We start from the raw sequence: 46,054 nt of genomic DNA, 5'->3' as shown, positions 1-46,054 counted from the left end.
AACTAGAAAAGGCGAAGCTGTCGCTTTCAAGGCCATGAGGTCCGTAGGGAGGGCAGCGCCCGACCCGAGGGTGGCGCGATAGCGCCGCCCTGGGGGGCGGGTCGGCGCTGCCCGGCGTAAACGCCGGGCGGGGCATATGATCGGTGTTCCTCCACAGAGGTTTGACCATCCGGTCAGAAATTGCCCATAATAACGGCACCGCCTGCCTGTTTCGCGGGCATACGACCCCCGGCGCGCTTGACAGGAGGGGGGGAGGGGACGCTCCAATTGCGGCGTATAGTCACCAGTGCATCACACCCGCCCGGCGGTGCTCCGGGCCAACAGGAACAGGGACCATTCCGATGAAATCCATTCAGATCACGCGCCGCACGCTGCTGCGGACCTCTGCCGCCGCCGGGGCCACGACGCTGTTCGCGCCGACCATCCTGCGCGCGCAGACCAAGCTGAAGGTGGCGGGGATCCATGCCTCTCCGGTGGAGAACACGTGGAATTCGGTGCTGCACGCGGCCATGGTCGGCGCGGCGGCGGACGGGGCGATCGAGTACACGTTTTCCGAGGGCGTGTCGGGCACCGACTATCCGCGCGTGATGCGGGAATATGCCGAAGCGGGCAACACCCTGATCGTCGGCGAATCCTACGCGGTGGAGCGGGAGGCGCGCACCGTCGCCGGAGACTACCCGGACACCGCCTTCCTCATGGGGTCCTCGGGTGAGGCGGCGGGCGACAACTTCGGCGTCTTCGGCACCTGGAACTGGGAGGCGGCGTACCTCTGCGGGATGCTCGCCGGCGCGATGACGGAAACCGGCACGGTCGGATCCGTGGGCGCGATCCCGATCCCCGAGGTCAACATGCTGATCAACGGCTTCGCCGACGGCGTGCATGCGGTGAACCCGGAGGTGAAGCACCTTGTCGGGTTCATCGGCACCTTCTTCGACCCGCCCAAGGCGCGCGAGGCCGGGCTGGCGCAGATCGACGGCGGGGCGGATATCCTCTTCGGCGAACGCATCGGCACGGCGGATGCGGCGAAGGAGCGGGGGATCAAGGCGGTCGGGTCGATGATCGACTACACGCCGCGCTATCCCGACACGGTCTTTGCCAATGCGCTCTGGTCCTTCCGTCCGCTGCTGGACGCGGCGGTTGCGGATGCGGCAGCGGGCAATCCGACGGGCAAGAACTATACCCCGCTCAGCCTGATGAAGGACGGCGGCAACGACATCGCCTATGTCGAGGGCGCGGCCCCGGCGGAGGCGGTGAAGAAGATGGAAGAGGTCCGCGCCGCGATCAAGGCGGGCGAATTCGAGGTGCCGCGCAACTTCGACGAGCCGAAGTAAGCGGTGCAGGGGGCTGGCCCCGCGAGGGCCGGTCCCGGGTCGGAGCGGGACGTGAAAGACAGCGGGACAGCGGTTGAAGACGCGCTCGGGCTGGCGGAGGCCATTGCCCGCGGCGACCTGACGGCCGGCGACGCGATGGCCCGTGCGCGCGACAGGGCGCGGGCGGTGGCGGATCTGGGTGCTGTCTGCCGGACGATGCCGGAGGACCCGGCGGCCGCGGAGGACGGGCCGTTCCGCGGCGTGCCGCTGCTGGTCAAGGACCTTGGCGGGCCGTTCCGGGGCATTCCGATGCGCGCGGGATCCGCCGCGCTGGCCCGGATGAAGGGCACCTCCGACAGCGACCTGGCGCGGCGGTTCCGGGCGGCGGGGTTCCGCCCCTTCGGGGCGACCACGGTGCCGGAGTTCGGGCTGGCGCTGGCGAGCGAACCGGCAACCGGGCCGGTCTGCCGCCATCCCTTCGATCCAGGTCTCAGCCCCGGCGGTTCCTCGGGCGGGAGCGCGGCTGCGGTGGCGGCGGGCATCGTGCCGCTGGCCCATGCCACGGATGCAGGCGGTTCGATCCGGGTGCCCGCGGCCTGCTGCGGGCTGGTCGGGCTGAAGCCGTCGCGCGGGGCGGTGCCTGCGGGGCCGGGGTTCGGCAACCACCTGGGCGGGATCGCGACGGAATTCGCGGTGACACGCACGGTGCGGGATGCGCGGGCGCTCTGGCCCCTGCTGACCGGCGACGCGCGGGGCCTGTCGGCGGTTCCGGCGCAGCTGCCTCGGGCCGGAGCGCTGCGGATCGGGGTCGTATCGGACGCCAGGGGCATCGCGACGGAGCGGGCAGGGGCGGTGCGGACGGCGGCCAGGCTGCTGGAGGGCGCGGGGCATGCGCTGACCGACATCCCGGCGGCGGGACTGAGCGCGATCCGCCGCGCGGCGGCCCGGCTGTTCGGGCGGATCGTGGCGGTGAACATGGCGGCGCTGGTGGCGCAGGGGCTGGATGCGTCGCTGACCGAACCGCTGACGCAGGCCTTTGTCGAAAGCGGGCAGGGGATGACCGCTACGGATTTGTGGGCGGCGCAGGAGGCGGCGGCGACGGCGGCCTACACGCTCTGGTCCCTGTTCGACCGGGTGGATGTGCTGCTGACGCCGATGCTGGCGTCCGCCCCGCTGCCGGTCGGGTCCTTTCCGATGGACCATCGCGATCCTGCAACGCAGCTTGAACGGATGGACGGTTTCGCCCCCTTTGCGGCGCTGGCCAACGTGACCGGCGCCCCCGCGCTGACCCTGCCGGTCGGCGCGGACCGGGACGGGATGCCGCTGCCGGTCCAGCTGATCGCACCCCTCGGCGGCGACCTGCGGCTGCTGGCGCTGGCCGCGACCATCGAGGCGGCGGGCGGATGGAATCACCCCTTTCCGCTGTTCGGAGGCATGGCATGACCCGCGTGCTGGAACTGACCGGAATCACCAAGCGGTTCGGCGCGCTGGCGGCGAACGAGGATGTCTCCCTGCACCTCGACCGGGGCGAGATCGTCGCGCTTCTCGGGGAAAACGGGGCCGGGAAAACGACGCTCATGTCGATCCTTTTCGGTCACTACACGGCGGATTCGGGTCTGGTGAAGGTGGAGGGGCGGGAGCTTCCCCCGGGCCGGTCGCGGGCCGCGATCCAGGCCGGGGTGGGGATGGTGCACCAGCATTTTGCGCTGGCCCCGAACCTGACTGTTCTGGACAACGTCATGACAGGGACGGAGCGGCTGTGGTCCCCGCGCTCGGCCCGCGCGGCGGGGCGGGCGAAGCTGGTGGCGCTGTCGGAGCGGTTCGGATTGCGGGTCGACCCGGATGCGCTGGTTGCCGATCTGTCGGTTGGCGAATGCCAGCGGGTCGAGATCCTGAAGGCGCTGTATAACGACGCGCGGATCCTGATCCTGGACGAACCGACCGCCGTGCTGACCGCGCAGGAGGCGGAGGGTCTGTTTGCCACACTGCGCCAGATGACCGCGGAGGGGCTGTCGCTGATCTTCATCAGCCACAAGCTGCACGAGGTGATGAGCGCCTCGGACCGGGTCGTCGTGCTGCGGCGGGGGCGGGTGGTGGCGGAACGGCGGACCGCCGAGACCTCGCGCGCGGAACTGGCGGAGCTGATGGTGGGGCGCAAGGTGGAACGGCCCGCGCGCCCGCCCGCGACGCCGGGAAAGGTCCTGCTGGAGGGCGTGGACCTGAGCCTTGCGGGGCATGGCGGGGCGTCGCTGCACGGGGTCTCTTTCCGGCTGCGGGCCGGGGAAACGCTTGGCGTGATCGGCGTGTCCGGCAACGGGCAGACCACGCTGGCGGGGCTGGTTTCGGGTCTGTATCCGCCGGATGCGGGCGAATTGCTGGTCGACGGGCAGGCGGTGCGTGTTTTCGACGTGCCCCATGCCATCGCCGCAGGGATCGGGCGCATCCCCGAGGACCGCAATGCCGAGGGCACCATCGGCGACATGAGCACATGGGAAAACACGGTGCTGGAGCGGATCTGGTCGCCCCGGTTCTCCCGGCGCGGGATGGTGCGGCGGGGGGCGGCGCGCAGGGCGACGGAGGAGATCATCCGGGACTACGACGTGCGCGGGGCCAGCGTGGACGGGCGGATCCGGCTGCTGTCGGGCGGCAACATGCAGAAGCTGATCCTTGGCCGGGTGCTGGACGCCGGGCCGGACATCCTGGTCGCCGCGCAGCCGAGCCGGGGGCTGGACGAGGGCGCGATTGCCGGGGTGCATGAGCGCCTGCTCGAGGCGCGGGGCAGGGGGGCCGGGGTGCTGCTGATCTCGGAGGATCTGGACGAGGTGATCGGCCTGTCCGACCGGATCTGCGCGATTGTCGGCGGGCGGCTGTCGCCGGCCATTCCGGCGGACCGCGCCGATGCGCGGATGCTGGGGCTGATGATGGCGGGCGACTGGTCCGCGGCGGAACAGATGGAGCGCGCGGATGCGGTTTGAGCGGCGCGACCACCCTTCAGCCCTGCTGACGGTGCTGGCCCCGGTCGGGGCGGTGCTGGCGGCACTGCTGGTCGCGGGTGTGCTGATCGCGATTGCCGGGGCCAATCCGCTGCGCGCCTACGGTCTGATCCTGAAAGGGGCCTTCGGATCGCGCCTTGGCCTTTCGGAGATGCTGACGCGGGCGACGCCGCTGATCCTGACCGGGCTGGCGGCGGCGGTGGCGTTCCGCGCAAGGCTCTGGAATATCGGGGGGGAGGGGCAGTTCTACCTCGGCGCGCTTGGAGTTACGGCCTTCGCCATGGTTCCGGCGGTGGCGGCGCTGCCCGGACCGGTGGCCGTTGTCCTGTGCCTGATGGCGGGGGCGGTGGCGGGGATGGTGCTGCTGCTGGTTCCGCTGGCGCTGCGCCTGCGGTTCGGCGTGGACGAGGTGGTCACGACGCTGCTGCTGAACTTCGTCGCGGTGCTGTTCGTGTCGCTGATGATCGAGGGGGCGATGAAGGACCCGCTTGCCTTTGGCTGGCCGCAGTCCGTTCCGGTGCCAGATGCGGCTGTCCTGCCCAAGCTGATGGCGCGGACCCGGCTGCATATCGGGCTGCTGATCGCGCTGGCGATGGCTGTGCTGGTCTGGTGGCTTCAGGCGCGCACGGTCTTCGGCATCCGCGCGCGGGCGGCGGGGCTGAACCCGCGCGCGGCGGCCTTTGCCGGGGTGCCACTGGGGCGCACGCTGGTCATGGTGGCCTGCCTGTCGGGGGGGCTCGCCGGGCTGGCGGGGGCGATCGAGGTCATGGGGGTCAAGGGCTATGTCACCACGGATCTGTCCCCGAACTACGGCTATTCGGGGATCGTCATCGCCATGCTCGCCAACCTCAACCCGCTTGGGGTAATCGCGGCGGCGGTGTTTTCGGCGGTGATGTTCGTGGGCGCGGACAGCATGTCGCGCGCCCTGTCGATCCCGTCCTACATCGCGGACGTCACGGTGGCGCTGTCGCTGCTGACGATGCTGGTCGCCATCTTCCTCGCGCAATACAGGATCCGCCGATGAGCGTGCTGTTCGACATTCTCGGGGCGGTCGGCATGTGGGAGGCGATGCTGCGCATCGGCACGCCGCTGATCCTCGGGACGCTCGGGGTGCTGCTGTGCGAACGGGTCGGCGTGCTGAACCTCGGGATTGAGGGGATCATGACCTTCGGCGCCATGGTCGGGTGGCTGACCGTTTTTTCCGGCGCGGATCTCTGGACCGGGATGCTGGTTGCGGGGCTGGGGGGCGCGGCGTTCGGGCTGCTGCATGCGCTGCTGACGGTGCCGCTTGGCCTGAGCCAGCATGTGACGGGGCTGGGCATCACGCTGTTCGCGTCGAGCTTTTCCTACTACGTGTTCCGGCTGGCCATCCCGACCTCTTCGCAGCCGCCGACGGTGGAGCCGTTCCGCCCGGCCGACATCCCCGTCCTGTCCGACATCCCCTTCCTCGGGCAGGTGCTGTTTTCCCAGACCGGGCCGACCTATCTGGCGCTGGTGCTGGTGGTCGTGCTCGCCTGGGTGCTGTACCGCACGCCGCTTGGACTCGCGCTGCGCATGGCCGGAGAGAACCCGCATGCGCTGGACGCGCAGGGGATCGACCCGATCCGGCTGCGCATCGGTGCGATCATGGCGGGGTCGGCTCTCATGGGAATGGGCGGGGCATTCCTGACCTTGGCGGCGTTCAATTCGTTCTTTCCGACGATGGTGCAGGGGAGGGGATGGATCTGCGTGGCGCTGGTGGTCTTTGCATCGTGGAAACCGGCGCGGGCCCTGCTTGGCGCGCTGCTGTTCGCCTTCTTCGATGCGTTCCAGCTGCGGCTTCAGACGGCGGTGGAGGGCGTGCCTTACCAACTGTTCCTGATGTTGCCTTACCTGCTGTCTATCGTCGCGCTGATCGTCATGGCGCGGCGGGCGCGGGTGCCGCAGGCTCTGATGCAGCCCTACCGGCGCGGAGAGCGCTAGGCCCGCCCGCTCTGTCGCTAGGGCGTGCCCGCCGGTCGCGAGACGATCGCGAGGATCGAGTCGACGCACTGCCGCCGCATGTCCGCCTGCGTCTCCTCCGCGAAGAGGTCGCCGCCGAAGATCGCTGAGAAGGTCGGGCGGTTGGAAACGTTGAAGAAGCTGAGCGCGCTGATCTGCCAGTGCAGCCGCAGCGGGTCGATGCCGTCGCGGAACACGCCCTGTTCCTGTCCGCGCCGGCAGATGCGCGACAGCTTGTCGATGGCCGCCACGTTCATGTCGCGGATGACCTGAGAGGCGGACAGGTGCTCTGCGTTGTGGATGTTCTCGATCATCACCATGCGGATGAAATCGGGGTTGTTCCGGTGGTGGTCGAAGGTAAAGGAGACGAGTTTCGCCAGAGCCTCGGCCGGTGGCAGGTGGTCGAGATCGAGCGTCGCCTCGCCCTCCCGCACCCTGAGATAGGCGGCTTCGAGCGCGCGGGTGTACAGCCCCAGCTTGTCGCCGAAATAATAGTAGATCATGCGCTTCGACGTGCGCGTCCGCGAGGCGATCGTATCGACCCGCGTGCCCGACAGGCCGTTGGCCGCGAACTCCGACACGGCGACGGTCAGGATGTCCTGCTTCACGGCATCCGGGTTCTGGGTCCAGCCCCGCCGTTCTGTGTCTGTCGTCGTCGCCATGCCGCTCCTCTATCCGAGCCATAGCAGAAATCAAATGGTCCAGTCAGTACATTTCGCTTGACAAATGTACCGTCTGGAACATTTTGGGGGCACAGATCGGTTGGGGAGGAACCGGGACCGTGCGGATGACGCAGCAGGATACGGGGACGGACGGGCGCAACGCGGCGTTCTGCATGGGCCTTGTCGGGCGCGGCATCCGGTTGTCGCGTACCCCGGCGATGCACGAGGCCGAGGCCGCCGCGCAGGGCCTGACCTGCCGCTACGACCTGATGGACACCGATGCGGGGACCGAGGGGCCGCTGGCCGGGATCCTCGACCGGGCCGAGGCTGCGGGTTACGCCGGGCTCAACATCACCTACCCGTACAAGCAGGACGTCATCGCGCATCTGCACCAGCTTTCGGATGCGGCGCGGCGGATCGGGGCCGTCAACACGGTCGTCTTCCGCGATGGCCGCCGGTTCGGTCACAACACGGACTTCTGGGGCTTTTCGGAAAGCTTGAGGCGCGGGCTGCCCGATGCGGCGCTTGGCACGGTGCTGCTGATCGGAGCAGGCGGGGCAGGGGCGGCGCTGGCACATGCGCTGGCCGATCTGGGTGTCGCGCGCCTGCTGATCGCCGACACGCGGCTGAAGGCGGCGCAGGGGCTGGCAGCGGCGGTCGGTCCGGTTGCGCATGCGGTTTCGGATGTCGCCGCCGGGGTAGCGGAGGCGGACGGGATCGTCAATGCCACGCCCGTCGGCATGGCGAAACTGCCGGGAACGCCGATTGAAGCGGGGTTGCTTTCTCCGCGGCACTGGGTGGCGGATATCGTCTATTTCCCGCTGGAGACGGCGTTCCTGAAGGCCGCCCGCGCAACCGGGTGCCGGACGCTGAGCGGAGAGGGCATGGCGGTCTTTCAGGCGGTACGGGCGTTCGAGCTGTTCACCGGCAGGCCGGCGGATCCGGACCGGATGCGCGGGACCTTCCGCCGTCTGGGCGAGGCGTGAGGGCTGCCATGAAGACAGGGATCGCCACCGTTTCGATTTCCGGCAACCTCGAGGAGAAGATCGAGGCCATCGCGGCCGCCGGTTTCACCGGGATCGAGATCTTCGAGCAGGATTTCATCGCCGACATCCGCAGCCCGCGCGCCGTGGGTCAGCGGATCCGCGATGCGGGGCTGGAGGTCATGCTGTTCCAGCCGTTCCGCGATTTCGAGGGCCTGCCGGACGGGCTGCGCGCCAAGGCCTTCGACCGGGCGGAGCGGAAGTTCGACGTCATGCAGGAGCTTGGCTGCGACCTCGTGCTGGTCTGTTCCTCGGTCCATCCGCAGGCGCTTGGCGGTATCGACCGGGCCGCCGCCGATTTTGCGGAGCTCGGGGTGCGGGCCGCCGCGCGGGGGCTGCGGGTCGGATACGAGGCGCTGGCCTGGGGCCGCCATGTCAACGACCACCGCGATGCGTGGGAGATTGTGCGGCGGGCGGATCATCCGTCGGTCGGGCTGATCCTCGACAGCTTTCACACGCTCGGGCGGGGGATCGACCCGGACACCATCCGGCGCATCCCCGGCGACCGCATCTTCTTTGTCCAGCTGGCCGACGCGCCCGCGATCGAGATGGACCCGCTGTACTGGTCGCGCCACTTCCGCAACATGCCGGGGGAGGGCGATCTGGCCGTCACCGATTTCATGCGCGCGGTCATGGCGACCGGATACGACGGGCCGATCAGCCTGGAGATCTTCAACGACCAGTTCCGGGGCGGCAGTCCGGGCACCATCGCGCAGGACGGTCACCGGTCGCTGATCGCACTGATGGACGAGGTGCGCCGGGCCGAGCCGGCCTCGTCCGCCGGCATCCCCGCCCTGCCCGCGCCGATCGAGGTCCGTGACACCGCCTTCGTGGAATTCGCCGCGCAGGGCAGCGACCTGATCGCGCTGGAACAGCTGCTCGAGAGCATGGGCTTCCGCCGGGCCGGGCGGCACGTGTCCAAGCAGGTGACGCTCTGGCAGCAGGGGGACATCCGCTTCGTGCTGAATGCGGAAACCGGGGGCCACGCGGGAACGGCGTGGAATGCGCGGGGCACGACGGTCTGCGACATCGGTCTGTCGGTCGGCTCTGCTCCGGACACCGTGGCGCGGGCGACGGCGCTTGGCGCGCGACCGTTTTCCCAGCCCCTCGGCCCCGGCGAACTGCCGATTCCGGCGATCCGGGGCCTTGGCGGCAGCGTGATGCACTTTATCGACGACGGTACCCTGTCCGAGGTCTGGGACGTGGAATTCCGGCCCGAGGACGGATCCACGCCGGGGGCGGGTCTGACCCGGATCGACCATGTCGCGCAGACCATGACCTATGACGAGATGCTGTCGTGGTCGCTGTTCTACACCACGCTTTTCGACATGCAGAAGGCCCCGATGGTGGACGTGGTCGACCCGGACGGGCTGGTCCGCAGCCGCGCCATCGCCAGCCCGACGGGCAAATTCCGCATCACGCTGAACGGGGCGGAGACGCATCGCACGCTGGCCGGGGCTTTCCTGGCCGAGGGGTTCGGCGGCACGGTGCAGCATGTCGCGCTGGCCACCGACGACATCTTTGCCACCGCCGCCGCGCTGGCGAAAACGGGGTTCGCGCCGCTTGACCTGTCGCCCAACTACTTCGACGACCTGGCGGCGCGCTTCGACCTAGAGCCCGACATGCTGGCGCAGATGCGCGCGGCGAACATCCTGTACGACGCCGACGGGACGGGAGAGTTCTTTCAGCTTTATTCGCGCCCTTTCGCGGGACAGATGTTCCTGGAAATCGTCGAGAGACGAGGGGCTTACGCCGGATACGGGGCACCGAACGCCCCTTTCCGGATCGCCGCGCAGAAGCGGTTCCAGCGGGTAAAAGGAATGCCCGCCACATAAAACGTATGACATTTACTGTTCTGTCCTACAAAATCTAACGAATCCCACCGGACATCCGGTGGCAACGTCAAAGGGAGGAAACCAATGACACACTTCACCCGCCGGACCGCTCTTGCGGCCGCACTTGTCGCAACCACGGCCATCATCCTGCCGGGTCTGGCCCTTGCCCAGGAGAAGCCCACGCTGCGCCTGTCTTCGGTCGTGTCCGAGAACGACATCCGCGCCGAGGCCTTCGCCGAGATCGCCGAGGCGGTGTCGGACAGCTTTGACATGCAGGTATTCAACGGTGCGACGCTGGTGGCGCAGGGGTCCGAGATGACCTCGATCCAGCGCGGCAACCTGGAGATGGGCCTGATCGCGCCGCAGACCATCGCGGAACAGATCCCGGCCTGGTCCATCGTGACCTCCGCCTACCTGTTCAGCGATGCCGCTCATCTGAAAGCCACCTTCGACAGCGACGTCGGCGAGGAGCTGAACGCCATGGCCGCCGATGCGGGGATCCATGTCCTTGCCCCCGTCTACTTCGGCACCCGGCAGGTGAACCTGGCGCCCGAGAAAGAGATCATGAAGCCCGAGGATCTTTCCGGCATTACCATGCGGATGCCCGGCGGCGACGCCTGGCAGTTCCTGGGCGAGGCCATCGGCGCCAACCCGACCCCGCTGGCCTATGCCGAGGTCTACACCGCCCTGCAGACTGGCGCGATCGACGGTCAGGACAACCCGCTGCCGAACGACTACAACATGAAGTTCTACGAGGTGACGAGCCAGATCGTCCTGACCGGGCATCTCATCGGCTTTGACGTGCTGGCGATCAGCAAGGAGCTGTGGGACGGGTTCACGCCCGAGCAGCAGGAAACCCTGCAAAGCGCGGTGGATGCCGCGATCGCCAAGTCCACGCAGCGCCATCTGGACCGCGAGGCGGAGCTGGTGCAGTTCTTCAAGGACGAAGGCCTGAAGGTATACGAACCCGACCGGATCGCCTTCCGCGACTTTGCCCAGAAGAAATACCTCGAGTCCGAATTTGCCGCGAGCTGGCCGGACGGCATGGTAGACCGCATCAACGCACTGGCGGAATAAGCCGCGCCACCCCTGACACCGCCGGACCCGCCGCACGCGGGTCCGGCGCATGCGGAATATGACCATGACCACCCCGTCCCGACCGATCCGAACCCTGCGCGGCCTGGCCGAAGCGGTTCCGGCGATCCTGCTGGCCACGATGTTCCTCTGCTTCATCATCCAGGTCTTCATGCGCTACGTCATGAACAGCCCCGTCGGCTGGACGGTGGAGATCTGCGTCATCGCCTGGCTCTGGATCCTGCTCTGGGGGCAGTCCGTTTCGGCCGAGGAGAGTGACGAGATCCGGTTCGACATCGTCTACGGCAGCGCCCGGCCCGCGGTGCGCCGGTGGTTCCGCGTCGCCTTTTCGGTCGTGCTGGTCGGCATCTACGCCTGGTCGCTGCCCGCGCTCTGGGACTTCGTGACCTTCATGAAGATCCAGAAGACCTCTTACCTCGATATCCGGTTCAACTGGGTCTATTCGATCGCGCTTGTCTTCTCGGTCGTCTCGATCCTGCGCTATGCATGGATCTTCTGGGGTGCGCTGAGCGGGCGGGACACGGGCCAGTCCAGCATCGAGGATATCGGACGCAAGGATTTCTCCGAATGAGCTGGGAATTCGGCGCCGCCGTCGCGCTCATCATCTCTTCCGCGATCATCGGTCTGCCGATCGGCCATGCGATGCTCGCCTCCTCTGTGTTCTACCTGCTGCTGCAGGGGCAGGACATGTCCATCGCCTTCGAACAGATGCTGACCGGGCTCTACGGATCCTACGTGCTGCTGGCGATCCCGCTGTTCATCTTCGCGGCGGACCTGATGAACGTCGGGTCGCTGTCGGACCGGCTGCTGGATTTCTGCCGTGCGCTGGTCGGCCGGTTCCGGGGCGGGCTGGGGCATGTGAACGTCGTGTCATCGCTGATCTTCTCGGGCATGTCCGGATCGGCGATCGCGGATGCGGTCGGCATGGGGCGGATCATCATCAACCTGATGACCAAGGACGGGAAATATCCCGGGGCCTATGCCGGGGCGATCACCGCGGCCTCTGCCATCATCGGGCCGATCATCCCGCCGTCGATCCCGATGGTGCTCTATGCGCTGGTCTCCGACACCTCCATCGGGTTCCTGTTCCTCGGCGGCGTGGTGCCGGGCCTGATCCTCGGCGTGCTGCTGATGGCGATGAACGCCTGGCAGGCACGCATCCACGACTACCCGGTGGAAGACCCGGTGCCGCTGCGGGAGATGCCGCGCATCACCCTGCGTGCGGTTCCCGCGCTACTGATGCCGGTGATCCTGCTGGTCGGCATCTACGGCGGCATCACCACCCCGACCGAGGCCGCCGCGCTTGCCGCGCTCTACGCCTTCCTCGTGTCGACGGTTTTCTACCGGTCCGTCACCCTGCGCATGGCCTACCAGACCGTCCGGCAGAGCGCGAAGTCCACCGCGGCGGTCGGCTTCCTGATCGCGGGCGCGCTGGCCTTCAACTACGTGGTGACGATCGAGCAGGTGCCCAATGTCATCCGCGGTGCCCTGGGCGAGACGGAGCTGACCCGCTGGAGCTTCCTGCTGATGGTCAACGCGATGCTGCTGCTTCTCGGCTGCCTGCTTGAGGCGAACGCGATCCTGCTGGTCATCGTGCCGATCTTCCTGCCGACGGCCGTCGCGCTTGGCGTGGACCCGGTGCATTTCGGCGTGATCGTGGTGGTCAACACGATGATCGGCCTCGCGACGCCGCCCTACGGGCTGCTGTTGTTCGTGGTCACCTCCATCACCCGGTCGCCGATCCGCGACACGATCCGGCATCTGCTGCCCTTTCTCGCCATCATGATCGCCGGCCTGGCCATCATCACCTTCCTGCCCGAGCTCGTCCTCTGGCTTCCCCGGCTTTACGGCTACAACGGCTGATCCAAGGAGTTCTTCGCGATGTCCGACACGCTGCTCATCATCAACGGGCCCAACCTCGACATGCTCGGCACGCGCCAGCCCGAGGTCTACGGCCACGACACGCTGGCAGATGTGGAGGCCCTGTGCGAGCGCACCGCGAAGGAGGAAGGCTTTGCCATCGATTTCCGGCAAAGCGACAGCGAGGCCGAGATCATGAAATGGATCAAGCAGGGGCGGGGCTCCACGGCGGGGCTGCTGATCAACCCGGCGGGGTTCACCTCCACCTCCATCGCGATCCTCGACAGCCTGCTGATCTACGACCGCCCGATCATCGAGGTGCATATCTCTCCGCTGTTCAAGCGCGACGAATTCCGCCATCCCAGCCACGTGTCGCGCGCCGCCGCCGCCAAGATCGAGGGTTTCGGCATCCGCGGCTACGAATTCGCCCTGCGCAAGCTGGCAGAGTGGGCGCGGGCCTGATCCCGCGAAAAACTTTGAACCCGGTCGCGTTCCCGTCCGACGAAGGGCCATGAGAACCATGATGGCATGGTTCCGACAGACCCGGAGACGATCATCATGACGACCAGACGCGCCCTCATCGCCCTTTCCGCCGCAGCGGTCACCTGCGCCGCAACCCTTCTCATGGCCGCCGACACGACCACCGTGACGATCGACGGCTTTGCCTTCTCGCCCAAGAAGATCGTGGTGAAGGCAGGCAGCGCCGTCACGTTCGTGAACCGCGACGGCGCGCCCCATACCGCCACCGCGACCAACGGAGCCTTCGACACGGGCAATCTTGGCAAGGGGTCGGAAAAGACGGTCACCTTCGACACGCCGGGAACCTATGGCTACATCTGTTCCTACCATCCCTCCATGAAGGGCACCGTCGTGGTGGAATGACCGGCGGGCGCGATCCCGGTCGCGGGTTCGCGCCCTGTCGTCCGCACCGACCAAAAAACCTGCCGCCACCGACGGGCTGTCAAGGAACTGTCGTGTCGGGTTGTTAACCTTCGCGGACCCTCATCCAACGAAGGACCAGCCGACCGATGAAATCCGTTCTCCTCTCCGCCGCCATTGCTGCCCTCATGGCCACCGGCGCCCTTGCCGACGTGACCGGCAAGCTGGTGCTCTACACCTCTCAGCCGAACGAGGATGCGCAGCGGACCGTCGATGCCTTCAAGGCCGAATACCCCCAGGTCGAGGTCGAGTGGTTCCGCGACGGGACGACGAAGGTGATGGCCAAGCTGATGGCGGAATTCGAAGCCGGCGCACCGCAGCCCGACGTGCTGCTGATCGCCGACACCGTCACGATGGAGGGGCTGGAGGCCGAAGGCCGTCTGATGGCCTATCCGGAGGCGGACGTTTCGGCCTATGACCCGTCGCTGATGGATGCGGAGGGCCACTATTTCTCGACCAAGCTGATTACTACCGGCATCATCTACAACACTGCCGCGACCATGATCCCGACCTCCTACAAGGACCTGCTGAAGCCGGAGGCCAAGGGCAATATCGCCATGCCCTCGCCGCTGACCTCGGGTGCGGCGACGATCCACATGGTCTCTGTCACCTCGCATCCCGATCTGGGCTGGGAGATGTACGAGGGCCTGGCCGAACAGGGTGCAAACCCGCAGGGCGGCAATGGCGGCGTCTACAAGGCCGTCGCGGGCGGTGAGCAGCTTTACGGCTTTGTCGTCGACTTCCTGCCGATCCGGGAAAAGGCCAATGGCGCCCCGGTGGAGTTCGTCTTCCCCGAGGAAGGCGTGTCCTACGTGACGGAGCCCGCCGCGATCCTGTCGACCGCGCAGAACCCGGAGGCGGCCAGGGCCTTCATCGATTTCCTGATCTCGGAAAAGGGTCAGCAACTGGCGTCCGACATGGGTTACCTGCCCGCGCATCCGGGCGTGACTCCGCCCGCCGGCTACCCGGCATTGGGCGACATCAAGCTGCTGCCGTTCGACGCCGCCAAGGCGCTGGCCGAAGACATGGACAACAAGAAGCGGTTCACCGAGATCTTTGGTGGCTGACCGGACATACATGGGTCTGGCACGCGGCGAGGGCCTCACCCTCGCCGCGCTTTGCATTTTCGGCGCGGTGCTGTTCGCCCTGCCGCTTGGCCTGCTGGCGAAGGTCGGGCTGACCGGGGGCGGCCTGCCCTCGCTCGACCCCCTGCGCGAGGCGCTGGCGAGCGGATCGGTAAGGCGGGCGGCGTGGAACAGCCTGGAAAGCTCGGCGCTGTCGGGTCTGGCCGCACTGGTGCTGGGGACCGGTCTTGCGCTGATCCTCGGGCTGAGCGACGTGCGGGCCAAGGGGGTGGCGGTCTTTGCGCTGCTGCTGCCGATGATGATCCCGCCGCAGGTGACGGCAATTGCCTGGGTGCAGGCGCTCGGGCCGAGCAGCGTGGTTTTGAACACGCTCGGCCTCGCCCCGCCGCCGGGGTCAGCGCATCCGCTGTATACGCCGTTCGGGGTCATGCTGCTGCTCTCGGTCCAGCATACGCCGCTGGTGCTGCTGGTGGTGCTGGCCGCGCTGCGCACCCTCCCGCGCGAGATGACGGAGGCCGCGCGGATCTTCGGTGCCCGCCCGTTCCGCCTGCTGCGGCGGGTGATCCTGCCCCTGCTCGCGCCGACCCTTGCGGCGGGGTTCATGCTGGCCTTTGTCTCGGCGCTCGGGAATTTTGGCATTCTGGCGATCCTCGGGATCCCCGCGCGCTATACCACGCTGCCGGTGCTGATCTGGAACCGGCTGTCGAGCTTCGGCCCCGGTGCGCTGGCGGATGTTGCCGTGATCTCGATGCTGCTGGCCGGGGTCAGCCTTGTTGCCATCGCGCTGCAGTTCGCCATGCAACGCAGGATGAGGTCGGCGGTCGTCGGACCGCCGCAGCCGCCCCTGCGCATCGCGCTCGGCCCGCTTCGGCCGGTGGCGGAGGGGGTGCTGGCGGTCTATGTCGCAATCACACTGCTGTTGCCTCTGACCGCGCTGACGGCAACCGCGCTTGTGAAGACCTACGGACTGCCGCTGACCGCCGAAACGCTGACCTTCGGCAACTTCGCGGAGGTGCTGCTGCGGCAGGGGTCCACCCTGCGGGCCTTCGGCAATTCCACCCTGGTGGCGGGCGGCGCTGCACTGGTGATCGCGGGACTGGCGATCCTGATCGGCCATGCCGCGACCCGCAGGGGAGGGGGGCTGCCGCGCCGCTTCGGGGCCGGCTTCGCCACGGTGGCGGATGTGAGCTATGCGATCCCGGGCCTCGTCATCTCCATCGCGTTCATCCTGACCTTCATCCGCCCGCTGCCGGTGGTCGGGGTGTCGCTTTACAACACGCTCGGCATCATCTTCCTGGCCTATCTGACGGCCTTCCTGTCGATCGGATTGAAAAGCGTCGTCGCGGCCTACGGGCAGCTCGACCCGGCGCTGGAGGACGCGGCGCGGGTGTCTGGCGCGCGCTACGGCATGCGGATGCGCCGGGTCTTCGCGCCGCTGGTGGCCCCGGCGGCGGCCTCGGGCGCGATCCTTGTGTTCCTGACGGCCTACAATGAGGTGACGGTGTCCGCCCTTCTCTGGTCTACGGGGAACGAGACGATCGGCACGGCGATCTTCAACTACGAGGACGGCGGGTACACGACACTGGCGGCGGCGATGTCCTGCGTGACGGTGGTGGCGACGATGCTGCTGATGGCGGCACTGGACCGGGTCGGGCGGCGGTTGCCGCCGGGGGTCGTGCCATGGCGGGCGTGAGGATCAGGCGGGGAGCGGCCAGCCGCCGGTCAGGCTGAGCGCGATCCTGTCGCCGTCGCGCAGCGGGTTCGGGGCCGAGACCGGCAGCGGGTCGTCAAGCCCGGCGACATGGGCCGATGCTTCCCACACGCCGCCGCGGTAGGTGGCGCTGTCGATGCGCGCGGGGACACCGTCACCAAGGCGGATGTTGCCGGGGCGCAGCACGATACGCGCGGGGCCGTCCGGCGCATCGGGGAGGGGGAGGCGGAAGGGCCCTATATCGGCCTCACCGCCCGCCACATGGCCCGTCACGACGGCGGCCCGGCCGATGAACTGCGCGACCTGTTCGGTTGCAGGTCGGTCGTGGATCTCCTGCGGGGTGCCGGTCTGGAGGAAGGCGCCGTCCCACATCACCGCGATCCGGTCGGCCAGCGACATCGCCTCGCGCTGGTCGTGGGTGATGTAGAGCGTGGTGGCGCCGCTCTGTTTGTGGAATCGCGCGATCTCTCCCTCCATCCGGTCGCGGAGATGGGGGTCGAGATTGGCCAGCGGTTCGTCCATCAGAACGGTCCGAGCCCCGCTTGCCAGACAGCGCGCCAGGGCGACCCGCTGCCGTTGACCGCCCGACAGCTCCGCCGGGGGGCGAGTGGCGAGGGGGGCGAGATCGACCAGCGACAGGCTCTGATCCGCGATGGCCCGCGCCTCTGAGCGGGAGGCGCCCCGTGCCTCGGCCGGGAAGGCGACGTTGTCGCGCACGTTCATATGCGGCCAGAGCGCATAGGACTGGAAGATCAGCCCGACGGAGCGGTCTTCGGGCGGCACATGGCGGGCCGGTGCGGACATCTCAACGCCGCCGATCTCGATCCGGCCGGAATCGACCCGGTCCAGTCCGGCGATCAGCCGCAGAAGGGTGGACTTGCCGCAGCCGGAGGGGCCAAGGATGACGAAGAACTCCCCGTCCGCGATCCGGGCCGTGATCTCACGCACCGCCGCCGTTCCCGCGAACCGCCTGCTCACGCCTTCCAGTAAGACCGACATTCGACACTCCGGCACACCCGGCACGCCGGGTATCGGGAACGGACCGGGGATGCAATGAACGCCGGAGGGCGTCATGAAAACTTCACGGACGATGCGGCCTGCGCGGAGCCCCGACGTCAGAGGGCGACGCAATCCGCGAAATACCGCGCCTCGCCGTTGTCTCCGACCTCCTGCACCAGCCCGTGGATATCCGTCTCGAAACCGGGGCATTCGCGGGCGAATTCGCGGTTGAAGCGGAGGTAGTCCACGATTTCCTTGCTGAAGACCTCGCCCGGAACTAGCAGGGGAATGCCGGGCGGGTAGGGGGTAACGAGGCTGGTGGTCACGCGCCCCTCCAGATCGTCGATCGCCACCCGTTCGGTCTGTCGCCGGGCGATATGGGAAAACGCGTCCAACGGCGACATGGCGGGGCGGTGATCGCCGAGGTAGATCTCCGTCGACAGCCGCGCGACGTCGTATTTCGCATAGAGGCTGTGGACGTGCTGGCACAGGTCGTTCAGCCCCATGTGTTCGTAGCGCGGCTGCTTGGCGCAGAATTCCGGCATGACCCGCCAGAGCGGCTGGTTGCGGTCGTAGTCGTCCTTGCATTGCTGAAGCGCGGCGAGGAGCGTGTTCCACCGCCCCTTGGTGATGCCGATGGTGAACATGATGAAGAAGCTGTAGAGCCCGGTCTTTTCGACCACGACTCCGTGTTCGGTCAGGTACTTGGACACGATGGACGCGGGAATGCCCCGTTCGGCAAAGAAGCCGTCGATATTCAGCCCCGGCGTGATGATCGTCGCCTTGATCGGGTCAAGCATGTTGAACCCGCGGGCCATGTCGCCGAACCCGTGCCATGCGTCCTCGCCCGAGCTTTCGACGGCCTCGCTGTCGGTCTTCTTCAGCTCCCAGTCCTTGGCACGGCCGACGCCTTCCTCGGCCAGGTTGTCCGGGCCCCAGACCTGGAACCACCAGTCGTTGCCGTATTCCTCATCGACCTTGCGCATGGCGCGGCGGAAATCGAGCGCCTCGGTCAGGCTTTCCTCGACCAGCGCGGTGCCGCCCGGTGGTTCCATCATCGCGGCAGCCACGTCGCAGCTGGCGATGATCGAATACTGCGGGCTGGTCGACGTGTGCATGAGGTAGGATTCATTGAAGAGGTGGCGGTCGAACATGCCGTCCTCGGAATCCTTGACGAGCACATGGCTGGCCTGGCTGATCCCGGCCAGCAGCTTGTGCACGGACTGGGTCGCGTAGGTCACCGAATGCTTGGTGCGCGCGCGCTTGCGGCCCATTGCGTGATAGGTGCCGTAGAAGGGATGGAAGGCGGCGTGCGGCAGCCAGGCCTCGTCGAAATGCAGTGTGTCGACATAGCCGTCGAGCAGCTCTTTCACCACCTCGGTATTGTAGAGCACACCGTCATAGGTCGACTGCGTCAGGGACAGGATGCGTGGCTTCACGGTCTCCGGATCGACCCCTTCGAGCAATGGGTTGGCGCGGATCTTCTCCTTGATCGCTTCGGGTTCGAACTCCGACCGCTGGATCGGGCCGATGATGCCCCAGTGATTGCGCGTCGGCTTGAGGAAGATCGGGATCGCGCCGGTCATGATGATCGAATGCAGCACCGACTTGTGGCAGTTGCGGTCCACCAGAACCACGTCCCCGGGGGCGACATTGTGGTGCCAGACCATCTTGTTCGAGGTGGAGGTGCCGTTGGTCACGAAGAAGCAGTGGTCGGCGTTGAAGATCCGCGCGGCGTTCTTCTCGGACGCGCCGATTGCGCCGTTGTGATCCAGCAGCTGGCCCAGCTCCTCGACGGAGTTGCAGACGTCCGCCCGCAGCATGTTCTCACCGTAGAACTGGTGGTACATCTGCCCGATCGGCGATTTCAGGAAGGCCACCCCGCCGGAATGGCCGGGACAGTGCCAGGAATAGGACCCGTCCTCGGCATAGTCGAGCAGCGCCTTGAAGAACGGCGGCTGGATGAATTCGAGGTAGTTCTTCGCCTCGCGGATGATGTGCCGGGCAACGAATTCCGGCGTGTCCTCGAATGCGTGGATAAAGCCGTGCAGTTCGCGCAGCACGTCGTTCGGCAGGTGGCGGGAGGTCTTGGTCTCGCCATAGACATAGATCGGAACATCCTCGTTCTTGGCGCGCACCTCCTCGATGAAGGTCCTCAGGTTCAGCACGGCGGGGTCGAGATCGGGGCCGGGGCTGAACTCCTCGTCGTCAATGGACAGGACGAAAGCCGACGCGCGGCTCTGCTGCTGCGCGAACTGCGACAGGTCGCCGTAGCTGGTCGCGCCCAGCACCTCGAACCCCTCGGCCTCGATGGCCTGGGCGAGCGAGCGGATCCCGAGGCCCGAGGTGTTCTCGGATCGGAAATCCTCGTCGATGATGACGATGGGAAAATGGAACTTCATCAGTCAGTCCTCGATGCGGTCGGCGCTGTGCGACTGTGTCGAAGTCTGGGGCCGCAACGTCAAGCCCAAGAAGCGGGCAGGGCGGTCACATTGTCCGCAATCCGCCGGTGATCCGCCCCGGTCTAGCCCGCCGGGGCGATCTCCTCCAGCCCGCACCATTCCGCGATGAACAGCGCGATGGTGCCGGTGATCTTGCGGACGGAGGACAGGCTGACCTTCTCGTCGAACCCGTGGATCGCCTGTGACACCGGGCCGTAGACCAGGCAGGGCGTGTCCGCGTAGATCACGAAGACCCGCCCGTCGAGGTATCCGGGCGTCACGATGGTTCCGAGCGGGTCCGCGAAGCTGGCGAAATGCGACCGGGCAAGCGTTTCCTCGGCCTCGGACCCCGGTTCCAGCACGTAGCCGCGGGCGTAGAAGCCGTTGAACGTGACCTCGGGCAGCCGGTTGGCGAGGAAGGGGATGGTGGCGGCGGTGTCGCGGATGCAGGATTCGATCTCGGCCGCAGCGGCGTCGGGGTCCTGATCGGGATAGATCGCGATGCGGCAGTCGAAGCTGCACCACGCCGGCACTGTGGAAGCCCAGTCTCCGCCCTCGATCCGGCCGACGTTGAAATTGATCGGGTGTTCGACATCCTCGAAGAAGCGGTGTTTGGACTGGTCGTCGTTCCAGCGCGCCTCAAGCCCGCGCAGCCCCTCGATGATCCGGTAGGCCGCGCCGATGGCGTCGCCGCCCGTACCGGCCTCGCGGACATGCACGGGCTGGCCGGTGAGCCGCACGTTGAACCAGAGCACGCCGACATTCGCGCGCACCAGCTTGTCGTCCTCCGGCTCCGGGATGATGGCGGCATCCGCGCGATACCCCCGGACGAGACAGGCGAGCGCGCCGTTGCCGGTGCACTCCTCCTCGATCACCGACTGCTGGTAAAGCGTCGCGGCAGGCCGGTATCCCAGCCTTGCCAGCGCATCGACGGCAAAGATGTTCGCGGCAATCCCGGCCTTCATGTCGCCCGACCCGCGCCCGTACAGCCAGTCGCCTTCGCGCCGGGGTTCGAAGGGCGGTTGGCTCCACATCTCGGCAGGACCGGTCGGGACGACATCGACATGTCCGTTCAGGATCAGGCTGCGACCCTGTTCCGCCTTCGGCCTCAGCGTCCCCACGACATTGTAGGCGTTGGAATAATCGACCGTGACCGGCGAAAAACCGGGGTGATGGCGTATCTCCTCCGGGTCGATGCGCCAGCGGTCGAGGTCATAGCCCCGCTGGCTGAGCGCCCGCGCGAGGAAGTCCTGCGCGGTCTGCTCCTGCCCGCGCAGGGAGGGATAGCGGATCAGATCCTCGGTAAACCGGATCTGGTCTTCGAACCCCGCGTCAACGGCGGCGAGGATGCGGTGTCTGAGGTCGGCGGTCAGGGTCATGCGGTCTGGTCCTCGTCCGGTTCGGAAAGACATGCGCCGACCCTACCCGTTCCCGCCCGGCAAGTCCTTTGAAACATGGCGGTCCTGCTGCACAATGTCAGATTCGATGGCCCTTCGGGCAGACGATCCGAAGGGGCGACCCGGGAACGCTGTTCGGACAATCACGGAAAACAACATAATCTTGATTAACGGGCGTCCGGTGCATCCACGACCTCCCCCCCGAACAGCCGCGCGGCCTCCTCTGGCGTGTAGCGGCCCAGACGGACGTCCTCGGCGACCAGCACCGGATCGCGGTCCTCGGGCCGGCCGTAGCCGCCGCCGCCCGGCGTGCGCACCCGCACCCGGTCGCCCGCGCGCAGGGCGATGTCCTGCGCCTTGGACAGGTGTTCGGGCACGAAACTGGTGCCGGACTGTGTAACCACGACCCGGTTGACGCCCCCGTCCGTACCGCCAAGCGCCCCCTGCGGACCGAACCGCCCGTGGTCCATCACGAAGCTCGCCCGCGCCGTTCCGCGCAGGATCTCGACCTCGTAGTCCAGCCCGAACCCGCCCCGATACCGCCCCGCCCCGCCGGATCCCTCGTGCAGGGCATAGCGGTGGTAAAGCACGGGAAACTGCTGCTCCATGATCTCCACCGGCGGCGACTTGGAAATGCCGATGGTGGAACAGCCGTTGGAGATCCCGTCGCCGCCCGCGTAGCCGCCGTAGCCGCCACCCGAAATCTGGTACATCACATAGCTCCGCCCCTCCTCCGGCACCTCTCCGCCAAGCGCGAAGTTGCCCGAGGATCCGGCGGGCGCGGCGGTGACGATGTCGGGCAGCGGCCCGACCAGCGCGGCAAAGACCGCCTCGGCAATGCGCTGGCTGACCTCGGCGGCGCAGCCCGAGACCGGGCGCGGATACTGCGCGTCGAGGAAGGTACCCGACGGCCGGATGATCTCCAGCGGTTCGAACGCACCGGCACTGATCGGCACCTCCGGAAAGATATGCCGCATGGCGAGGTAGACGGAGGACTGTGTCGTCGCCAGAACCGAGTTCATCGGCCCGGCACAGGGCGCGGAGGACCCGGTGAAATCGAAGGTCAGCCGCTCTCCGTCCGCTGTGATGGCCAGCCGGATCTCCAGCGGTTCGTTCACCACGCCGTCGCTGTCGACATGGGCGACCGAGGTATAGACCCCCGGCGGAATTCGCGCGATGTTCGCCCGCATCTGCTGCGCGGCACGGGTCCGAAGCTCTCCGATCGCCTCGCGCACGGTGTCGTCGCCATACCGGTCCAGCAGCCGTTTCAACCGGGTTTCCCCGACATAAAGCGCTGCCGCCTGCGCCTTGACGTCGCCGATTCGCTGGTCCGCGACGCGGATGTTGGAACAGATGATCCCGTAGATCTCCGGATCCAGCTCGCCCTCCTTGAACAGACGGACCGGGGGCAGTCGCAGCCCCTCCTGCTCCACCGCCGTGGCGGAGGCCGAGAAGCCGCCGGGCACGGCCCCGCCGGTGTCGGGCCAGTGGCCGGTGTTGGACAGCCAGCAGAAGATTTCTCCGTCCCGCCAGACCGGCATGGCGAAACGCACATCCATCAGATGCGTGCCGCCGAGATAGGGATCGTTGACGATGTAGATGTCGCCGGGCTTCGGCGCGACGGCGCGGCCCTCCGCGATCATCCCGATCAGCGTCCGCGTGGAGAACTGCATCGTGCCGACAAAGACCGGCAGGCCCATGGAGCCCTGCGCGATCAGGCTGCCGTCCTCCGCCGAATAGATCCCGTCGGAGCGGTCGTTGGCCTCCGCGATCACCGGGGAAAAGGCGGCGCGGGAAAAGCTCAGGTCCATCTCGTCGCAGACCTGCTGCAGCCCGGACTGGATGACGGTGAGGGTGATCGGGTCGATCATGTTCGGGCTCCTGGGCGGGCGGAGGGGGCAGGAAGCCTCCGGCGGGAGTATTTCCGGCAAGATGAAGCGCGCGAGGCCCGGGCTTCATCTTGCTTCAAATACTCGATGGCGCAGCGGGTCACGATCTGCCCCCCACGGTGACGATCAGGTTGCCATCCGCATCCTGCACGGCGCTGTCGCCCGGTTCCATCACAAGCGTGCAGTCCATCTGTTCGACGATGGCCGGGCCGGTGAGCATGGCATCGGCGGGCAGGTGGTCGCGCCAGTAGACAGGCGTGTCGGTCCAGTCGTCGAAATACACGGCACGCGTGCCGCTCCGGGCCTCGGCCAGGGTGGCGCGGCGGCCGGAGGTGTCGATCAGCAGCGACAGGTCGACCTCGGGCCGGCGGCCGATGACCGATGTGTTGACGTTGACCAGAGCGGGGCGGATCTCCGGCAGACGCACCTGGAAGCGGCGGAAATAGGCCTCTTCGAACAGCGCCTGCAGCGCCTCGCGCGTCGGCACGGCGTCCGGCAGCGGCACACGGAGGAGATGGGTCTGGCCGATGAACTGCATGTCGACGGAATGCACGACCCGCAGCTCGGCGATCTCGACCCGCTCACGCTCCACAGCCGCGGTGCCGCTGGCGACCTGCGCGGCGAAGGCGGCGTGTACCTCCGCCATGTCGCAAAGGTCGAGGGGGCGGTTGATGGTCTGCACGAAATCATGCCTCAGGTCCGCGACGATGCAGCCGAGCGCATTGGTGATGCCGGGGCGCGCCGGGACCAGCACGCGCGGCACGCCCAGTTCGCGGGCGATGGCGCAGGCGTGCAATGGCCCCGCCCCGCCGAAGGCGAAAAGCGCGAAGTCGCGCGGATCCTCGCCAAGCGAGATCGACACCATGCGCACCGCATCCGCCATCTTCGCCGTCGCGATCCGCAGGACCGCCGCCGCCGCCGTCACCGGGTCCAGCCCGAGCGGCGCACCGACTTTCGCGGCGAAAGCGTCCCGGATGGTGTCGAGCGATACGCCCCCCGCCCCGGTATTGAGCCGGTCCGGGTTCATCCGGCCAAGCAGCATGTTGGCGTCCGAGATCGTCGGCTCCGTCCCGCCCTTGCCATAGCAGATCGGCCCGGGCACGGAGCCCGCGCTGTCCGGGCCGACCTGCAGCAGCCCCGCCGCGTTGACCCGCGCGATGGAGCCGCCGCCCGCGCCGACGGTGCGCACATCGACCATGGGGACGTGGATCGGCATGGCATATTCGATTTCGATCTCGTGGGACACCGCCGGATCCGCCCCCCGGATCATCGCCACGTCGGTGGAGGTCCCGCCCATGTCATAGGTCAGCAGGTCCGGGATGCCCGCCCGCCGCCCGGTATAGGCCGCCGCCATGACGCCCGAGGCGGGGCCGGACATCACCGTCTTGGCGGCCTCCTCCGCCACGATGCGGGCCGACACCATGCCGCCGTTGCCGTTCATCACCAGCAGGTCGCGCCCGTATCCCCGCTCGGCCAGCCGGTCCGCAAGCCGTTCGACATACCGCCTGAGCAGCGGCTGGACGGAGGCATTGACCGCCGCCGTCACCCCCCGCTCGTACTCCCGGCTTTCCGACAGCAGCGCGTGGCCGAGGGTGATGTTGCCGTTCGGCCATTCCTCGCGCGCGATCTCTCCGGCGCGCAGTTCGTGGGCGGGGTTGGCGTAGGCGTGCAGGAAATGGATCACCAGCGCCTCGCAGTCTTCCGCCACCAGCTGCCGGAGCGCGGCGCGCAGCGCATCCTCGTCCAGCGCGCGGTGTTCGGTGCCGTTGGCCAGCATCCGCTCGGGCACCTCGAGCCGCAGGTCGCGGGGGATCAGGGGAACGAACTGGCCACGCATCCCGTAGGCCTGCGGTCGGGTGCGCCGCCCCAGTTCCAGCACGTCGCGGAAGCCTTCGGTCGTGATCAGCCCGGTCTTGCACAGCCGCCGTTCCAGAACGGCATTGGTGGTCGTCGTCGTGCCATGCACGATGAGGTCCAGCGCCGCCGCATCGACGTCCGCCGCGTCGAGCGCCGCGAGCACGCCATGCGCCTGGTTGTCCAGCGTCGTCGGCACCTTGGCCAGCCGCACCCGGCCCGCCCGGCTGTCGTAATGCACGAGGTCGGTGAAGGTCCCGCCCACGTCGATGCCGGCGAAGCTGCCGGTCAGGTCTGTCCGGGTCATTCAGTGCCCCTTGGCGAGAATGGCCGCACGCACCCGGTCCGGGGTGGCGGGCAGGTGGTGGATCCGTGCGCCCGAGGCATGGGCGATGGCGTTCAGCACGGCGGGCGCTGTCGGGATCAGGCAGTGTTCGCCCAGCCCCTTGGCGCCGTAGGGGCCGTGCATGTCACCGCTCTCGATCAGGATCGACTCTATCGCGGGGACGTCGCCGATGGTGGGGATCAGGTAGTCGTGCAGGTTCTCCGTCCGGCCCGGAATGAAGGATTCCATCATCGCCAGGCCAATGCCCTGCGCGATGCCGCCCTCGATCTGACCTTCGGCCAGCAGGGGGTTGATCGCGCGGCCGACGTCATGCGCGGCGGTGAATTTCAGCAGGCGGACGGTGCCCAGTTCCATGTCCACCTCAAGCTCCACCATCTGCGCCGCCGTGCCGAAGACGGCATAGGGCGACCCCTGACCGTTGGCGTCCATCGGCAGGGTCGGCGGATCGTAGGTCTCCACCACCTCCAGCGCATAGCCCTCGGCCTCGGGCAGGGGCACGCGGCGGGTCACGCCGTCCTCCGTCAGGGCGATGCCGTCCCCGGCAGGGGTGATCTCGGCCCCCTGCCCGCCGTTGCCTAGCCGCAGGATCTGCGCCCGCAAGGCCTCTCCCGCCAGCCGCGCGGCATTGCCGGTCACGAAGGTCTGGCGCGAGGCCGAGGTCTTGCCCGCGTCCGGGGTCACATCCGTATCCGCGCCGACAAGCGTCACGGCAGATACCGGCACGCCAAGCGCGGTGGCGAAGATCTGGGCGATCACGGTGTTCGACCCCTGCCCGATGTCCACCGCACCCTGATGCAGCATGACCTCTCCCGCCGGGGTCACACCCGCGCGGATGGTCGAGGGGTTGGACATGGAGGTGTTGCCGCAGCCGTACCATCCCCCCGCCACGCCGACACCGCGCCGCCGGGCCGGACGGGCCGCGTTATGCGCTTCCGCCTCTGCCAGCGCCCGGTCCCATTCGGGTTTCAGTGCGTCGAAACAGGCATCGATTCCCATGCCGGTCTCGAACACCTGTCCGGTGACGGTCGGTTCTCCGTTGCGGATCGCGTTGCGGCGGCGCAGCTCCAGCCGGTCGATGCCAAGCCGGTCCGCCAGCATGTCGTAAAGCTGTTCCTGCGCGACGGCGGACTGCGGCACGCCGAACCCGCGGAACGCCCCGCAGGAAACGGTGTTGGTGTGGATCCCGGCGCTCTTCGCCTCGTAATTCGGGGTCAGGTAGGGGCCGGAGGCATGGATCGGCACGCGGTTCGCCACGGTCGGACCCCAGCTTGAATACGCCCCCGTATTGAACACGCCATCGAAGGTCGCCGCGACGATCCGTCCGTCCTCGTCCGCGCCGATCTCCATGTGAACGGCGGACGGGTGGCGCTTGGTCGTCGTCGCGATGCTTTCGGTGCGGGTGTAGGCCATGCGCACGGGGCGGTCCAGGATCCAGGCTGCCAGCGCGACATAGGGCTGCGCGGACAGGTCCAGCTTCGACCCGAAGCCGCCGCCGACGGCGGTCGGCAGGATGCGGACATCTTCCGGCTTCAGGCCGAGGATACCGGCCAGCCCGTCGCGGTTCATGTAGGGGGCCTGGGTGCAGCAGCTGACCTCGATCCGGTTGCCGACGCGGCGGGCGCTGGCGGCCTCGGGCTCGATATAGGCGTGTTCGATGAAGCCGGTCGAGAAATCGCCGGAGACCCGGACCGACGCGCCCTTCATCGCCCCCGCCGCATCGCCGCGCGCCACGTAGCCCCGGCACATCACGTTGCCCGCGCGCGTCGGGTGCAGCAGATCGGCCTTCGCGGCGTCCTCCGGCGTCAGCACCGCCGGGCGCTCCTCCCAGGTGACGGGGAAGGGCGGAAGAGCGGCAAGAAGCTCTGCCGCACCGACAACGGCGGCGACGGGTTCGCCCCGGTACTTGGCCTCGTCCACGGCAAAGACCGGCTGGTCGATGAAACCGGGGATGACACCGAACAGGTTGTCGCCCGGCACGTCGGCGGCCGTCAGGATCAGGTCTAGCCCGGCCTCCTCGCGCCAGGACTCCAGGTCACCGAAGGTGAACGCGGCGCGGTGGTAGGGCGACCGGATGACCATCACGCTCAGCGCATCGGCGGGGGCGACATCGTCGCCGAACCGCTCTGTCCCCGACACCTTGGGCCAGCCGTCCAGCCGTTCGATCCGTGCGCCGACGCCGCCCTCTGCCACCGGATCCGACTCCGAGGCATCCAGCACCGCCGCGATGATCTTGCGATACCCGGTGCAGCGGCAAAGCACGCCGCCAAGCGCATCCGCCACCCGCGCCTCGTCCAGCGTCTGGCCGGAGCGCAGCAGGGCAACCGCCGACACCATCATGCCGGGCGTGCAAATGCCGCACTGCGCCGCCTGGTGCCGCTGGAACGACCGGGCGAGCCGCTGCGCCACCACGTCCCCTGCCACCAGCCCGGACTGGGTTTCCACCGCCCGCCCGCTGACCTGCCCGACGGCAGTCAGGCAGGCGCAGACCGGCGCGCCGTCCACCAGCACGGTGCAGGCCCCGCAGTCGCCAGCGTTGCAGCCGACCTTGACGTCCTTCGCCCCTGCGACCTCCCGCAGCACCTCCGACAGGCGGGCCGTTACCGGAGAGGGGATGGTGATCTCGTCCCCGTTCAGGGTGAAACCGATATGGCCCTTGGGTTCGTCAAGCGACATGAGCGGCCTCCATGGCCTGCGACAGGGTGCGGGAAATCAGGGTGCGGACGGACTCCGCCCGGTAGGCGGCAGAGGCGCGGACGTCGTCGATCGGCGACAGGTCCAGCGGGGCGGACGCGCAGATCGCCGGAACATCGGCCAGCGTCGCACCGGCCAGCGCGGCCTCCAGCGCGGGCAGTCGCCGGGCGACCGGGGAACAGGCCCCGACGGCGACACGAGCGCCCGCGATGCGGCCAGCCCGGGTTTCCACGACGGCCGCCACCATGGCGATGGAGATGACGAGGTATTTCCGCGCCCCGAGTTTCAGGAAGCCGCCCTGCCCCGGCACATCGGGGATCAGCAGCGCGGTCACGATCTCTCCGCCGCGCAGATTGGTCTGGCGCGGGCCGAGGATGAAGTCCGACAGCGCCACGCGCCGCGTGCCACCGGCCCCCGCGACCTCAACCTCCGCCTCCAGCGTCAGCAGCGCGGGCACCCCGTCGGCGGCGGGCGAAGCGTTGCAGATGTTGCCCGCCACCGTTCCGGCGTTCTGGATCTGGACCGACCCGACCTCCCGCGCGGCCAGCTTCAGACCGTCGAAACAGGGCGGCAGGGCGGCGCGGATCACATCCGTCCAGGTCGTCGCCGCGCCGATCCGCCAGCCGCTGCCGTCCCGCGTGATTCCGCGCAGCCCGGCCACGCCGGTCAGGTCGATCATCGCGGAGGGCGGCGCGCCGTCGCGCAGCGCCGGGTAGACATCCGTCCCCCCCGCCAGAAGCACGCCGCCCCCCTCCAGCAGCGCCAGGGCGGCATCCAGCGATTCGGGGCGGTGAAGCGTCATCCGGGCCTCTTTCCCGTTCCGGAGCGGTCCGGAACATCATTTGTGTGCAAACAATACGCCCACGGTAGGAACTTGCCTGAAAAGTTGTCAATCGCCGTGACAGCTTTCCCGCCGAAATTCGAAAATTGTTTGTGTACGAATGAATTCTCCCGCAGCATCTGCCTAGCAATCAAGCAACCGGAGCACGCCATGGACGACCATTCCCCCGACCTGATCCTTCGCGGTGCGCCCGCACCCTTTGCCGCGCCCGCGGGCTGCCACGCCCTGACCGTAACCGAGGTGCAGCACTATACCGACCGGCTGTTCCGGTTCCGGGTCACGCGCCCCGCCTCCTTCCGCTTCCGCTCGGGCGAATTCGTGATGATCGGCCTGCCGAATGCCGAGCGTCCGGTGATGCGCGCCTATTCCATCGCCTCCCCCGCCTGGGACGACACGCTCGAATTCTACTCGATCAAGGTAACCGACGGTCCGCTGACCGAACACCTCCAGCAGATCCGCGAAGGCGACACCCTGCTGATGCGGCAGAAGGCGACCGGCACGCTGGTGCTGGATGCGCTGCGGCCCGGCAAGCGGCTCTGGATGCTTTCGACCGGGACCGGGATCGCGCCCTTCGCCTCGCTCATCCGCGATCCCGAAACCTACGAGCGCTTCGATCAGGTCCTCCTGCTGCACGGCTGCCGGGAGGTCGCGGAACTGGCCTATGGCGCGGAAATCACCGAAGCCACCCGCCACGATCCCCTGGTCGGAGAGCTGGCGCACGACCGCCTCCGCCTCGTCAATTCCGCCACGCGGGAGGACTATCCGGTCCGCAGGCGGATCACCGACCTCATCACCTCGGGCGACATCTGTGATATGCTGGGCGTGCCGCCGATGGCCGCCGAAGATGACCGCGTGATGATCTGCGGTTCCATCGCCATGCTGGCCGACTGCAAGGCGATCTGCCTCTCTGCCGGGCTGACAGAGGGGGCCAACAACCGGCCTGCTGAATTCGTGGTCGAAAAGGCCTTCGTGGACTGAGCCATGCCGATGACCCGTTCGAATCTGTTGACACACAAACGACTGTCGTGCGTTCGTGTACAAACGAATATTCCGGAGCGCACATCGTGACCGACGCAGCACCCCGCACCGACCGGCCGGAGAAAATCCGCTGCGACGCCTGCCCGGTGATGTGCTACATCGCCGAGGGCCGGGCCGGGGCCTGCGACCGCTACGCCAACGAGGGCGGAGAGCTGGTGCGCCTCGACCCGCTGACCATCCTGGAAAACCGCGAGGGCGTCGATCTGGTCCCCTTCCTCGACCGCGAATGGGACGGCGATCTGGTGAGCGGAGAGGACACCTTCATCACCGCCGTCGGGTCCGGCACCACCTACCCCGACTACAAGCCCGCGCCCTTCATCGTCGCCTCGAAAGCGCAGGACGTGGACATGATCACCGTGGTGACGGAGGGGATCTTCTCCTACTGCGGCGCCAAGGTGAAGATCGACACCGACCGCCATCTCGGCACCGAAAACGCCCCCGTCCGCGCGGACGGAGAGGTGATCGGCCATGTCACGACCTCTGAATACGGCTCGCAGATGCTCTCCCTCGGAGGGGTGCAGCACCTCACCGGCGGATCCAAGAAGGAGGGGCGGGTCACCTGCGCCTCCCTCCTCGCGCTCTGCAACGGAGAGACGGTCGCGATGACCATCGACGGCGGGGCGGAGATCGAGATCACGGCAGGCAGGGCCCCGGTCGTGAACGGCCAGCCGGAACAGCGGATGCGCGTCGGCTGCGGATCGGCCACCGTCGGCATGTTCGCGGCGCAGTGGAAGGGGCTGGTGGACGAGGTTGTCGTCGTCGACGATCACATCACCGGCGTCATGTCCGAACATCAGGCGGGCAAGGTCATCGGCTGGGAACCCTCGGGCATCCGCATCAAGGGCCGCCGCTCTACCCCCGGCCGCTATTTCCAGGTGGCGGATCCCGGCACGGGCTGGGGCGGCACCAACCTGACGGACCCGCTGACCATCCTCGACAGCTGGCAGGAGGCCAAAGGCGCGCGCCCCGGTCTGTCCCTGCTCATGGTGTCGACCACCGGCGAACACGCCGCCTATTACGAACTGAACGACGACCTCGTGCCGGTTCAGATGGAAATGCCGGCCCGCCTCCTCCCCTCCGTCGCGCGGATCGAGGAAAACTGCGAACCCTCCCTCGCCTCCGTCCTGTTCATGGCAGGCGCGGGCGGGTCGCTGCGCTCGGGCGTGACGGAGAACCCGGTGTCGCTCACCCGTTCCGTCCAGTCCCGGCTGACCCGCGTCACCTGCGGCGGCGCGCCCGTGTTCATGTGGCCCGGCGGCGGGATCACCTTCATGGCCGACGTGACTCAGATGCCGAAGAACGCCTTCGGCTACGTGCCCACCCCGGCCCTCGTCGCGCCGATCGAATTCACCATGACCGCCGCGGACTATGCCGCGCTTGGCGGGCATATGGACTATGTCATGCCGCTGGCCGATGCGCTGAAGGGGATGAAGGGCCGCCAGAACGACCACCGCCTGTCGGGCCGCCGGTCGGAAACGCGCAAGCCGGGCGCCCCCTGGCCCGTCGCCAAGGCCCCGAAGGAGGACGCGTCGTGAGCTGGCAGGAAACCCCTTCCGCAGGCCTGATGCCCGACGGACGGCTGCGCCTGACACACGGGCCGATCGACCTGATCGTGACCGCCGAGGGAGCGTCCGACGCTGCTCGCAACGCCCTCGCCCGCGCCCGCGACGCGTTTCTCCCCGTGCTCGACCGGCTGGTCACGGAACTCCCCCGCCTGCGCGCGCCCGACGGTCCCGACCTGACCGGCCCGGTCGCGCGGCGGATGCAGACAGCGACGGACCGCTTCGCCCCGACCTTCGTCACCCCGATGGCCGCGGTCGCCGGGTCTGTCGCCGATCACATCCTCGCCGCCATGCTGCCCCCCGGTCACGCGCTGGACCGCGCGCATGTGAACAACGGCGGCGACATCGCCCTCTGGACCGGCACGACGCCCCTGCACCTCGCCATCTGCGAGGATCCGGTGACCGGCGCGGCGGGGGCGCGGGCCTCCATCGCGCCCGGTGACGGGATCGGCGGTGTGGCGACCTCCGGCTGGCGCGGGCGGTCCTTCTCCCTCGGCATCGCGGATGCGGTGACGGTGCTGGCCGCCGATGCCGCCACGGCGGACGCCGCCGCCACGCTGATCGCCAACGCGGTCAACCTGCCCCGCCATCCCGGCATCCGCCGCGCCCCTGCGCGCAGCCTTGCCCCCGACAGCGACCTCGGCGACCGCATGGTCACCACCGATGTCGCCCCCCTGCCCGACGACGACCTCGCCCGCGCGCTCCGTGCCGGGGTGATGGTCGCCGAAGACTACCGCGACCGCGGCCTGATCGTCGCCGCCTGCCTCGCCTGCCAGGGCATGCGCCGCACCATCGGCTCCGCCGTCGCCGAACACAGGACCCTCGCCCATGCCTGAACCGCAGATCCGCAAATCCGCGATCGTCACCGAAACCATCTGGCACGAGGGCGGCCCCGTCGCGGAAACCCCGCTGCGCCGCGCCGCCGCCATGACGGTCATCGCCAACCCCTTCGCCGGGCGCTACGTGGAAGACATCCAGCCCTTCATGGAGGATCTCAAGCCGCTTGGCGAACAGATGGCGCAGGACCTGATCGACGCGCTCGGTGGCGACCCCTCGGTGATCGAGGGCTACGGCAAGGGCGCCATCGTCGGCACGAACGGAGAGCTTGAGCACGGCGCGCTCTGGCACGCCCCCGGCGGCTATGCGATGCGCGCGAAGATCGAGAAGTCCATGGCCATCGTGCCCTCCACCAAGAAGGTCGGCGCGCCGGGCGCGCGGCTGGATGTGCCGGTGACCCATGCCAATGCCTCCTACGTACGGTCGCATTTCGACGCGATGGAGGTCGGGATCCCCGACGCGCCCAAGGCGGACGAGATGCTGCTGGTCCTCGTCATGACCACCGGCCCCCGCGTGCACAATCGCGCCGGCGGGCTGGCGGCGCAGGACGTGAAGGGCGAGGACGGGCTCCGGTGAAACTGCGCAAGATCATCACCATGGTCGAGGAGACCCGGACCGAGATGGGGGTCGCGCTGCCGGTCCCCTCGCGCCGGGCGCTCGCCGCGGCGGTGATCGCCAACCCCTTCGCAGGGCGCTATACAGATGACCTGTCCGACCTGATCGACACCGGCGCGGCGCTCGGCGACCTGCTGGCGCGCGAGGCTCTCTCAGCGCTCGGCTGCGCGGCAGGTGACGTGCAGGGCTACGGCAAGGCCGCGCTCGTGGGCGAGGCCGGTGAACTGGAACATGCCGCGGCTCTGCTGCACCCCTCTCTCGGTGCGCCGCTGCGCGCTGTGCTGGGCGGCGGCAAGGCGCTGGTGCCTTCGTCCAAATCCATGGGCGGCCCGGGCGTCGTGCTCGATGTGCCGCTTGGCCACAAGGACGCGGCCTATGTCCGGTCGCATTTCGACGGCATGCGCGTGACGATCCCCGACGCTCCCCGCGCGGGCGAGATCGTCGTCGCGGTTGCCCTCTCGCTGGCCGGACGGCCCCTCCCCAGGGTCGGCGGGCTGCGGCACGAGGAGATGGTCGGGGAGGACGGGCTGAGATGAAGGTTCTCCGCTCGCCCCTTGTCTCGGGCGACCAGCCCGAGACGCGCCCCGTCGCCCCGGCAGGGGATTGCGCAGCAATCTCCCGAAAGGGGACCCTCCCCCCGGGAGGGCGCATGTTGACGTTACTGGCCGCACAGCCGAACCAAAATGCTTTTGAGATAAACCGCAGACCACAGGCGACCCGAAGCGCCCACCCAGGGTCGGGCGCGTCTCTCCCCGCGCTTGCCGGTCTCGGATCGGTCACCCCGTCATCCTCGGGCTCGACCCGAGGATCTCCCACCAACCGGCGCGGCGAAATGACGGGAGATCCCCGGGTCAAGCCCGAGGATGACACCACGCAAACGTCACAGCCGGAAAGGGACCCCACCCCATGACCCAGTTCGTCCGCAACGCCTGGTACGTCGCCGCCTGGTCCACCGAGATCGACGAAGAGCTCCGCCGGTTCACCCTGCTGAACGAGCATGTGGTGATGTTCCGCAAGTCCGACGGTTCCATCGCCGCGCTGGAGGACCGCTGCCCGCACCGCCTGCTGCCGCTCTCCAAGGGCAAGCGGATCGGGGACACCGTCCAGTGCGGCTACCACGGGCTGACCTTCGACGGCACCACCGGCATGTGCACCCGCGTCCCCGGCCAGACCAACCTGCCGAAATCGGCCTATGTCCTCAGCTACCCGATCGAGGAACGCCACGGCATCGTCTGGATCTGGATGGGCGACCCGGACAAGGCCGACCGCACCAAGGTCTTCGACATGCCCGAATTCACCGCGCCGGGCTGGAAGGTGCATCACGGCGACGCGCTGCACCTGCAGTCGAATTACCTCAACGTGGCCGAGAATCTCGTCGATCCGGCGCATATCAGCTTCGTGCACCCGACCACGCTCGGCTCCTCCGCCTCGGAAAACGTCCCCGTGCATGTCCAGACCGAAGGCGAGGCCATCGTCGCCTGGCGCTGGATCCGCGACGCGGAACCCGTGGGCTTCTTCAAGGGCTTCGGCGGCTTCACCGGCAACGTGGACCGCTGGCACTACTACTATCTCTACACGCCCTCGACCGCCGTGATCGACTTCGGCTCCGCCCCGGTGGAGATGCAGATCGGCGAAGACGAACGCGACAGGGGCGTGCGCATCTTCGCGCTGCATTTCGTGACTCCGGTGACGAAGGACTACACGATCGACCGCTGGATGCACATCCGCAACTCCGCCCTCGACGATCCGACGGCGGAAGAGACCATGGACCGCATGTTCCGCATCGCCTTCGCGGAGGACAAGGAGATCCTCGAAGCCGTGCAGAAGGAAGAGGAACGCCCCGCCAAGCGCCGCCCGATCCGCATCGCCATCGACAAGGGTCCGCTGGTCTACCGCAAGAGAATCAACGAGTTGCTGGAACTGGAACGGACAGAGGACCTGGCCTCCCATCCCTCCCCGGCGTTTGTATACCACGACTAACCGGCATAAGACCGGATCACCTGCCCTTGCCGTAACGGCAAGAGGTCCAACAGAGGAAGACACGATGACCCTGACGAGACGCATGATGCTCGCCGCCGCCACCGCGCTTGCGCTGGCCCCTGCCGCCGCGATGGCGCAGGAGACGATCAAGATCGGCGAGATCAACCATTACAAGCGCATGGCGGCCTTTGCCGACCCCTACAAGAAGGGGATCGAACTGGCGCTCAAGGAAATCAACGACGCCGGCGGTGTCATGGGCAAGCCGCTTGAGTTCATCTACCGCGACGACCAGGGCGACCCGGCCGAGGCGGTGAAGATCGCCGAGGAACTGATGACCCGCGACGGCGCGGTGATGCTGACCGGGTCGATCCTGTCCCACGTCGGGCTGGCGCTGTCGTCCTTCGCCGCCGAGAAGGGCTATCTCTACCTCGCCGCGGAACCGCTGGCCGACAGCCTTGTCTGGGGGTCCGGCAACAAGAACACCTTCCGCCTGCGCGCCTCCACCTGGATTCAGGCCGCCATGCTGGCAGAGGAAGCCGCGAAATCCGACGCCGTGACCTATGCCACCATCGCGCCGAACTATGCCTACGGTCAGGACGCGGTCGCCGCCTTCAAGGAAAACCTCAAGCGGCTCAAACCCGAGGTCGAATTCGTTGCGGAACAGTGGCCCGGCCTGTTCAAGATCGACGCCGGGGCCGAGGTACAGGCCATCGAACGCGCCAAGCCCGACGCGATCTACAACGTCACCTTCGGCACCGACCTTGCCAAGTTCGTGCGTGAAGGCACCGACCGCGGCCTGTTCGACGGCCGCCCGGTCTACGGCCTGCTGACGGGCGAACCGGAATACCTCGAACCGCTGGCGGACGAAGCGCCCGAAGGCTGGTTCGTCACCGGCTACCCCTGGTACGCGTTCGAGGACGGCACGCCCGAGAAGGCCTTCGTCGATGCCTACACCGCCGATGCGGGCGAAACGCCCAAGATCGGGTCGCTGGTCGGCTACCTGACCGCGAAGTCCATCGCCGCCGCCATCGAGAAGGCCGGCGCGACCGACACCGACAGCCTGATCGCCGCCTTCGAGGGGCTGGAGATCCCCGACACCCCGATCGGCACGCTGGCCTACCGCGAGGTCGACAACCAGTCCACCATGGGCGCCTATGTCGGGACCATCGCGATCGAGGACGGCAAGGGCGTCATGGTCGACTGGACCTACAAGGGCCCGGACGGCTACATGCCCACGGATGACGAAATCAAGGCCATGCGCCCGGCGGAGTGATCCTGCCGACCGAAGCGCCGGGGGGCTTTCCGCCCCCCGGATCCCCCGACGACTTTTGACAGACCAAAGTGGCAGGGTCATGCCCCCTGCCCCAAGGTGATCGGACTCCCATGGCCTTTCTCTTCGCCCAGTTCCTGACCGGCCTCGCCAATGCGTCGTCGCTGTTCCTCGTCGCGTCGGGCCTGTCGCTGATCTTCGGCGTCACCCGGATCGTGAACTTCGCGCACGGGTCGTTCTACATGCTCGGCGCCTTCATCGGCGTGACACTGATGGAGCTGTTGCCCGGCCATGTCGGCTTCTGGGGCGCGATCCTGCTGACCGGGCTGGCCGTCGGGGCCATCGGCGCCTTTGTCGAGATGGTCGTGCTGCGGCCGATCTACCGCGCGCCGGAACTGTTCCAGCTGGTCGCCACCTTCGGCGTGATCCTCGTCATCCAGGACCTCGCCCTGATGATCTGGGGGGCGGAGGACCGGCTTGGACCGCGCGCGCCTGGGCTGCGCGGGGTCTGGCGAATATTTGGTGAGCCGGTGCCGAAATACGACATCGTCATCATCGCGATCACGCCCTTCATCCTGTTTGCGCTCTGGTATCTCATCACCCGCACCCGCGTCGGCGTGCTGGTCCGCGCCGCGACCCAGGACCGGGAAATGGTCGGCGCGCTTGGCGTCAATCAGGCGTGGCTGTTCACCGGGGTCTTCGCGCTTGGCTCCGCGCTCGCCGGTTGGGGCGGCGCGCTGCAACTGCCCAAGGGCGGGGCGGACCTGCTGATGGATTTCAACATCATCGGTGCCGTCTTCGTCGTGGTGGTGATCGGCGGCATGGGCTCCCTCCCCGGTGCCTTCATCGCCGCCGTGCTGATCTCCGTTCTGAACGTGCTCGGCGTGACCTACCTGCCGCAATCCACGCTTGTCCTGATGTTCGTCGTCATGGCTGTCGTGCTCATCATCCGCCCATACGGCCTGCTCGGCCGCGAGGAGGTCGCGGGCGAACACGGACAGGTCGGCGCGCCGGAGACCCCGATCCGCCCCTATGGCACGACCGGGCAGATGCTGGTCATCGCGCTGCTGGCCCTGCTGGCCGCCCTGCCCCTCTTTGCCGACCGCTTCCTGCTGATCCTGATGATCGACATGGTGGTCTTCGCGCTCTTCGCCGCGTCGCTGCACTTCATCCTCGGCTCCGGCGGGCTGGTCAGCTTTGGCCACGCGGCCTTCTTCGGCGGCGGGGCCTATGCCGCCGCGCTGCTGGTCTTCCACACCGACACGCCGATGGAGCTCGCCTTCCTCTTCGCCCCCCTCGCCGCCGGGCTGCTGGCGCTTGGCATCGGCTGGTTCTGCATCCGCCTCACCGGCGTCTATTTCGCCATGCTCACCCTCGCCTTCTCGCAACTGGTCTGGTCGCTCGCCTTCCAGTGGCGCGAGGTGACGCGGGGCGATGACGGGCTGGTCAACATCTGGCCCTCGCCCTGGCTGTCCGGGACGGTGCCCTACTACTACTTCACCCTCGCGCTCGGGATCGGCGGCATCCTCGTCCTGCGCCACATCATCCATTCGCCCTTCGGCTACGCCCTGCGCGCCGGCCGCGACAGCCCCCGTCAGGCGGAGGCCATGGGCATCGACGTCAAGCGCATCCAGTTCGCTGCCTTCGCGCTGGCCGGGGTGATGGCGGGGCTGGCCGGGGGGATCTTCGTCTTCTCCAAGGGCTCCGTCTTCCCGACAGAGCTCGAGATCGCGGCAAGCTTCGACGCGCTGATCGTGGTCTTCCTCGGCGGCGTCAAGACGCTGGCCGGGGGTGTCGTCGGCGCGGGCTTCATGACCGTGGCCGAAGACTGGCTGACCCGGCTCGAATACTGGCGGCTGGTGCTGGGCCTGGTCATCATCGCCGTCGTCATCATAGCGCCCGAGGGCATCGTCGGATCGCTGCGGCGGCTCTGGACCCGGCTGCGCGGCACCGACGAGGAGGCCCTGCAATGACGGAGATCCTGCGCGTCGAGAACCTGAAGAAATCCTACGACGGCTTCCTTGCGGTCAACGGCGTCTCCTTCGCCGTGAAACAGGGCGAACTCAAGGCGCTGATCGGGCCGAACGGCGCGGGCAAGTCCACCTGTTTCAACATGCTCATGGGCCAGCTGAAGCCGACCGCCGGAGAGGTGTTCTTCGACGGCGCCCGCATCACCGGAAAGCGCCCGCGCGAGATCTGGCGCATGGGTGTGGGCCGGACCTTCCAGATCACCGGGACCTACCAGTCCATGACGGTGATCGAGAACGTGCAGATGGCGCTCATCAGCCACCACCGCAGGCTCTATTCCGTGCTGCCCCGCGCCTGGAAGCTCTACCGGGAAGAGGCGTTCGAATTCCTCAAGACCGTCTCCATGCAGGACCAGGCCGACCGCCCCTGTTCGATCCTCGCCTATGGCGACCTCAAGCGGCTGGAACTGGCGATTGCCCTGACGCACCGCCCCCGCCTGCTGCTGATGGACGAACCGACTGCCGGGATGGCGCCGACCGCGCGCGTCGAACTTATGCAGCTGGTGGCCGATATCGTCTCTGAACAGGGGGTTTCGGTGCTGTTTACCGAACATGACATGGACGTGGTCTTTGCCCATGCCCACCACATCATGGTCCTCAACCGGGGCGAACTGATCGCCGACGGCTCCGCCGCGGAGGTGCGCGCCAACCCGCAGGTGCAGGAAGTCTACCTGGGCGGCGGGACGCTCTTCAAGGAGGCGAGCCATGCTTGAGGTCGAGGGCATCCACAGCTTCTACGGCAAGGCCGAAATCCTGCGCGGCCTCTCGTTCCGCATCGCCCGCGGAGAGGTTGTCGCACTTCTGGGCCGCAACGGCGCGGGCAAGTCCACCACGATGAAATCGGTGATGCAGCTGGTCCGCCCGCGCACCGGCCGGGTGATGTTCCAGGACCGCGACCTTGTCGGCGCCCCCGCCTTCCGGGTCGCCAAGTCCGGCATCGGCTACGTGCCCGAGGACAGGCGCATCTTCACCGACCTCACCGTGATGGAAAACCTCGAGGTCGGCCGCCAGCCCCGGCGCGAAGGTGCGCCGGAATGGACGGTGGACCAGCTCTTCGACATCTTCCCCAACCTCGCGGAACGCCGCACCAACCGGGGCAAGCACATGTCGGGCGGCGAACAGCAGATGCTGACCATCGCGCGCACGCTCATGGGCAACCCGATGCTGCTGCTGCTCGACGAACCTTCCGAAGGCATCGCCCCGGTGATCGTGGAGGAGATGGCCGAGACCATCCTCAAGCTGAAGTCCGAAGGGCTGACCGTCGTGATCTCGGAACAGAACCTGCATTTCGCCCGCGCCGTGGCCGACCGTGCCATCATCATCGAGGGTGGGGAAAAGAAGTTCGACGGCAGCTTTGCGGAGCTAGAGGCGCATCCCGAAATCCGCGACGCCTACCTGTCGGTCTGAGGAAGGATCCGCCCGTGACCCATGCCCCCGATACTCCCGCCGACAGCTATGTGCTCGAGGAACAGATCGGCTTTCTTCTGCGCAAGGCCTATCAGCGCAATTCGACCATCTTCCTGTCGCTTGTGCCGGGCAACCTGACCACCACGCAGTTCTCGGTGATGCGGCGGATCGCGGTGGACGGGCCGATGTCGCAGAACCTGCTCGGGCGCTCCGTGGCGATGGACGGGGCCACCACCAAGGGTGTCGTGGACCGTCTGGTGAAGCGCGGCCTGCTCGCCACCCGGCGCGACCCCGACGACCGGCGGCGGCACCAGCTGTCCCTGACCCCCGAGGGAGAGGCGCTGATCGCAGAGGCCGTCGCGGCAGCGGCACAGGTAACTGCGGACACGCTTGCCCCCCTGTCGTCCGGGGAAAAGGAAACCCTGCTGCGCCTGCTTTCCCGCATCACCTGACAGTCTCTGTTCTGCGGTTCAGAGACTGATTTACGGCGCGGACCAGATGACCTCCACATCCCGCAGGCCCGGCTCCGCGCTTAAAACGGCGGCCAGAAGCCGGGTCCGGTAGTGGGTGCGCACATAGTCCGCGACAAAGCGGGACGGCGCCATCAGCACCAGCACCGGCTCCTCCGTCTCCACCGGCACCAGTCCGGCGAACCAGGCGTTGAAGACCGACGGGTCCTGCCGCCGCAGCTTCTCCGCCGCCGTCGCCCAGGGGGTCCCCTGCCCCGCCGCGATCGTGCGCGCGGCAAAGGGCACCACGTTGTCGGGAACCGATCCGGGCGCGGTCTCCGGCTCCGGAAGGCCGGTCATGCGGGCGGCGAAATCCGGACCGACCGCGTCCCAGTGCGGTATGGTTTCCCGCAGAACAGTGTCGAAAACGATCCGGTGCTGCGCCACCCTGCCCCGCGCCGCCGGCACGGCGACGGTGATCCATCCGCGCGCGCGCATCGCGGCGATCTCCCGCTTGGCGGTGCGGTCGGTCACGCCCCACATCCGGGCCATTTCCACCTGGCCGACGGCGAAGGTCTCAAGCCGCCAGTTGAACCGCGCCGCAATCAGCAGCGACAACCGCATGGCCAGCCGCGATGTCTCAGCATCGCCCTGCGCGGCGGTCACCAGCAGGGCCGTGAGGATGTCGTATTTGAAAGAGGATGCGCCCGGCCCGGTCAGCCGTCTGCGCGTCTCCAGGGCACTGCCCGCGCCTGTCTGCATCTGTGTCCCGCTCTCGGTCCTGTCTCGTCTGCCTGCCGGGGCGCGGCCCGTTCTGTGCAGGCCATTTCCAACGCTTTTCCCGATCTTGGATCAATTAGCGTTGAAGAGCCGGAACTTGTCAAGGATTCGAGTCATTTGGGGCCCGGACCCGATCCTGAATCTATTCAGATCAGGTATGGTATTGGTATTGGGGGACATCCTGCATGTCCCGTCAATCGGCCTTGATGTCCCCTCAACCGGTTGTGGCCCACTGGAACATGTCCCCCCAAGTTTCGGCCTCTCCACCGGTCCGACCTCATCATCCGGGTGCCCTCCGATTCGGGCGGACCCGGACCTTATCCGCGGATAAGGTAAGGCCTTTCGCCGGTATCGCGGCGCCTGGCGGTATTGTAATTCAAACTCGACAAATTTGGCAAATTCGGCGTAAATCGGAACAGAACAAAAATTTACGTTTGAGGTAAACCGTGCTGACCCACACCGACCTGCGGGAGATACAGGCCCGTTCGCTGAAGATGCAGAGCTTCATCCGGCAGCAGACCTTCTCGCCCGAGAACCAGAAGACCCTGCGCCGTTTCTCCTCCTGGGAGGTGTCCGAGCTGATCCTCGGCCTCAACCAGAACACCTTCCGCGGCAAGATGGCTGCCGACCCCACCTTACCCGCGGGTATGGTCGAACCCGACGGCCGGCAGCGCTGGTTCACGCTGGAAGAGGTCAACACCCTCCGCCGCCGGTTGAAGCCCCGCGGCAAGGCGCTGATGCCGAAACGCCCCGCGGGCCGCGCCTTCCGGACCGCCATCGCCAACTTCAAGGGCGGTGCGGGCAAGTCGACCGTGGCGCTGCATTTCGCCCATGCCGCCGCGCTGGAAGGCTACCGCGTGCTCTGCGTCGATTTCGACCCTCAGGCCACGCTCAGTCACTCCATGGGCCTCACCGACGTGAGCGAGGAGCGCACCGTCTGGGGCATCATGGCGCGCGACCTGATCCGCGAAACGGAGGCTCAGAATGCCGCCCCGCGGGGCGCCGCTTCGGGCACCGCTCTGCCGCAGCGCAGCCTGCCCGCTTCGATCACCGGGCTCGGCATCCAGGACCTGCGGGTGTCGGACTTCATTCAGCCGACGAACTGGCCGACCATCGACCTGATCCCGTCCTGTGCCAATGCGGCCTTCGTCGAATTCGCCTCGGCCCAGTACCGCCACCTCAACCCGGAGTGGTCGTTCTTTGCCGCCGTGAACCGCTTCCTCGACCAGCTGCCGGAGGACCAGTGGGACCTGATCTTCTTCGACTGCCCGCCCGCCATCGGCTACCAGTCGATGAACGCGGTGTTTGCCGCCGACATGCTCTACATCCCGTCCGGGCCGGGCTACTGGGAATACGACTCCACCACCTCCTTCATCGGCCAGCTGTCCGAGGCTCTGGAGGATCTGGCCTACGGGTTCGATGGCACCTTATCCGCGGATAAGGTCACCCTGCCCAAGGCGTTTCACGATATCCGCTTCCTGCTGACCCGCTACGAACCGGGTAATGACCTGCACCGCGCGATGTTCGAAGCCTTTGGCAAGGTTTTCGGTGACAGGATGGCCCAGCAACCGATCGAGATGACACGGGCCGTCGAACAGTCCGGCCGCTTCCTGTCCTCGATCTACGAGATGGACTACCGCGAGATGACCCGCGAAACCTGGCGCCGGGCGCGTGCCAGTTTCGACCGCGCCTTTGCGGAGTTCCGGGAGGTCATGCAACCCCACTGGGACGGCATGGCCGCGAGGACCTTATCCGCGGATAAGGTCGAGCTTGAGGAGAGTAACGCATGAGCCGCAAGAAGCGCGTCTTCGACATCGACCTGCCCGAGGACGAGGCCCCTGCCCCGGTCGCCGTCGCCACCGCCGAACCGGCCCGCCGCGGCCCCATGGCCAGCGCCATCGCCGAGAACGCGGAAGCGGTGAAGGCCCGCAAGTCCGCCGCCGAGGCGATCCGCGAGGAGAACGACGCGCTCGCCCATGAATTCGTCGCCCTGCGCGAGGCCGGTCAGGTGGTGCAGACCGTGCCGCTGGACCGCGTGTTCACCACGATGCTGGTGCGCGACCGTATCCCCGGGGAAGACCCGGAGCTGGCGGATCTTGTCACCTCGATCCGCGAGTTGGGGCTGTCGAACCCGATCCGGGTCATGCCGCGTCCGGACGGGACCGGCTATGAACTGGTGCAGGGCTTCCGCCGCCTGACCGCGTACCGGACCCTGCAGGCCGAGCATGGCGGCGGCTGGGAGGAGATCCCCGCGCTGGTCATGCCGGGAGAGCCGGACATCGGCGGGCTGTACCGCCGGATGGTGGACGAGAACGTGATCCGCAAGGATCTGTCCTTTGCCGAGATGGCCTATGCCGCGCAGAACTATGCGGCGGAGCCGGGCACGGAGGCGCGCGATCTGGCCGAGGCCGTCGCCGCGCTGTTCCAGTCCGCGCCCTATTCCAAGCGCAGCTACATCCGCAGCTTTGCCTATCTGCTGGACCGGCTGAGCGGCGTGCTGATGTATCCGACGGAGATTCCGAGGGCGCTTGGCGTGGCCCTGGCGCGGGAGATCAAGGAGCGGCCCGAGATCGTCGCCCAGATCAAGGAGGCCTTCGACGGCTGGGACAACCGCAGCATCCTGCAGGAACAGGAGGTGCTGCGCCGCTTTACCGGGCAGGAGGACGCGGAAGCCGAGGTGCCCGTAGCCGCCCGTCCGGCGAAGGCGGCGGGGCAGGGGACGCGGACCAAGACGACCTTCCATATCTCGAGCCGCGCGGGGCAGGTGAAATGCACCGCCAGCCCCGGACGGCTGGAGATCAAGGTGGCGCGCGACTTCTCTTCGATCGAGCGGGCGCGGCTGGAGCGGGCGATTGCCTCGCTCATCGACGGGCTCGGGTAGGCGGGGTGGACCTTATCCGCGGATAAGGTGTTGCGGGGGTGCCCCCTCACCCCGGCCCTCTCCCCCGTGGGGAGAGGGAGTTGCGTTGCGCTGCTGTGGTGATGGCGGACCTTATCCGCGGGTAAGGTCATCGGTCAGGCCACCTTATCCGCGGATAAGGTGGGGGAGGGGGCGTCGCCGTTGTATTGCAGCATGTGTTGCGCTATGTGTAGCATATATGCGAAGGCCCGGAGGGTGATGACATGACGGCACCGCTGAACATCCGCGACATCGGGGACACCCGGAAAGCGGCGCTGGACCTTGAGGCGAAGGCGCGGGGCGTTTCTGTCGCCGAGGTCGTGCGCGGCTGGATCGACGACGGGCTGGCCCGGTCGGAGGCGGAGCGCGCCCGCGCCGAATGGGTCGCCGCCGCGCGTGCCGGCCTGGCGGACGAGGCGCGGCAGCTTGAGCGGAACGGGCCGAGCCTGGCCCGGTTCCGGACACCCGTCCGCCCCGGTTCGGCGTGAGCCAGGGCACGGTCTACCGGCTGCGGGAGACGGGGGACGGCGGCGGAGAACTGGTCTGCCGCGTGCAGACCGATCTTGGCGCAGAGACCCCGTACCTGCTGTGCGCGCCGGTGGTGGCAAAGGCCGACTGGGGTGCGCTGGTGCCCCGCCTGCATATCGCCGTCGATCTGGGCGGCGTGCCGCATGTCATCCTTATGTCCCAGATGGTCGCCATTCCGGGGACGGAGATCGGTGCGGCCATCGGCGACGTGTCGGCCTGGCGGGACGAGATCGTCGCGGCCATCGACCTGCTTGTCTCCGGCTTCTGAGGGCGGAATGATGGGGGCGACCCCCATTGTGACAGGACCCCTCCCATGTTCGACCTGCTGATCCGGAACGCCGCGCTGCCCGACGGGAGGACCGGCATGGACATTGCCGTCCGCGACGGGGTGATTGCCGCCGTGGAACCGGGGATCGCGGCGGAGGCTGGGGAGGTGATCGAGGCCGGCGGCCTGCTGGTCAGCCCGCCCTTCGTCGATCCGCATTTCCACATGGACGCGACCCTGTCGCTTGGCCTGCCGCGCATGAACGTGTCGGGCACCTTGCTGGAGGGCATCGCGCTCTGGGGTGAGCTGCGGCCGACGCTGACGAAGGAGGCACTGGTCGAGCGGGCGGTGCGGTACTGCGACCTCGCGGTTTCCAAGGGGCTGATGGCGGTGCGCAGCCATGTCGACGTGTCGGACCCCCGGCTGGTCACGGCGGAGGCCCTGCTTGAGGTGCGGGAGATCGTGAAACCGTATCTCTACCTGCAGCTGGTGGCCTTTCCGCAGGACGGCTATTACCGCGGGCCGGGGATCGTTGAGGCGCTGGAGCGTGCGCTGGACATGGGTGTGGAGGTCGTCGGCGGCATCCCGCATTTCGAACGGACGATGGAGGACGGCGCGCGCTCGGTCGAGGCGCTGTGCCGGATCGCCGCGGACCGGGGCCTGCGCGTCGACATGCATTGCGACGAGACCGACGATCCGCTGTCGCGGCATGTGGAGAGCCTTGCGGCGCAGACGGTGCGCTTCGGGCTGCAGGGCAGGGTGGCCGGATCGCATCTGACCTCGATGCATTCGATGGACAATTACTATGCCTCCAAGCTGCTGCCGCTGATGGCGGAGGCGGGGATGGCCGCGATCCCCAACCCGTTGATAAACATGATGCTTCAGGGGCGTCACGACACCTATCCCAAGCGGCGCGGCCTGACCCGCATCCCGCAGATGATGGAGATGGGGATTCCCGTGGGCCTTGGGCAGGACTGCGTGATGGACCCGTGGTATTCCATGGGGACGGGCGACCTGCTGGACGTGGCGCATATGGCGGTGCATGCGGTGCAGATGGGATCGGTTGCGGACAAGCGGGCGCTGTTCGACGCGGTGACGGTGAATTCCGCCGCGATCATGGGGCTGGAGGGCTATGGGCTCGCGGTCGGTTGTCATGCGGACATGGTGCTGCTGCAGGCGCGCGACGTGGGCGAGGCGATCCGCCTGCGCCCGGTCCGTCTGAAGGTGATCCGGCGGGGCCGGGTGATCGCGGAGACGGCGCCGGAGGTTTCCGTGCTGCGGCTGGACGGGCGGCCGGGCGAGGTGGATCCGGCGGGCTATGCGCCGGGGAACTAGAAAAGGCGAAGCTGTCGCTTTCAAGGCCATGAGGTCCGTAGGGAGGGCAGCGCCCGACCCGAGGGTGGCGCGATAGCGCCGCCCTGGGGGG

Annotated in this window: 39 protein-coding genes; 30 read left to right on the top strand and 9 right to left on the bottom strand. The window is 67.7% G+C overall.

The features are described from left to right. The first annotated feature begins 341 nt into the window (after window positions 1-341). Genes IEV87_RS22680 through IEV87_RS22660 form a run of 5 tightly spaced genes read left to right on the top strand, consistent with a single transcriptional unit; the run spans window position 342 to window position 6,265 of the window. A complete protein-coding gene (locus IEV87_RS22680) occupies window positions 342-1,331 on the top strand; it encodes a BMP family protein (protein ID WP_188479896.1) in 990 nt (329 codons plus the stop codon). A 51-nt stretch (window positions 1,332-1,382) separates the two neighbouring features. Continuing rightward, window positions 1,383-2,753 (top strand): amidase, encoded by a 1,371-nt coding sequence (locus IEV87_RS22675; RefSeq protein ID WP_229737804.1) that lies wholly within the window; start codon window positions 1,383-1,385, stop codon window positions 2,751-2,753. Next, window positions 2,750-4,285 carry an ABC transporter ATP-binding protein gene (locus IEV87_RS22670; protein WP_188479895.1) on the top strand — a complete coding sequence of 512 codons (1,536 nt, stop codon included), beginning with the start codon at window positions 2,750-2,752 and terminating at the stop codon, window positions 4,283-4,285. The genes IEV87_RS22675 and IEV87_RS22670 overlap by 4 nt, the downstream gene beginning before the upstream one ends. Next, window positions 4,275-5,327 (top strand): ABC transporter permease, encoded by a 1,053-nt coding sequence (locus tag IEV87_RS22665; protein ID WP_188479894.1) that lies wholly within the window; start codon window positions 4,275-4,277, stop codon window positions 5,325-5,327. Before IEV87_RS22670 ends, IEV87_RS22665 begins: the two co-directional genes overlap by 11 nt. Then, window positions 5,324-6,265, top strand: coding sequence for an ABC transporter permease (locus IEV87_RS22660; RefSeq protein WP_188479893.1), 942 nt, complete (start codon window positions 5,324-5,326; stop codon window positions 6,263-6,265). The genes IEV87_RS22665 and IEV87_RS22660 overlap by 4 nt, the downstream gene beginning before the upstream one ends. Before the next feature lie 17 nt (window positions 6,266-6,282). Here the strand turns inward: IEV87_RS22660 and IEV87_RS22655 are convergent, their stop codons facing one another. Further along, entirely contained in the window at window positions 6,283-6,945 is a 663-nt protein-coding gene (locus tag IEV87_RS22655; RefSeq protein ID WP_188479892.1) for a TetR/AcrR family transcriptional regulator, read from the bottom strand. 125 nt (window positions 6,946-7,070) lie between these two features. Between IEV87_RS22655 and IEV87_RS22650 the strand changes: the two genes are divergently transcribed. The 9 genes from IEV87_RS22650 (at window position 7,071) to IEV87_RS22610 (ending at window position 16,495) form a co-directional block, all read left to right on the top strand. Then, window positions 7,071-7,931: a shikimate dehydrogenase gene (locus tag IEV87_RS22650; RefSeq protein ID WP_229737803.1), complete on the top strand. Its 861-nt coding sequence runs from the start codon at window positions 7,071-7,073 to the stop codon at window positions 7,929-7,931. 8 nt (window positions 7,932-7,939) lie between these two features. Continuing rightward, window positions 7,940-9,823, top strand: a complete 1,884-nt coding sequence (locus IEV87_RS22645; RefSeq protein WP_188479891.1) for a bifunctional sugar phosphate isomerase/epimerase/4-hydroxyphenylpyruvate dioxygenase family protein — start codon at window positions 7,940-7,942, stop codon at window positions 9,821-9,823. Window positions 9,824-9,907: 84 nt separating this feature from the next. After that, window positions 9,908-10,900, top strand: a complete 993-nt coding sequence (dctP, locus tag IEV87_RS22640) for a TRAP transporter substrate-binding protein DctP (protein ID WP_188479890.1) — start codon at window positions 9,908-9,910, stop codon at window positions 10,898-10,900. A 64-nt stretch (window positions 10,901-10,964) separates the two neighbouring features. Beyond that, the gene (locus IEV87_RS22635; protein WP_188479889.1) at window positions 10,965-11,489 is read left to right on the top strand and encodes a TRAP transporter small permease; all 525 of its coding nucleotides are present in this window, start codon (window positions 10,965-10,967) and stop codon (window positions 11,487-11,489) included. Continuing rightward, window positions 11,486-12,781: a TRAP transporter large permease gene (locus IEV87_RS22630; RefSeq protein WP_188479888.1), complete on the top strand. Its 1,296-nt coding sequence runs from the start codon at window positions 11,486-11,488 to the stop codon at window positions 12,779-12,781. The genes IEV87_RS22635 and IEV87_RS22630 overlap by 4 nt, the downstream gene beginning before the upstream one ends. Window positions 12,782-12,799: 18 nt before the next feature. Next, entirely contained in the window at window positions 12,800-13,240 is a 441-nt protein-coding gene (locus IEV87_RS22625; protein WP_188479887.1) for a type II 3-dehydroquinate dehydratase, read from the top strand. Between the two features lie 96 nt (window positions 13,241-13,336). Then, window positions 13,337-13,660 carry a cupredoxin domain-containing protein gene (locus tag IEV87_RS22620; protein WP_188479886.1) on the top strand — a complete coding sequence of 108 codons (324 nt, stop codon included), beginning with the start codon at window positions 13,337-13,339 and terminating at the stop codon, window positions 13,658-13,660. Between the two features lie 146 nt (window positions 13,661-13,806). Further along, window positions 13,807-14,784, top strand: a complete 978-nt coding sequence (locus tag IEV87_RS22615) for an ABC transporter substrate-binding protein (RefSeq protein WP_188479885.1) — start codon at window positions 13,807-13,809, stop codon at window positions 14,782-14,784. After that, the gene (locus tag IEV87_RS22610) at window positions 14,777-16,495 is read left to right on the top strand and encodes an ABC transporter permease (protein WP_229737802.1); all 1,719 of its coding nucleotides are present in this window, start codon (window positions 14,777-14,779) and stop codon (window positions 16,493-16,495) included. Before IEV87_RS22615 ends, IEV87_RS22610 begins: the two co-directional genes overlap by 8 nt. A gap of 3 nt (window positions 16,496-16,498) precedes the next feature. On the opposite strand, the gene IEV87_RS22605 is transcribed toward IEV87_RS22610, so the two are convergent. The 7 genes from IEV87_RS22605 to IEV87_RS22575 all read right to left on the bottom strand — a co-directional run bounded on the left by IEV87_RS22605 (window position 16,499) and on the right by IEV87_RS22575 (window position 28,932). Further along, window positions 16,499-17,512, bottom strand: coding sequence for an ABC transporter ATP-binding protein (locus tag IEV87_RS22605; RefSeq protein WP_188479884.1), 1,014 nt, complete (start codon window positions 17,510-17,512; stop codon window positions 16,499-16,501). A 116-nt stretch (window positions 17,513-17,628) separates the two neighbouring features. Further along, complete coding sequence (locus tag IEV87_RS22600; RefSeq protein ID WP_188479883.1) at window positions 17,629-19,914, bottom strand: arginine/lysine/ornithine decarboxylase; 2,286 nt, start codon at window positions 19,912-19,914, stop codon at window positions 17,629-17,631. Window positions 19,915-20,036: 122 nt separating this feature from the next. Continuing rightward, entirely contained in the window at window positions 20,037-21,332 is a 1,296-nt protein-coding gene (locus IEV87_RS22595) for an ArgE/DapE family deacylase (RefSeq protein WP_188479882.1), read from the bottom strand. A gap of 185 nt (window positions 21,333-21,517) precedes the next feature. Beyond that, entirely contained in the window at window positions 21,518-23,221 is a 1,704-nt protein-coding gene (locus IEV87_RS22590; protein WP_188479881.1) for a hydantoinase B/oxoprolinase family protein, read from the bottom strand. A 118-nt stretch (window positions 23,222-23,339) separates the two neighbouring features. Next, the gene (locus IEV87_RS22585) at window positions 23,340-25,400 is read right to left on the bottom strand and encodes a hydantoinase/oxoprolinase family protein (RefSeq protein ID WP_188479880.1); all 2,061 of its coding nucleotides are present in this window, start codon (window positions 25,398-25,400) and stop codon (window positions 23,340-23,342) included. Continuing rightward, window positions 25,401-28,112, bottom strand: coding sequence for a molybdopterin-dependent oxidoreductase (locus tag IEV87_RS22580; RefSeq protein WP_188479879.1), 2,712 nt, complete (start codon window positions 28,110-28,112; stop codon window positions 25,401-25,403). Next, window positions 28,102-28,932, bottom strand: coding sequence for an FAD binding domain-containing protein (locus IEV87_RS22575; RefSeq protein ID WP_188479878.1), 831 nt, complete (start codon window positions 28,930-28,932; stop codon window positions 28,102-28,104). The genes IEV87_RS22580 and IEV87_RS22575 overlap by 11 nt, the downstream gene beginning before the upstream one ends. 189 nt (window positions 28,933-29,121) lie before the next feature. Between IEV87_RS22575 and IEV87_RS22570 the strand changes: the two genes are divergently transcribed. The 11 genes from IEV87_RS22570 to IEV87_RS22520 all read left to right on the top strand — a co-directional run bounded on the left by IEV87_RS22570 (window position 29,122) and on the right by IEV87_RS22520 (window position 40,159). Further along, the gene (locus tag IEV87_RS22570; RefSeq protein WP_188479877.1) at window positions 29,122-29,949 is read left to right on the top strand and encodes a ferredoxin--NADP reductase; all 828 of its coding nucleotides are present in this window, start codon (window positions 29,122-29,124) and stop codon (window positions 29,947-29,949) included. A gap of 149 nt (window positions 29,950-30,098) precedes the next feature. Next, on the top strand, window positions 30,099-31,544 hold the full coding sequence (locus IEV87_RS22565) for a 6-hydroxynicotinate reductase (protein ID WP_229737805.1): 1,446 nt from the start codon (window positions 30,099-30,101) through the stop codon (window positions 31,542-31,544). Beyond that, window positions 31,541-32,407, top strand: a complete 867-nt coding sequence (locus IEV87_RS22560) for a UPF0280 family protein (protein ID WP_188479876.1) — start codon at window positions 31,541-31,543, stop codon at window positions 32,405-32,407. Before IEV87_RS22565 ends, IEV87_RS22560 begins: the two co-directional genes overlap by 4 nt. Beyond that, the gene (locus IEV87_RS22555; RefSeq protein WP_188479875.1) at window positions 32,400-32,984 is read left to right on the top strand and encodes an amino acid synthesis family protein; all 585 of its coding nucleotides are present in this window, start codon (window positions 32,400-32,402) and stop codon (window positions 32,982-32,984) included. The genes IEV87_RS22560 and IEV87_RS22555 overlap by 8 nt, the downstream gene beginning before the upstream one ends. Beyond that, window positions 32,981-33,559 carry an amino acid synthesis family protein gene (locus tag IEV87_RS22550; protein WP_188479874.1) on the top strand — a complete coding sequence of 193 codons (579 nt, stop codon included), beginning with the start codon at window positions 32,981-32,983 and terminating at the stop codon, window positions 33,557-33,559. Before IEV87_RS22555 ends, IEV87_RS22550 begins: the two co-directional genes overlap by 4 nt. 370 nt (window positions 33,560-33,929) lie before the next feature. Further along, window positions 33,930-35,003 carry an aromatic ring-hydroxylating dioxygenase subunit alpha gene (locus IEV87_RS22545; RefSeq protein WP_188479873.1) on the top strand — a complete coding sequence of 358 codons (1,074 nt, stop codon included), beginning with the start codon at window positions 33,930-33,932 and terminating at the stop codon, window positions 35,001-35,003. Window positions 35,004-35,067: 64 nt separating this feature from the next. Further along, on the top strand, window positions 35,068-36,276 hold the full coding sequence (locus IEV87_RS22540; RefSeq protein WP_188479872.1) for an ABC transporter substrate-binding protein: 1,209 nt from the start codon (window positions 35,068-35,070) through the stop codon (window positions 36,274-36,276). Between the two features lie 110 nt (window positions 36,277-36,386). After that, the gene (locus tag IEV87_RS22535; protein WP_188479871.1) at window positions 36,387-38,246 is read left to right on the top strand and encodes an ABC transporter permease; all 1,860 of its coding nucleotides are present in this window, start codon (window positions 36,387-36,389) and stop codon (window positions 38,244-38,246) included. Then, complete coding sequence (locus IEV87_RS22530) at window positions 38,243-39,013, top strand: ABC transporter ATP-binding protein (protein ID WP_188479870.1); 771 nt, start codon at window positions 38,243-38,245, stop codon at window positions 39,011-39,013. Before IEV87_RS22535 ends, IEV87_RS22530 begins: the two co-directional genes overlap by 4 nt. Then, window positions 39,006-39,707: an ABC transporter ATP-binding protein gene (locus IEV87_RS22525; protein WP_188479869.1), complete on the top strand. Its 702-nt coding sequence runs from the start codon at window positions 39,006-39,008 to the stop codon at window positions 39,705-39,707. Before IEV87_RS22530 ends, IEV87_RS22525 begins: the two co-directional genes overlap by 8 nt. A 14-nt stretch (window positions 39,708-39,721) precedes the next feature. After that, window positions 39,722-40,159, top strand: a complete 438-nt coding sequence (locus tag IEV87_RS22520) for a MarR family winged helix-turn-helix transcriptional regulator (protein WP_188479868.1) — start codon at window positions 39,722-39,724, stop codon at window positions 40,157-40,159. A 30-nt stretch (window positions 40,160-40,189) separates the two neighbouring features. Here the strand turns inward: IEV87_RS22520 and IEV87_RS22515 are convergent, their stop codons facing one another. Continuing rightward, window positions 40,190-40,918: a DnaA N-terminal domain-containing protein gene (locus IEV87_RS22515; protein ID WP_188479867.1), complete on the bottom strand. Its 729-nt coding sequence runs from the start codon at window positions 40,916-40,918 to the stop codon at window positions 40,190-40,192. A gap of 464 nt (window positions 40,919-41,382) precedes the next feature. On the opposite strand from IEV87_RS22515, the gene IEV87_RS22510 reads away from it, so the two are divergent. From IEV87_RS22510 to IEV87_RS22490, 5 genes are all read left to right on the top strand, one after another. Beyond that, window positions 41,383-42,726, top strand: coding sequence for an AAA family ATPase (locus tag IEV87_RS22510; protein WP_188479866.1), 1,344 nt, complete (start codon window positions 41,383-41,385; stop codon window positions 42,724-42,726). Further along, window positions 42,723-43,817: a ParB/RepB/Spo0J family partition protein gene (locus IEV87_RS22505; protein ID WP_188479865.1), complete on the top strand. Its 1,095-nt coding sequence runs from the start codon at window positions 42,723-42,725 to the stop codon at window positions 43,815-43,817. The genes IEV87_RS22510 and IEV87_RS22505 overlap by 4 nt, the downstream gene beginning before the upstream one ends. 242 nt (window positions 43,818-44,059) lie before the next feature. Continuing rightward, window positions 44,060-44,323: a hypothetical protein gene (locus IEV87_RS22500; RefSeq protein ID WP_188479864.1), complete on the top strand. Its 264-nt coding sequence runs from the start codon at window positions 44,060-44,062 to the stop codon at window positions 44,321-44,323. Then, window positions 44,320-44,631 (top strand): CcdB family protein, encoded by a 312-nt coding sequence (locus IEV87_RS22495; RefSeq protein WP_188479863.1) that lies wholly within the window; start codon window positions 44,320-44,322, stop codon window positions 44,629-44,631. The genes IEV87_RS22500 and IEV87_RS22495 overlap by 4 nt, the downstream gene beginning before the upstream one ends. A 45-nt stretch (window positions 44,632-44,676) precedes the next feature. After that, window positions 44,677-45,963 carry an amidohydrolase family protein gene (locus IEV87_RS22490; RefSeq protein WP_188479862.1) on the top strand — a complete coding sequence of 429 codons (1,287 nt, stop codon included), beginning with the start codon at window positions 44,677-44,679 and terminating at the stop codon, window positions 45,961-45,963. The last annotated feature ends 91 nt before the right edge of the window (window positions 45,964-46,054 follow it).

It is taken from the genome of Primorskyibacter flagellatus, assembly GCF_014638275.1.
GTDB lineage: Bacteria > Pseudomonadota > Alphaproteobacteria > Rhodobacterales > Rhodobacteraceae > Pseudooceanicola > Pseudooceanicola flagellatus_A.
Note: the sequence above shows the minus strand (reverse complement) of the source record. Positions and strands in the feature narration are given on the sequence as shown.

Bases quoted from the DNA above. Each gene is read 5' to 3' on its own strand.
- IEV87_RS22570 (WP_188479877.1), top strand. From the start codon at position 29,122: ATGGACGACCATTCCCCCGACCTGATCCTTCGCGGTGCGCCCGCACCC.
- IEV87_RS22545 (WP_188479873.1), top strand. From the start codon at position 33,930: ATGACCCAGTTCGTCCGCAACGCCTGGTACGTCGCCGCCTGGTCCACC.
- IEV87_RS22670 (WP_188479895.1), top strand. From the start codon at position 2,750: ATGACCCGCGTGCTGGAACTGACCGGAATCACCAAGCGGTTCGGCGCG.
- IEV87_RS22590 (WP_188479881.1), bottom strand. From the start codon at position 23,221: ATGATCGACCCGATCACCCTCACCGTCATCCAGTCCGGGCTGCAGCAG.
- IEV87_RS22600 (WP_188479883.1), bottom strand. From the start codon at position 19,914: ATGAAGTTCCATTTTCCCATCGTCATCATCGACGAGGATTTCCGATCC.
- IEV87_RS22565 (WP_229737805.1), top strand. From the start codon at position 30,099: ATGTGCTACATCGCCGAGGGCCGGGCCGGGGCCTGCGACCGCTACGCC.
- IEV87_RS22620 (WP_188479886.1), top strand. From the start codon at position 13,337: ATGACGACCAGACGCGCCCTCATCGCCCTTTCCGCCGCAGCGGTCACC.
- IEV87_RS22665 (WP_188479894.1), top strand. From the start codon at position 4,275: ATGCGGTTTGAGCGGCGCGACCACCCTTCAGCCCTGCTGACGGTGCTG.
- IEV87_RS22655 (WP_188479892.1), bottom strand. From the start codon at position 6,945: ATGGCGACGACGACAGACACAGAACGGCGGGGCTGGACCCAGAACCCG.
- IEV87_RS22540 (WP_188479872.1), top strand. From the start codon at position 35,068: ATGACCCTGACGAGACGCATGATGCTCGCCGCCGCCACCGCGCTTGCG.
- IEV87_RS22525 (WP_188479869.1), top strand. From the start codon at position 39,006: ATGCTTGAGGTCGAGGGCATCCACAGCTTCTACGGCAAGGCCGAAATC.
- IEV87_RS22680 (WP_188479896.1), top strand. From the start codon at position 342: ATGAAATCCATTCAGATCACGCGCCGCACGCTGCTGCGGACCTCTGCC.
- IEV87_RS22530 (WP_188479870.1), top strand. From the start codon at position 38,243: ATGACGGAGATCCTGCGCGTCGAGAACCTGAAGAAATCCTACGACGGC.
- IEV87_RS22535 (WP_188479871.1), top strand. From the start codon at position 36,387: ATGGCCTTTCTCTTCGCCCAGTTCCTGACCGGCCTCGCCAATGCGTCG.
- IEV87_RS22630 (WP_188479888.1), top strand. From the start codon at position 11,486: ATGAGCTGGGAATTCGGCGCCGCCGTCGCGCTCATCATCTCTTCCGCG.
- dctP (WP_188479890.1), top strand. From the start codon at position 9,908: ATGACACACTTCACCCGCCGGACCGCTCTTGCGGCCGCACTTGTCGCA.
- IEV87_RS22500 (WP_188479864.1), top strand. From the start codon at position 44,060: ATGACGGCACCGCTGAACATCCGCGACATCGGGGACACCCGGAAAGCG.
- IEV87_RS22575 (WP_188479878.1), bottom strand. From the start codon at position 28,932: ATGACGCTTCACCGCCCCGAATCGCTGGATGCCGCCCTGGCGCTGCTG.
- IEV87_RS22515 (WP_188479867.1), bottom strand. From the start codon at position 40,918: ATGCAGACAGGCGCGGGCAGTGCCCTGGAGACGCGCAGACGGCTGACC.
- IEV87_RS22505 (WP_188479865.1), top strand. From the start codon at position 42,723: ATGAGCCGCAAGAAGCGCGTCTTCGACATCGACCTGCCCGAGGACGAG.
- IEV87_RS22660 (WP_188479893.1), top strand. From the start codon at position 5,324: ATGAGCGTGCTGTTCGACATTCTCGGGGCGGTCGGCATGTGGGAGGCG.
- IEV87_RS22645 (WP_188479891.1), top strand. From the start codon at position 7,940: ATGAAGACAGGGATCGCCACCGTTTCGATTTCCGGCAACCTCGAGGAG.
- IEV87_RS22615 (WP_188479885.1), top strand. From the start codon at position 13,807: ATGAAATCCGTTCTCCTCTCCGCCGCCATTGCTGCCCTCATGGCCACC.
- IEV87_RS22490 (WP_188479862.1), top strand. From the start codon at position 44,677: ATGTTCGACCTGCTGATCCGGAACGCCGCGCTGCCCGACGGGAGGACC.
- IEV87_RS22625 (WP_188479887.1), top strand. From the start codon at position 12,800: ATGTCCGACACGCTGCTCATCATCAACGGGCCCAACCTCGACATGCTC.
- IEV87_RS22595 (WP_188479882.1), bottom strand. From the start codon at position 21,332: ATGACCCTGACCGCCGACCTCAGACACCGCATCCTCGCCGCCGTTGAC.
- IEV87_RS22555 (WP_188479875.1), top strand. From the start codon at position 32,400: ATGCCTGAACCGCAGATCCGCAAATCCGCGATCGTCACCGAAACCATC.
- IEV87_RS22580 (WP_188479879.1), bottom strand. From the start codon at position 28,112: ATGTCGCTTGACGAACCCAAGGGCCATATCGGTTTCACCCTGAACGGG.
- IEV87_RS22635 (WP_188479889.1), top strand. From the start codon at position 10,965: ATGACCACCCCGTCCCGACCGATCCGAACCCTGCGCGGCCTGGCCGAA.
- IEV87_RS22650 (WP_229737803.1), top strand. From the start codon at position 7,071: ATGACGCAGCAGGATACGGGGACGGACGGGCGCAACGCGGCGTTCTGC.
- IEV87_RS22605 (WP_188479884.1), bottom strand. From the start codon at position 17,512: ATGTCGGTCTTACTGGAAGGCGTGAGCAGGCGGTTCGCGGGAACGGCG.
- IEV87_RS22585 (WP_188479880.1), bottom strand. From the start codon at position 25,400: ATGACCCGGACAGACCTGACCGGCAGCTTCGCCGGCATCGACGTGGGC.